56 protein-coding genes and 2 pseudogenes (2 of these 58 running past the window's edge) are annotated in these 57,671 nt (G+C 33.5%); 33 read left to right on the top strand and 25 right to left on the bottom strand.

The window, feature by feature from the left end:
• The 7 genes from SYN6308_RS16055 to SYN6308_RS16025 form a co-directional block, all read left to right on the top strand.
• On the top strand, positions 1-2,428 hold the 3' portion of the coding sequence (locus SYN6308_RS16055) for an EAL domain-containing protein (RefSeq protein ID WP_017295468.1). It extends 149 nt beyond the left edge of the window; the window shows 2,428 of its 2,577 coding nt (coding positions 150-2,577); its start codon lies beyond the left edge, outside the window; it ends in the stop codon at positions 2,426-2,428.
• Between the two features lie 427 nt (positions 2,429-2,855).
• Positions 2,856-5,012 (top strand): EAL domain-containing protein, encoded by a 2,157-nt coding sequence (locus tag SYN6308_RS16050; protein WP_017295467.1) that lies wholly within the window; start codon positions 2,856-2,858, stop codon positions 5,010-5,012.
• 33 nt (positions 5,013-5,045) lie between these two features.
• Positions 5,046-5,471: a Holliday junction resolvase RuvX gene (gene ruvX, locus SYN6308_RS16045; RefSeq protein WP_017295466.1), complete on the top strand. Its 426-nt coding sequence runs from the start codon at positions 5,046-5,048 to the stop codon at positions 5,469-5,471.
• Positions 5,472-5,676: 205 nt separating this feature from the next.
• Entirely contained in the window at positions 5,677-6,450 is a 774-nt protein-coding gene (gene sufC / locus SYN6308_RS16040) for a Fe-S cluster assembly ATPase SufC (RefSeq protein ID WP_017295465.1), read from the top strand.
• A 209-nt stretch (positions 6,451-6,659) separates the two neighbouring features.
• Positions 6,660-8,036: a Fe-S cluster assembly protein SufD gene (sufD, locus tag SYN6308_RS16035; protein WP_052312647.1), complete on the top strand. Its 1,377-nt coding sequence runs from the start codon at positions 6,660-6,662 to the stop codon at positions 8,034-8,036.
• 187 nt (positions 8,037-8,223) lie between these two features.
• The gene (locus SYN6308_RS24035) at positions 8,224-8,583 is read left to right on the top strand and encodes a type II toxin-antitoxin system RelB/DinJ family antitoxin (protein ID WP_017295463.1); all 360 of its coding nucleotides are present in this window, start codon (positions 8,224-8,226) and stop codon (positions 8,581-8,583) included.
• Positions 8,584-8,585: 2 nt separating this feature from the next.
• A complete protein-coding gene (locus SYN6308_RS16025; protein ID WP_017295462.1) occupies positions 8,586-8,975 on the top strand; it encodes a type II toxin-antitoxin system VapC family toxin in 390 nt (129 codons plus the stop codon).
• A 5-nt stretch (positions 8,976-8,980) separates the two neighbouring features.
• Here the strand turns inward: SYN6308_RS16025 and SYN6308_RS16020 are convergent, their stop codons facing one another.
• Positions 8,981-10,162: an RNA-guided endonuclease InsQ/TnpB family protein gene (locus SYN6308_RS16020; RefSeq protein WP_017295461.1), complete on the bottom strand. Its 1,182-nt coding sequence runs from the start codon at positions 10,160-10,162 to the stop codon at positions 8,981-8,983.
• Between the two features lie 429 nt (positions 10,163-10,591).
• Between SYN6308_RS16020 and leuB the strand changes: the two genes are divergently transcribed.
• Positions 10,592-11,671, top strand: coding sequence for a 3-isopropylmalate dehydrogenase (gene leuB, locus SYN6308_RS16015; RefSeq protein ID WP_017295460.1), 1,080 nt, complete (start codon positions 10,592-10,594; stop codon positions 11,669-11,671).
• Between the two features lie 143 nt (positions 11,672-11,814).
• Here leuB and SYN6308_RS16010 read toward each other — a convergent pair whose 3' ends face one another.
• The 6 genes from SYN6308_RS16010 to petL all read right to left on the bottom strand — a co-directional run bounded on the left by SYN6308_RS16010 (position 11,815) and on the right by petL (position 16,110).
• Complete coding sequence (locus SYN6308_RS16010) at positions 11,815-12,351, bottom strand: chemotaxis protein CheW (protein WP_017295459.1); 537 nt, start codon at positions 12,349-12,351, stop codon at positions 11,815-11,817.
• 107 nt (positions 12,352-12,458) lie between these two features.
• Positions 12,459-12,821, bottom strand: coding sequence for a response regulator transcription factor (locus SYN6308_RS16005; protein WP_017295458.1), 363 nt, complete (start codon positions 12,819-12,821; stop codon positions 12,459-12,461).
• 107 nt (positions 12,822-12,928) lie between these two features.
• Positions 12,929-14,131, bottom strand: coding sequence for a response regulator (locus SYN6308_RS16000; RefSeq protein ID WP_017295457.1), 1,203 nt, complete (start codon positions 14,129-14,131; stop codon positions 12,929-12,931).
• A 199-nt stretch (positions 14,132-14,330) separates the two neighbouring features.
• A complete protein-coding gene (locus SYN6308_RS15995) occupies positions 14,331-15,236 on the bottom strand; it encodes an FTR1 family iron permease (RefSeq protein WP_026102122.1) in 906 nt (301 codons plus the stop codon).
• 113 nt (positions 15,237-15,349) lie between these two features.
• On the bottom strand, positions 15,350-15,832 hold the full coding sequence (locus SYN6308_RS15990) for a DUF4079 domain-containing protein (RefSeq protein ID WP_017295455.1): 483 nt from the start codon (positions 15,830-15,832) through the stop codon (positions 15,350-15,352).
• Between the two features lie 182 nt (positions 15,833-16,014).
• Complete coding sequence (gene petL, locus SYN6308_RS15985) at positions 16,015-16,110, bottom strand: cytochrome b6-f complex subunit PetL (protein ID WP_017295454.1); 96 nt, start codon at positions 16,108-16,110, stop codon at positions 16,015-16,017.
• A gap of 143 nt (positions 16,111-16,253) precedes the next feature.
• Between petL and SYN6308_RS23510 the strand changes: the two genes are divergently transcribed.
• The 10 genes from SYN6308_RS23510 (at position 16,254) to SYN6308_RS24665 (ending at position 25,180) form a co-directional block, all read left to right on the top strand.
• Complete coding sequence (locus SYN6308_RS23510; RefSeq protein WP_017295453.1) at positions 16,254-17,858, top strand: serine/threonine-protein kinase; 1,605 nt, start codon at positions 16,254-16,256, stop codon at positions 17,856-17,858.
• 125 nt (positions 17,859-17,983) lie between these two features.
• Positions 17,984-18,592 (top strand): IS607 family transposase, encoded by a 609-nt coding sequence (locus tag SYN6308_RS15975; protein WP_017292865.1) that lies wholly within the window; start codon positions 17,984-17,986, stop codon positions 18,590-18,592.
• 87 nt (positions 18,593-18,679) lie between these two features.
• Entirely contained in the window at positions 18,680-19,030 is a 351-nt protein-coding gene (locus SYN6308_RS25610; protein WP_026102121.1) for a hypothetical protein, read from the top strand.
• Positions 19,027-19,428 (top strand): hypothetical protein, encoded by a 402-nt coding sequence (locus tag SYN6308_RS25605; RefSeq protein ID WP_026102120.1) that lies wholly within the window; start codon positions 19,027-19,029, stop codon positions 19,426-19,428. Before SYN6308_RS25610 ends, SYN6308_RS25605 begins: the two co-directional genes overlap by 4 nt.
• Positions 19,422-19,901 (top strand): IS200/IS605 family accessory protein TnpB-related protein, encoded by a 480-nt coding sequence (locus SYN6308_RS25600; protein WP_017295452.1) that lies wholly within the window; start codon positions 19,422-19,424, stop codon positions 19,899-19,901. Before SYN6308_RS25605 ends, SYN6308_RS25600 begins: the two co-directional genes overlap by 7 nt.
• 364 nt (positions 19,902-20,265) lie before the next feature.
• Positions 20,266-21,915 (top strand): serine protease, encoded by a 1,650-nt coding sequence (locus SYN6308_RS22755; RefSeq protein ID WP_017295451.1) that lies wholly within the window; start codon positions 20,266-20,268, stop codon positions 21,913-21,915.
• Between the two features lie 245 nt (positions 21,916-22,160).
• Positions 22,161-22,805, top strand: a complete 645-nt coding sequence (locus SYN6308_RS22750; RefSeq protein ID WP_144051455.1) for a COP23 domain-containing protein — start codon at positions 22,161-22,163, stop codon at positions 22,803-22,805.
• A gap of 427 nt (positions 22,806-23,232) precedes the next feature.
• The gene (locus tag SYN6308_RS23495) at positions 23,233-24,042 is read left to right on the top strand and encodes a S1 family peptidase (protein ID WP_158412761.1); all 810 of its coding nucleotides are present in this window, start codon (positions 23,233-23,235) and stop codon (positions 24,040-24,042) included.
• A 63-nt stretch (positions 24,043-24,105) separates the two neighbouring features.
• Positions 24,106-25,005, top strand: a complete 900-nt coding sequence (locus SYN6308_RS15935; protein WP_017295448.1) for an amino acid ABC transporter substrate-binding protein — start codon at positions 24,106-24,108, stop codon at positions 25,003-25,005.
• Positions 24,992-25,180, top strand: a complete 189-nt coding sequence (locus SYN6308_RS24665) for a hypothetical protein (protein ID WP_017295447.1) — start codon at positions 24,992-24,994, stop codon at positions 25,178-25,180. Before SYN6308_RS15935 ends, SYN6308_RS24665 begins: the two co-directional genes overlap by 14 nt.
• 40 nt (positions 25,181-25,220) lie before the next feature.
• On the opposite strand, the gene hemL is transcribed toward SYN6308_RS24665, so the two are convergent.
• Complete coding sequence (gene hemL / locus SYN6308_RS15925; RefSeq protein WP_017295446.1) at positions 25,221-26,522, bottom strand: glutamate-1-semialdehyde 2,1-aminomutase; 1,302 nt, start codon at positions 26,520-26,522, stop codon at positions 25,221-25,223.
• A gap of 256 nt (positions 26,523-26,778) precedes the next feature.
• Between hemL and SYN6308_RS15920 the strand changes: the two genes are divergently transcribed.
• A complete protein-coding gene (locus SYN6308_RS15920; RefSeq protein WP_017295445.1) occupies positions 26,779-28,539 on the top strand; it encodes a serine/threonine-protein kinase in 1,761 nt (586 codons plus the stop codon).
• A gap of 94 nt (positions 28,540-28,633) precedes the next feature.
• On the opposite strand, the gene SYN6308_RS15915 is transcribed toward SYN6308_RS15920, so the two are convergent.
• Positions 28,634-29,626 carry an MBL fold metallo-hydrolase gene (locus SYN6308_RS15915; RefSeq protein WP_017295444.1) on the bottom strand — a complete coding sequence of 331 codons (993 nt, stop codon included), beginning with the start codon at positions 29,624-29,626 and terminating at the stop codon, positions 28,634-28,636.
• 210 nt (positions 29,627-29,836) lie between these two features.
• Positions 29,837-31,267, bottom strand: a complete 1,431-nt coding sequence (locus SYN6308_RS15910; RefSeq protein WP_017295443.1) for a sensor histidine kinase — start codon at positions 31,265-31,267, stop codon at positions 29,837-29,839.
• A 266-nt stretch (positions 31,268-31,533) separates the two neighbouring features.
• On the opposite strand from SYN6308_RS15910, the gene SYN6308_RS15905 reads away from it, so the two are divergent.
• On the top strand, positions 31,534-32,064 hold the full coding sequence (locus SYN6308_RS15905) for a hypothetical protein (protein ID WP_017295442.1): 531 nt from the start codon (positions 31,534-31,536) through the stop codon (positions 32,062-32,064).
• Between the two features lie 29 nt (positions 32,065-32,093).
• On the opposite strand, the gene SYN6308_RS15900 is transcribed toward SYN6308_RS15905, so the two are convergent.
• Both SYN6308_RS15900 and SYN6308_RS15895 read right to left on the bottom strand, forming a co-directional pair.
• A complete protein-coding gene (locus SYN6308_RS15900) occupies positions 32,094-32,429 on the bottom strand; it encodes a type II toxin-antitoxin system VapC family toxin (RefSeq protein WP_017295441.1) in 336 nt (111 codons plus the stop codon).
• A gap of 35 nt (positions 32,430-32,464) precedes the next feature.
• The gene (locus tag SYN6308_RS15895; protein ID WP_017295440.1) at positions 32,465-32,755 is read right to left on the bottom strand and encodes a hypothetical protein; all 291 of its coding nucleotides are present in this window, start codon (positions 32,753-32,755) and stop codon (positions 32,465-32,467) included.
• 59 nt (positions 32,756-32,814) lie between these two features.
• Here SYN6308_RS15895 and SYN6308_RS15890 point away from each other — a divergent pair, with 59 nt between their 5' ends.
• The 3 genes from SYN6308_RS15890 to SYN6308_RS15880 are packed head-to-tail and all read left to right on the top strand — an operon-like array spanning position 32,815 to position 35,220.
• Entirely contained in the window at positions 32,815-34,401 is a 1,587-nt protein-coding gene (locus tag SYN6308_RS15890) for an Hsp70 family protein (RefSeq protein ID WP_017295439.1), read from the top strand.
• Between the two features lie 50 nt (positions 34,402-34,451).
• Positions 34,452-34,712, top strand: coding sequence for a hypothetical protein (locus tag SYN6308_RS15885; protein ID WP_017295438.1), 261 nt, complete (start codon positions 34,452-34,454; stop codon positions 34,710-34,712).
• Positions 34,699-35,220: a helix-turn-helix transcriptional regulator gene (locus SYN6308_RS15880; RefSeq protein ID WP_017295437.1), complete on the top strand. Its 522-nt coding sequence runs from the start codon at positions 34,699-34,701 to the stop codon at positions 35,218-35,220. The genes SYN6308_RS15885 and SYN6308_RS15880 overlap by 14 nt, the downstream gene beginning before the upstream one ends.
• Positions 35,221-35,234: 14 nt before the next feature.
• Here the strand turns inward: SYN6308_RS15880 and SYN6308_RS15875 are convergent, their stop codons facing one another.
• Complete coding sequence (locus SYN6308_RS15875; protein ID WP_017295436.1) at positions 35,235-35,567, bottom strand: nucleotidyltransferase domain-containing protein; 333 nt, start codon at positions 35,565-35,567, stop codon at positions 35,235-35,237.
• Positions 35,568-35,584: 17 nt separating this feature from the next.
• A complete protein-coding gene (locus SYN6308_RS22735) occupies positions 35,585-35,743 on the bottom strand; it encodes a type II toxin-antitoxin system HicB family antitoxin (protein WP_017295435.1) in 159 nt (52 codons plus the stop codon).
• 225 nt (positions 35,744-35,968) lie between these two features.
• Here SYN6308_RS22735 and SYN6308_RS26035 point away from each other — a divergent pair.
• A pseudogene (locus SYN6308_RS26035) lies at positions 35,969-36,421 on the top strand (DUF4158 domain-containing protein); the annotation flags it as partial.
• Positions 36,422-36,976: 555 nt separating this feature from the next.
• A pseudogene (locus tag SYN6308_RS26030) lies at positions 36,977-38,405 on the top strand (transposase); the annotation flags it as partial.
• Between the two features lie 91 nt (positions 38,406-38,496).
• Here the strand turns inward: SYN6308_RS26030 and SYN6308_RS24025 are convergent.
• The 4 genes from SYN6308_RS24025 to SYN6308_RS15850 all read right to left on the bottom strand — a co-directional run bounded on the left by SYN6308_RS24025 (position 38,497) and on the right by SYN6308_RS15850 (position 43,026).
• On the bottom strand, positions 38,497-38,646 hold the full coding sequence (locus SYN6308_RS24025) for a tyrosine-type recombinase/integrase (RefSeq protein ID WP_083879508.1): 150 nt from the start codon (positions 38,644-38,646) through the stop codon (positions 38,497-38,499).
• Positions 38,647-39,232: 586 nt separating this feature from the next.
• Positions 39,233-40,771, bottom strand: a complete 1,539-nt coding sequence (locus tag SYN6308_RS15860; protein ID WP_017295434.1) for a hypothetical protein — start codon at positions 40,769-40,771, stop codon at positions 39,233-39,235.
• A gap of 145 nt (positions 40,772-40,916) precedes the next feature.
• On the bottom strand, positions 40,917-41,876 hold the full coding sequence (locus SYN6308_RS15855; protein WP_017295433.1) for a pentapeptide repeat-containing protein: 960 nt from the start codon (positions 41,874-41,876) through the stop codon (positions 40,917-40,919).
• 142 nt (positions 41,877-42,018) lie between these two features.
• On the bottom strand, positions 42,019-43,026 hold the full coding sequence (locus SYN6308_RS15850; RefSeq protein ID WP_026102119.1) for a DMT family transporter: 1,008 nt from the start codon (positions 43,024-43,026) through the stop codon (positions 42,019-42,021).
• A gap of 217 nt (positions 43,027-43,243) precedes the next feature.
• Here SYN6308_RS15850 and SYN6308_RS15845 point away from each other — a divergent pair, with 217 nt between their 5' ends.
• Entirely contained in the window at positions 43,244-45,454 is a 2,211-nt protein-coding gene (locus tag SYN6308_RS15845; protein WP_017295431.1) for an IMS domain-containing protein, read from the top strand.
• A gap of 93 nt (positions 45,455-45,547) precedes the next feature.
• Here SYN6308_RS15845 and SYN6308_RS15840 read toward each other — a convergent pair whose 3' ends face one another.
• Positions 45,548-46,303: an isoprenyl transferase gene (locus SYN6308_RS15840; protein WP_017295430.1), complete on the bottom strand. Its 756-nt coding sequence runs from the start codon at positions 46,301-46,303 to the stop codon at positions 45,548-45,550.
• Positions 46,304-46,594: 291 nt separating this feature from the next.
• On the opposite strand from SYN6308_RS15840, the gene SYN6308_RS15835 reads away from it, so the two are divergent.
• On the top strand, positions 46,595-47,464 hold the full coding sequence (locus SYN6308_RS15835) for a fructosamine kinase family protein (protein ID WP_017295429.1): 870 nt from the start codon (positions 46,595-46,597) through the stop codon (positions 47,462-47,464).
• A gap of 246 nt (positions 47,465-47,710) precedes the next feature.
• Here SYN6308_RS15835 and SYN6308_RS15830 read toward each other — a convergent pair whose 3' ends face one another.
• Positions 47,711-49,528 carry an ABC transporter ATP-binding protein gene (locus tag SYN6308_RS15830; RefSeq protein WP_017295428.1) on the bottom strand — a complete coding sequence of 606 codons (1,818 nt, stop codon included), beginning with the start codon at positions 49,526-49,528 and terminating at the stop codon, positions 47,711-47,713.
• A gap of 263 nt (positions 49,529-49,791) precedes the next feature.
• Here SYN6308_RS15830 and rfbC point away from each other — a divergent pair, with 263 nt between their 5' ends.
• Positions 49,792-50,337 (top strand): dTDP-4-dehydrorhamnose 3,5-epimerase, encoded by a 546-nt coding sequence (gene rfbC / locus SYN6308_RS15825; RefSeq protein WP_017295427.1) that lies wholly within the window; start codon positions 49,792-49,794, stop codon positions 50,335-50,337.
• A 227-nt stretch (positions 50,338-50,564) separates the two neighbouring features.
• On the opposite strand, the gene cbiM is transcribed toward rfbC, so the two are convergent.
• Genes cbiM through SYN6308_RS15810 form a run of 3 tightly spaced genes read right to left on the bottom strand, consistent with a single transcriptional unit; the run spans position 50,565 to position 52,620 of the window.
• Positions 50,565-51,233: a cobalt transporter CbiM gene (gene cbiM, locus SYN6308_RS15820; RefSeq protein WP_017295426.1), complete on the bottom strand. Its 669-nt coding sequence runs from the start codon at positions 51,231-51,233 to the stop codon at positions 50,565-50,567.
• Between the two features lie 44 nt (positions 51,234-51,277).
• A complete protein-coding gene (gene ald / locus SYN6308_RS15815; RefSeq protein ID WP_017295425.1) occupies positions 51,278-52,360 on the bottom strand; it encodes an alanine dehydrogenase in 1,083 nt (360 codons plus the stop codon).
• 47 nt (positions 52,361-52,407) lie between these two features.
• Positions 52,408-52,620, bottom strand: a complete 213-nt coding sequence (locus SYN6308_RS15810; protein WP_026102118.1) for a type II toxin-antitoxin system HicA family toxin — start codon at positions 52,618-52,620, stop codon at positions 52,408-52,410.
• 265 nt (positions 52,621-52,885) lie between these two features.
• Here SYN6308_RS15810 and pyrH point away from each other — a divergent pair, with 265 nt between their 5' ends.
• From pyrH to SYN6308_RS15785, 5 genes are all read left to right on the top strand, one after another.
• Positions 52,886-53,608 (top strand): UMP kinase, encoded by a 723-nt coding sequence (gene pyrH / locus SYN6308_RS15805; protein WP_017295423.1) that lies wholly within the window; start codon positions 52,886-52,888, stop codon positions 53,606-53,608.
• Between the two features lie 16 nt (positions 53,609-53,624).
• Positions 53,625-54,146 carry a ribosome recycling factor gene (gene frr / locus SYN6308_RS15800; RefSeq protein ID WP_390090038.1) on the top strand — a complete coding sequence of 174 codons (522 nt, stop codon included), beginning with the start codon at positions 53,625-53,627 and terminating at the stop codon, positions 54,144-54,146.
• A 178-nt stretch (positions 54,147-54,324) separates the two neighbouring features.
• Entirely contained in the window at positions 54,325-54,486 is a 162-nt protein-coding gene (locus tag SYN6308_RS25175) for a hypothetical protein (RefSeq protein ID WP_017295421.1), read from the top strand.
• Complete coding sequence (gene panD / locus SYN6308_RS15790; protein WP_017295420.1) at positions 54,483-54,911, top strand: aspartate 1-decarboxylase; 429 nt, start codon at positions 54,483-54,485, stop codon at positions 54,909-54,911. The genes SYN6308_RS25175 and panD overlap by 4 nt, the downstream gene beginning before the upstream one ends.
• Before the next feature lie 43 nt (positions 54,912-54,954).
• Positions 54,955-55,716 carry an HAD family hydrolase gene (locus SYN6308_RS15785; protein ID WP_017295419.1) on the top strand — a complete coding sequence of 254 codons (762 nt, stop codon included), beginning with the start codon at positions 54,955-54,957 and terminating at the stop codon, positions 55,714-55,716.
• A gap of 212 nt (positions 55,717-55,928) precedes the next feature.
• Here the strand turns inward: SYN6308_RS15785 and mutL are convergent, their stop codons facing one another.
• Together mutL and SYN6308_RS15770 are read right to left on the bottom strand one after the other, a co-directional pair.
• The gene (gene mutL, locus SYN6308_RS15775; protein ID WP_017295417.1) at positions 55,929-57,599 is read right to left on the bottom strand and encodes a DNA mismatch repair endonuclease MutL; all 1,671 of its coding nucleotides are present in this window, start codon (positions 57,597-57,599) and stop codon (positions 55,929-55,931) included.
• Between the two features lie 25 nt (positions 57,600-57,624).
• Positions 57,625-57,671 carry the end of an Hpt domain-containing protein gene (locus SYN6308_RS15770; RefSeq protein WP_017295416.1) on the bottom strand. It continues 7,303 nt past the right edge of the window, so 47 of the gene's 7,350 nt are visible here — the last part of the coding sequence; the start codon falls outside the window, past its right edge; it ends in the stop codon at positions 57,625-57,627.

The raw sequence follows: 57,671 nt of genomic DNA, 5'->3' as shown, positions 1-57,671 counted from the left end.
CCTATCTTCTAAAAAAGTTTCTCGTTTTCACGCCACATTATTAAGAAGAACAGACACTAAAAATCAAAGTTTTTCCTATTGGCTTTTAGATGGAGATTTACAGGGTAATCGCAGTACTAATGGCATTTTTATTAATGAGAAAAGATGTTTAGTACAAGAGTTAAAACATGAGGATGTGATTCGTTTTGGTATAGAAATTCAGGCTAGTTATTATGTACTAAACAATATCAGTGATTTAGCTTTATTACAGTCAGGAGATTTCCAACAACAAGCTCCAGAAATGGAAAGTACGATTCAACCCACAAAAGCTAATTCTCAAAATGTCATGGCGAAACAGACATTAGTTATTTCTGAACCAAATATCATGGAATCCATGATGTCAGAAGATAGTAGTCTGAATAGTACAAGTTTCCAAGATTCTGAGATTACTAAATTAGCCTCTTTTCCTGAATTGAGTCCAAATCCCATTATCGAAATGGACTGGGAAGGACATATTACCTATCTTAACCCTTCAGCTCTTAATAAATTTCCAGAATTAAAAGCAAACCCCGCCACAGAAACTCATCCTCTTTTAGTAGGATTAATTAAAAATATTGAAAATCACGGCAATAACAATAAGTTATTTGTTCGGGAAGTTACCATAAAAGAGCAAGTTTTTGAGCAGTATATTCATTATCTATCCGATAAAAAACTGATTAGGTGTTATGTTTTTGATTTTACGAAAAGAAAAGTTTTAGAAACTCAATTAAAAGAAAGTGAGCAGAGATATAAGGCTTTTATTAGTCAAACCAAAGAAGGTATTTTTCTGGTGGATGCAGGTAGCAAAAAAATCTTGGAAGCCAATAACGCTTTAGCCGATTTATTGGGTTATGGTTTAGAAGATATTTATTCTTTGAAATTATATGATTTAATTGATTTAACTACCAGTGTTTTAGATGAACAAATAGACTTTATTTTAAAATCTAAAAAAGAGAAAAACATCATTAAACATTTTGAGTATAAAACCAAAAATAAATCATTAATAGCTTTAGAATCTAATATTACTTGGACTAGTTACGGTGATCAAACGATACTTTCTTTTGCGGTACGTCCTGACAACAAAAGTACCAATGAAGGCACTTTTATTCAAGAACAAGGTTTATACGATCTCGAAACGGGTTTACCCAATCGACAGCTATTTATGGAACAGTTAAATACTGCGATCGCCAATAGTCGTCGTATTCAGGGGTTAATGTGTATTGTTTTTGTGGAATTAGAAATTTTAGAAGATGCCAAAAAAACCTTAGATTATGGACTCAAATCTAGTATTTTAGATGGTTTTGCTAAACGTTTAAGGGCTTCTTTACGATCGGGCGACACCGTAGCTCATTGGGAAGGTTGTCAATTCATCTGTCTTTTACCCCAAGTCAGAAATGTTAAAGATGTGGGGAGAGTGAATCATCGAATGTTGGAATCATTGAAACCACCTTTTTTCATTGATAACCATAAAATTTATGTGAAAACCAGCATGGGGATTGCCATCAAAGATGAAGAATCTTCCACTGCTGAAATTCTGATTAATCAAGTACAAAGTGCTTTAGGTAAAAGTAAAGAAGCAGGTAGTAACAACTATAAATTCTTTGATCAAAAAGTGCAAGTTGAAATTGAGCGCTTACTAAGATTAGAAAAATTGTTGTCTCATGCTTTAATACGCAATGAATTTTCTTTGGTGTATCAACCGCAGATTGCCATCCAGCAGAAAAAAATCACGGGTATAGAAGCCCTAATTAGATGGGATCATCCCGATTTAGGTAGAGTTACTCCAGATCAATTTATTCCCTTAGCGGAAGAAACAGGGTTAATTATCTCTATTGGAGAGTGGGTTCTTGAAACTGCTTGTAAGCAAAGATCGGCTTGGGCAAAGGATAATTTAACAGAGCAACCGATTTGTATTAACATTTCTAGCCAACAATTTCAACAACCAAATTTTGTGGGTATGATTCAAAATATTTTGCAAAAAACCTCTTTAGATGCCCATTTATTGGAGTTAGAAATTACTGAAAAAATTATCGCTTCGGATGTGGAATTAGCCACTAAAACCCTTAAAGAATTGAATGAGTTAGGGGTAAGAATTGCTTTAGATGATTTTGGTACTGATACCGTCGCTTTAGGTTATTTTAAACAATTCCATTTTTCTACTTTAAAGATCGATCGACCTATTATTAAGAATTTTAGTGCTGATAGTCAAGATAAAGCCATGATTAGTGCCATGATTTCGATCGCCAAAAGTTTTAATATGCGCATCGTTGCCGAAGGAGTAGAAATTAAAGGCGAAGTAGAAGAACTTTTTAAACTAGGATGTCAAGAAATACAAGGCAATTGGTTAACTCCTCCTGTAACGGTAGAAGATATGACAAAATTTTTGTTAAACTCTAGTTATGATTTATAGTTTAATATAATCTTAGTCAACTATCGAATTTATTGGTGAAGGTAGGAAACAGGAAAGGGAAAACGAAAAACGGTTAAATTGACGATTTTTTCTTTAATTATATTCTTATGTATGGGTTGGGTTGAATAATGAAACCTAACATTATTTATTTGAAGTGTCGAGGACCATTATTTATTACCTCAGTTCGACATAAAGAAAATGATGAAAACTAGACAGGTGGACAAGTGGACAAGTGGACAGGGAGAAAAATTCTCAATATTTGATGTACTTTTGAGAGAATTTTATTCATTCATCAGAAATACAATCTTCCTGTCTTCCTGTCTTCCTGTCTTCGGAGTCTTCCAAGTCAGCCCTCACCTATTTTTATATCGAACTCAGGTATTTATTGCTTATTAGCCAACCGTAACTATGTCGAGTCTCATCCTGAATGAATAATTTAGATCAGAAAACAAATCATTTATTATTATTATTTCCCGATAATCCATCAGAAAAAAAAGTGCTGTCTTTAACAGAGAGTATTTATTCTGTTGGTCGTCATTCTGATAGTACAATAAAATTAAATTCTTCATCTATTTCCAGACATCATGCGACTTTAATTAGAAAAGATTTAGGAGAAACCGAGAATATATATATATTAATTGACGGAGATTTAAAAGGTCAAAGAAGTCAAAATGGTATCTTAGTTAACGGCAAAAAAACCATACATCATCGATTAGAAGATGGTGACGTAATTATCTTTGGAGAAAATGAACATAAAGCTATTTATAAACAAGAAAATAATTTAGAAAAAATAAAAGTTGATTCTTTATCTAATTTATCTTCAGAAAAATTGATCAAGAATATTGATTCATCAAGTAAAATAAGTCGAGAAAGATTACAAGATACCCTAGTTATTTCTGAAGAAAATTTACAAGAAAATTTAACGAATAAAGATATTAACAGATTAGCTTCTTTTCCAGAATTATCACCGAATCCGATTCTTGAATTTGACTTTGATGGTAATATAACCTATACAAATCCAGCCGCTAATTTATGTTTTTCAGACTTCTTAACAACCTCAACAAATTCTAATCCTTTGATAGCTGGTTTAAGTGATAAACCTACTGACAGCAGTGGAGGATTAATTATCAGAGAAATAAAAATTGAAGATCGATATTTTGAGCAATATGTTCATTATTTATCTAAACAAAATGTGATTAGAACTTATATTTTTGATATAACAGAACGTAAAAATTCCGAAGAAAAATTAAAATATCAAGCCTTTCATGATACTTTAACAGGCATTCCTAATCGAGATTTTTTTTATTGGAAATTAGCTAAATTTTTGCAAAAAAGACAAAAAAATAAAGAGAAATTAGCGGTTTTATTTATTGACATCGATCGATTTAAAAATATAAACGAAACGCTTAATCACACAACGGGAGATAAATTATTAGAAAGTTTTGCTCAACGTTTAACATCCTGTTTACCATCCTATTGTTTTTTATCCCGTTGGGGAGGAGATGAATTTACCCTAATTATACCCTTAGACGAAAATTTATTGACAGCAAAAAATATTGCAGAAATTATTATTAATAGCCTCAAAAATCCTTTTTTAATAGCAAAATATACTATTTACGTTACTTGCAGTATTGGCATTGCCACTTATCCTGATGATGGTTTAGAAGAAAAACAGTTAATCAAAAATGCAGACATTGCCTTATTTAGAGCAAAACAAATGGGGAAAAATAATTTTCAGTTTTATACAACTCAATTAAGTCAAGAACAAATGTTATTATTTGAGTTAGAAAATGGGTTATATAATGCCCTAGAAAATCATGAATTATTTTTAAATTTTCAACCCCAATTTAACTTAAAAACGAATATGATGTCAGGGGTAGAAGTCTTATTAAGATGGCTACATCCCACTTTAGGAGCGATTTCACCTGCCAAATTTATTCCCTTAGCAGAAGAAACAGGGTTAATTATTTCTATCGGAGAATGGGTATTAGAAAAAGCCTGTATGGAAGGAAAAAAATGGCAAGATTTAGGCTATTTACCCTTACTAATTGCGGTTAATGTTTCGGGAAAACAATTTCAACAGGAAAATTTTATTGAGCAAGTAAAATATATTTTAAACAAGACAAAATTTGATCCTAACTATTTAGAAATAGAAATTACGGAAACTATTTTAATGCAAGATGTGGAAAAAACAGATTTAATTATTAGAGAATTATCAGCTTTAGGAGTAAAGTTTTCTTTAGATGATTTTGGTACGGGTTATTCTTCTCTTAGTTACCTCAAAAAATTTCCTTTTGATACTATTAAAATAGATCAATCTTTTGTGAGAGATTTAGATGTAAATAAACAAGATCAAGCCTTAGTTTCTGCGGTAATTACTTTAGCTAAAGGCTATAATATGAAAGTGGTTGCTGAGGGTGTAGAAACAGAGAATCAAAAATCATTATTAAAAAAATTAAACTGTGATATAATTCAGGGCTGGTTAGTTAGTAAACCGTTAAAACAGGGAGATTTTTCTAATTTTTTAACGAAATATACTAAAGATATTCAATTTGATATTCGATCGTTCAATCAAAGTTTATGACATTTTAAAAAGAGAAAATTATCAATAATTTCTATGGATAGAATTGCCGTATTAGGATTAGATATTGGTTTAAAAAGAGTTGGGGTTGCAGGTTGTGATGGTTTAGGCTTATTAGCTAGGGAATTAACCACAGTTCATCGTACTTCTTTTGTAAATGATGTCGATGCTTTTCGTCAATTGGTAAAGGAAAGGGAAGCAACCTTATTAGTCGTAGGTATTCCTTATACCATGAATGGAGAGATCGGTTTTCAGGCGAAACAGGTGATAAAATATGCAAAACGACTTAGTAAAGCCTTAAATTTACCCTTAGAATTTGTGGATGAAAGATTGACTTCCCTTGAAGCAGAAGAACAATTAAGGGATAGTAAAAGGTATTCTTCCTATGATAAGGGATCGATCGATCGACGAGCTGCGGCTATAATTTTACAACAATGGTTAGATGCAAGAATTAAGAATTAAGAATTAAGAATTAAGAATTAAGAATTAAGAAAGTCTCCCCTAGTCTGTTATTTCCTCTCTCCTTTCTTCTAATTTCTAGCTTTTTTTAGTTAAACAACAAAATTGTTGCTAAAGTCCAGTAAAATAGATCGACAGAAAATAAATATTATATAAATTCGATCATGAAGTGTCACCTTTGGTGATCGAGCCTAATAAAATAACTAATATGAATCAACCTATACTATCAATTCGTAACTTAACCGCCAGTGTCGATGGCACACCTATCTTAAAAGGAGTCAACTTAGAAATCAACGCTGGAGAAATACACGCTATTATGGGGCGTAATGGCTCAGGAAAAAGCACCTTTTCTAAAGTGTTAACAGGGCATCCAGAGTATGAAGTAACAGGGGGAGAGGTAATTTATCTAGGGGAAAACTTACTAGAAAAAGAGCCTGAAGAAAGGGCATTAGCGGGTATTTTCTTAGCCTTTCAATACCCCTTAGAAATTCCCGGAGTTAGTAACCTAGACTTTTTAAGGGTAGCCTATAACGCTCGTTGCAAACATTTAGGCTTAGAAGAATTAGACGCTTTCGACTTTGAAGATTTAGTCGAGCAAAAATTAGACATAGTAAAAATGAACTCAGCCTTTTTAGCAAGAAGTTTAAACGAAGGCTTCTCAGGGGGGGAGAAAAAACGCAACGAGATATTGCAAATGGCTTTATTAGAGCCAACTTTAGGCATTTTAGACGAAATCGACTCAGGTTTAGACATTGACGCATTGCGCATCGTTTCCGAGGGGGTAAACCAACTGAGAAAACCTGACAACGCCTTTTTATTAATTACCCATTATCAAAGACTCCTCGATTATATTACTCCAGATTTTGTTCATGTAATGTATCAAGGAAAAATCGTCATGAGTGGAGACAAAAATCTTGCTTTGGAATTAGAAGCTAAAGGATATGATTTCCTCGATGAAGAAGAATTAGCCTTAGTCAATTAAGAATTAAGAATTAAGAATTAAGAATTAAGAATTAAGAATTAAGAATTATCTCCTAGTCTTCTAGTCTTCTAGTCTCCTACTCTCCGAGTCTCCGAGTCTTCTAGTCTCCTAACATTTACAATTATTATTTATGGAAAATTCGATCGTCATCATTGCTTAAAAAAGGGTTAAAACCCTTACTACAAACTAATTATCTAAATTTATTAATTATGAAAAACTCGATCGCAATATTAACACCAGATACATTTAAAATGACAAAAGACGCTTATCTGGGGGGATTATTACAACTAAGTGAAAATCAACCCTTGAATATCAAAGGAGAATTAGGTAGTCACCTTGAGAAAATTCGTCAAAAATCCGCTAATGAAGTGGTGCAGTTAAATCTTCCGACAAATCAAGATGAAAACTGGCGTTTCACCGACTTATCCGACTTGATTAAACAAGATTGGCATTCTTCCACAGCCACAGAATTAAACAAGATTATCTTAGAAGGATTTGCTTTAACCGAAGCCTCTCATTCTCGTTTAGTGTTTGTTAATGGTTATTATGCCCCCAACTTGTCAGATATTACTGCTTTACCTAATACTGTCTATGTGGGCAATCTAGCTAATTTACCCCAAGATAAAGTTAGTAAAATTAGTAATTATTTAGGCAAAAATGACGCAGAAAAGGAAGTTTTCACCGCTTTAAATACTTCTGGATTAACCGATGCTTTTGTTATTTGGGTTGAAAAAAATATCAATATAGAAACTCCCATTCATCTCTTACACTTAACCGCTAGAGATAATTTATCAATCTTGACTCAACCTCGTATTTTAGTAGTGGGAGAGGCTAATTCTAGTTTTAATTTTATCGAATATTATGGGGCGATCGCTTCGGGATGTTCTGACTCAGCAAAACAACAATATTATTTTACTAACGTGGTGACAGAAATCACCTTAGAAAATAACGCACAAATCAATCATAATCGTATTCAAAGAGAATCAGGAGACGGTTTTCATATTGCTAATACGATCGTAAATCAAGCAAGAAATAGTCGTTATACCATCAATGAAGTTAGTTTAGGGGGAAAATTATATCGTCATAACCTCCAGATTAACCAAGAAGGAGAGCAAACGGAAACTTCTCTTAATGGTTTAACCATGTTGCAAGGGAAACAAATGGGAGATACTCATTCTCAAGTAAATTTGAGCAAACCTCACGGCACAGTTAACCAACTCCATAAATATATCATTGATGATAGTGGGCGAGGAGTCTTTAACGGTAGAATAAATGTACCAAAATTGGCTCAATTAACCAATGCTTCGCAACTTAACCGCAATTTATTGTTATCTGATAAGGCAAGAATTAACACCAAGCCTGAGTTACAAATTACTGCGGATAATGTGAAATGTGCGCATGGTGCAACAGTTAGTCAATTAGAAGCAGACGAGATTTTTTATCTGCGTAGTCGTGGCTTAAACGAATATGACGCTAGACATCTGTTAATTGATGCCTTTGCAGGGGAGATTATTGAAAAATTGCCTTACGAATCGCTGAAACAAAGATTAACTCAATGTGTGGCTTGTCGAACTATTGACAATTAGTCGATCGAGCATAAACAATAGAGTAGGGTGGGCAATACCCACCTTTTTTTTATTTTGATTTCGTAAATTACTCATAAGCCTTATTTTATCCTTAATATTTTGTGATTTTCGATACAATTTCATCACATATTTGGTACAATCTGCACAATGGGCTACAATGTAAAGTAAATGCAAAAAGCTGAAAGTTATGAGTAAAACGGCAACAGTAAGGGCAAGAATCGAACCAGAATTAAAAGAAACCGTTGAGAATATCTTTCAACAGTTAGGATTAACCACCACGGAAGCAATTATTTTGTTTTATAAACAAGTACAATTACAACGGGGATTGCCTTTTGAAGTCAAAATTCCGAATCAAATAACGAGAATGACATTAGAAAAAACAGAGGATATGTTTCGGCAATTAGTACATAAACCCGATGATAAACTTATGATTGAATGTTATCCGAAAAAATCTTTATTAGAAGTTCTTTCAAACCTCGAACCTTTAGAAGAAGATTTCCCTGATATTGAGCAAGATTTATTACCGTTAGATGATATTGAAATATAAAAATGAACTATGATTATTTGTTTGATACCAATATTATTTCTGCATTAGTCAAAAATCCCAGAAGTTGCGTATTTGATAAAATCAAAGAAGTGGGAGAAGATAAAATTTGTACCAGTATTATTGTCGCCTGTGAGTTAAAATTTGGAGCGATGAAAAAAAAATCTCCTCAACTAATACAAAGAATTGAAACTATTTTATCTAGTATTAATATACTATCTTTAAAACCCCCTGTTCAAGAATACTATGGTAAAATTCGTGCAGAATTAGAAAGTAAAGGTACACCTATTGGTGCTAATGATTTATTAATTGGTGTTCATGCTCTGTGTTTAAATTTAACAGTGATAACTGATAATAGTGAACTACCATACACCAAATCAAAGATTATGGTGTAGGCTTCCTACCCAGAAACTAGCACAGTAGTAGATTTCTTACGTCCTCTATTGCTACGACTTACAGTTTGACGATAGGCTTTATCCCCCGTTCCAGAGGTCTGTATTATTCGCATAGCTTCATCTCGGATATTAATTGCCGCATTTATGTCTCTGTCATGCTTTGTGCCACATTTTAAACAAGTCCAATATCTTACATCTAGTGGTAAGCTACCTATTTTGTTTAAGCATACATGACAAGTTTTTGAACTTGGGAAAAATCTGTTCACTTCAATGTAAACTTTTCCTTCCTGTTCTGCTTTATATTTAAGCATCGTGCAAAATTGTCCCCAACCTACTTGTTGTATAGCTTTGGCGAGACAATGATTTTGCATCATACCTTTAACATTCAGATTCTCTACTGCAATAACTTGGTTTTCGTTTACTACCCTGCGAGATAGTTTGTGCAGAAAATCCTCACGGCAATTAGTGATTTTTTTATGGACTCTAGCAACTTTTAATCTTGACTTATTTCGGTTATTTGAACCCTTTTGTTTCCTAGATAATTGTTGCTGTTTTCTCTTTAAATTAACTTCATGTTTTTTCAGTATTTTAGGATTATTAAATTTACTCCCATCACTTGTAATTGCAAAATGAGTTAAACCCAAATCAATTCCAATGGCTTTACCTAGAAATGATTGTTCAGGTTTATCTTTACCATCATCAACTAAGATAGAAGCATAGTATTGATTACAGCAGTTTTTAGTAATAGTAACAGTCTTAATTGTTCCCTCAATAATACGATGAAATTTTGTATAAATTAAACCAATTTTAGGAACATTTAAACAGTCATTTTCTATCTTAACATTTGCTGGATATTGTAAAGATTGCTTACCATGCTTACATTTAAAATTAGGATATTTTGCTCTTTTCTCAAAGAAATTATTGAAAGCGACACCCAAATTCAAACAAACTTGTTGTAAACATTGAGAATAAGTTTCTGATAACCAAGCAGTGTCTTCCTGTTTCTTTAATTGAGGAAGTAACTTTTTGACATCATAACTAGATAATCCTTTACCTGTGGCTTTGTAAGTTTCATTGATCAAATTAAGAAAATGATTCCACACCCATCTGCAAGAGCCAAAAGCTGACGCTAGAAGCACTTTTTGAGATGTATCTGGATAAATTCTGACTTTGACAACTTTAAGCATTTAAGACAAATTCTTTTTAATATAATTTATGTTAACATGATAATATGATTTTATGCAATAAATCCAGACCGTGATTCCTGCCGTAGGCACTGCGTAGCAACCCCACGCTGATTTTATGGGTGGACTTTAACTGAAAAATACAGCGTGGGGCTTCTCACGGAAGAAGCTAAAGAATTTTCTCAAATTAAAAATTTGAAAATTGAAAACTGGCTCAAGATTTAATTATCTTCACGGTATGTTTGAGAAAAGACTATTGACAATTAGTCGATCGAGCATAAACAATAGAGAAGGGTAGGTAATGCCCACCATTTTTTTATGATCAATAATGCTTGAATAGAGATAAGAAATAATCATAAAGATACTTTGTGGGCTTCTTTGCGTCTTTGCGCCTTTGCGTGAGACTTACAAAAACGAAAATTATTAAGAATAATGAGTAAAAAATATAGAATAACCTTATTACCCGGTGATGGTATTGGACCTGAAATTATGGCAGTAAGCGTCAAAGTTTTAGAAGCTGTGGCGCAACAATGCGATATGGAGTTTCAATTTCAAGAAGCGTTGATTGGGGGAAGTGCGATCGATGCTACAGGGATTCCATTACCCCAAGAAACCATAGATAAATGTAAAGCCAGTGATGCGGTATTATTAGCCGCCATCGGGGGTTATAAATGGGATAATTTGCCTCGTGAGATACGTCCAGAAACGGGATTATTAGGCATTCGCTCCGCTTTGGGATTATTTGCTAATTTACGCCCTGCGACAATTTTACCTCAATTAATCGATGCTTCCAGTTTGAAAAAAGAAGTAGTGGAAGGAGTGGATATTATGGTAGTGAGGGAGTTAACGGGAGGTATCTACTTCGGGCAACCTAAAGGCATTTTCACCACCGAAACGGGGGAAAAACGAGGAGTAAATACAATGGCTTACACTGAGTCAGAGATCGATCGAATTGCAAGGGTAGCCTTTGAAACAGCACAAAAACGCCAAAAAAGATTATGCTCAGTGGACAAAGCAAACGTTTTAGATGTCTCTCAATTATGGCGCGATCGAGTCATCAAAATGTCAGAGGAATATCCCGATGTGGAATTAACTCATATGTACGTTGACAATGCGGCGATGCAGTTAGTGCGCAATCCCAAACAATTTGATACGATCGTAACGGGTAACTTATTCGGTGATATTCTTTCTGATGCGGCGGCTATGTTAACGGGTAGTATTGGAATGTTGCCTTCGGCGAGTTTAGGCAGTCAAAAACCCGGTTTATTTGAGCCTGTACACGGTTCAGCCCCTGATATTGCAGGAGAAGACAAAGCAAATCCATTGGCTCAAGTATTAAGTACCGCTATGATGTTACGTTACGGATTAAATGAACCTACTCCTGCGGATAAAATCGAGAAAGCCGTGTTGAAAGTCCTAGATTTAGGCTATCGCACGGGAGATATTATGTCAGAAGGATGTAAAGCCGTGGGTTGTCAAGGCATGGGTGACGCTTTACTATCAGTTTTATAGAAACAAAATGTACAACGGGCATCTTGCCCGTTTTATAATATCAATAAGCATTAGATAAAATATATATAATCTCCCTGTCTTCGGAGTCTTCCAAGTCATTCATCATCTATTTTTATGGTTCACTCAGGTGAATTCAAGTCTATTTACTCTTTCGGCATAGCCGCAAAAATAGCGTCTCCGTCGATCGTTACCACAATATCCCCATTATTTTTGATCCAATAACCCCTTAAAAACGGTGCTAATTCAGGAGTAACCGCAGAAGCTGGAGGAGAGTGAAGTTCATTAGTGTTGCATAGTTCAATGTCATTAACATCACTAACCACTAATCCCACTAAATCCCCAGAAGTCCTATTTTTACGATCTTGACTACTAGGATGAATAACCACAGCTTTATGATGAGATGCTACTCCCGATTGTTGATACCAAGGGGTAAAACCTAATAATTGTCCTAAGTCAATCATCCAAACAATTTCCCCGCGCCAGTTATAAACTCCCATTACCCAACTGGGCATTTCTGGAATAGCTACTATTTGTCCAAAAGGTATTTTTAAGACGGCGGCAATTTCTGAGAGTGAAACCATTAAGTTTGTGTCAGGCAATAACACAAATCTTAAAAATTGTTGTCTTTCGACTATGTTCTTTTTTTGTTGAGATAAGGAAAGGGTTTTTTGTTCACTCATGATAGAAATAAGAATGGAGAATGAGTAATCGGTATCGGAAAAGGGGTGAGGGAATTAGGGAACATTTTTAAATTCTTAATTCCTAATTCTTAATTCCTCATTCCTCATTATTTAACAAGTCTTTTGACGGTAGAAAAAAATTCTTCTTTATCTACGGGTTTAGGGATGTAAGCATCTGCACCTTGTTTCATGCCCCAAAATTTGTCCATTTCACTACCTTTTGTTGAACAAATAATAATTGGAATTTTTGCGGTAGCCGAATTACCTTTTACTTCTCTACAGGTTTCAAACCCACTTTTGCCGGGTAATACTACATCGAGAACAATTAAATCTGGAATATTCCCTTTTAATTTATCTAAGGCTTCTTCGCCACTTTCAGCAGTACTAACGGTAATACCTAATTCTTGTAAGTAACCAACTAATATTTTTCTTTCTGTAGAAGAATCATCTACAACTAGAGCATTTCCCATGATTTACCTTTATTTATTTTCTATATTTTCTTAGTAATAGCTATGATATAACAATCTTTTCCCTTATTTTTAGGCAATTGTTATTTATCTATATTTATTATTTAATCTTATGATACTGTTAGTTTGAGATGTTTTCTTATGGTTTCTAAGACTAATGCTGTGTCCACTGGTTTCGTGATGAAATCTGTTGAGCCTACCATTTTTGCTCTAACTCGATCGACTAAACCATCATTACCCGTTAAAATCACAATGGGGGTATGTTTAAAGAAGGTTAGTTTCCGCAGTTGACTACAGATTTCGTAACCGTTAGCATTGGGCATAATCAGATCTAAAAAGATTAAATCTGGTTTTTTTGATAATAAAATGGCGATCGCCCTTAAAGCGTCATTGATGCCCACAAAGTTATAACCTGCACCCCCAATAATTTTTTCCATAGTTTGACAAATTAAAGGACTATCATCAACACAGGCGATGGTAATTTTTTGATTACTTATTGCTTCGTCATCATAATCATTATGTTGAGGTAGTTTTGGCGGATCAATATCAGGAATATCGATAAGACGCACTAAACCTCTTTGTACATAGGGTAAAAGAGAACGAGTTACGGTGACAACATCCCTTTTCATTCTGACAGACAAATCTCGCAGGGTTTGTTGTCCATCTAATAATTGACTGAGGGTTTGATATATTTGAGGGTTGGTTTGTTGTTCTAATTCTTGAGGTTGAGTGATAATCGGTGCCATATCAGGCGATCGATCGGCAATTTTAGCCGACTGCCACCCTTGCCATCCTTTTTGTGCTTCAATAATTACTTGTTCCGCATCGATTAAAACTAAACGGGTAGAAAAAGGTAAATTTTTATCTTGTTTTAGTTCACAAGTTACCTGCATTGCTTGAGTAACATCAAAAAGTACCTCAACAATGTTTTGACGAATCATTTTTGCCGCTTGTTCGAGGGTAATTTTTTGCTCATCCACCCAGAGGCATAATAATTCATATTCCCAACAGTTGTTGTGATCATCGAGTTGTAGTCGATCGACATCCCCTTGAATCGCACTCATGTGAGAAGGAATATTAGACAAATGAGCAACTAAATTACGTCTCCATCTTCTTACAGGGTGGTTCCCTCCGGTAGCATAGACAAGACGACCTAAGTAGAGATAGAATACCCACTTAGTTTTTCTAGGACCAGTCAATAAAAGTTGACCACTAAAACGAGGTTGTTTTAAATTTTCAAAAAACCCTGTTTGTTTTGTAGCCGTAAACTCTTTAAAAGGTATTGGATTAGAAGGGGTTGGGGTAGAAGTCATAGATTCCTAGTATATATATTCACAGGTCGATCTTACTATCTCAGGTTATCACAATTTGAGATAAATCGTTACAATTAAGTAAGGAAGGATTGCTGAAAAAGTTTTTTGATGAGGTAAGGAGTAAGGAGTAAGGAGTAAGGAGTAAGGGAAAATACTGAAAAATAAAAATTTTTAGGAAAAATACATTATTCTTAAATTCTCAATTCTCTTGTTTTTTAGGATTAAGACTCGAAAAATAGAGCTTTCCTACTATACCTAAAAATAAGAAATAACAAATTAATTGTACTAAATAAATTTGCTCTCGATAACCAAATAAAGTTTTTAATAAAATACCGGGGAATTTGCCATCAGGTAAAAAATTACTAGCATTCCATATCTTCATACCTAATAAACATGAACCTCGATCGAATAAACAGATATTCTGATAATTAGGATTAATGTGACTTAAAATTGTCATCGCACCATCAAAGTTTTTTAAAGCACTAACCACTAAACCTGCTACTATTAACAGTAAGAAAATTCCCATTATTTGGAAAAATAGACGAATATTGATTTTAATGCCCCAATAAAATAACGACCATCCCATTAAACTAGCTAAAATTAAACCTACGATCGCACCTACAGCACTACTTAAATAATCTTCTTGGAATTGAGCCGTAATAAATAAAACCGTTTCAAAACCTTCCCGTAAAACCGCAATAAAAACTAATAAAAAAATCCCTTTTCCTGCATTATCATTACTTAAAGCAGTATTAACAGCGCCTTCCACTTCCCCTTTTAAAGACTTAGCCTGTTTACTCATCCACAATAACATCCAACTCAACATCGATACAGCGATAAGAGCGAAAAGGGCGTTAAGTATTTGTTTGATAAAAGGAGCATAATAATATTGACTGGTTTCGAGACTTTGTAAACTCTGCCACAGAAGTAAGCCCACGGAGATACTAGCGATAATACCTGCGATGACTCCAGAGGAAATCCAACGATAATATTCTTGTTTTTGAGCTTTTTGTAAACAAGCAAATACAATACCTACTACTAAAGTGGCTTCAAAACCTTCCCGTAAGGTAATAACAAAAGTCGGTAACGCACTACTTATATTAATCATCTTCTATAACAAATAAAATGGGGATAATCAGATATAAAAAAAGTTTGTAGTGATGGCTTTAGCCATTATGAAGAAGCCTTAAAAGGCTTACTACAAACTATATATAAAAATTAAATGGAAAGTCCGAGTTTTAAGCCAAGAATTGCATGGATAACCATAATAGCTAACGCAAGACTACCAATATAAGCATGGGTTGTGCGTAAACTGTCTTTATTACCGATAAAACCCGTAGCAGAGATTAAGCCGTTTAAGCCTAATAACCCAATGACAGTGCTACCAGTCCAAAAATGAGGACTTTCAAAAATAGGTTGCCCTTGCATAATCAGGGATAAAACACCGCCACTATATCCTAGGGTAATGAATAAAAACAAAAATGGCGCAACTTTACGATGATCACCTTTATTAGTTTCTTTGACTTCTTTATCTTCGGAAATCCTACTACGCCAACCAGTAATGGCAACGGCACTGCCCATAGCAAATATAACAATGCCCATGAAAAAGGGATGTCCCCAATGAACAACTATTTCGGGGGTGTTGAATCCTGAAAAGATGTCTGCTATGGGTTGCAAAAATTCTCTAATGGTTTCTTTCATAAATCTTTCTTCCTTTTAATGAATTTGTTTAAGATGACAATATTGTTTTGAATGATGTAAGCGATTGCTTTTTGACTTCAATAGAAATACTTAAAATCTTTATTTTTGATGATTTAACCTAAAACCTAACACCTAAAACCTAACACCTACCATCATCAAAAGACTTTTTCAACACTACTTATTTAGATAAATTTAATGGCGCGTAAACCATAATATAAAGTGATGGCAACTACGGAAAAGACACCGATAAAACCAACATAGGCTACTAATCCAGACATTATCAATACTCCTGATGAATTAAACAACTTATTTATTCTATTATTATTTTGTTACCTATTGTTTGTGTAAAGGACTTTTCTCGATCGAGTTTAATCGAGTTTAATAGAATTAGATTTTTAGAATATTTAGGTAGTTTAGCTGTATGAATATTACGATCGGCATCAAACTTAAACAACGTTACGAAATTATCAAAGAGATAGGAGAAGGCTCTTTTGGACATACCTATTTAGCTAGAGATACTGATTTACCGACTTCTCCCCTATGTGTTGTCAAAGAATTAAAAGCAGACTATGATCCGAGAACTATTGAAGTAGCCATTAGACTGTTTGAAACCGAAGCTATTACTTTACACAAACTAGGGAAACATTCTCAAATCCCCGAATTATTTGCCCATTTTTATATCAATAATAATTTTTTTTTAGTACAAGAATTTATTGAAGGACATGATTTAACCAAAGAAATAATTTACCAACAAAAATGGTCAGAATTAGCAGTAATTAATCTCTTAAAAGAAATATTAGAAGTATTAGTTATTATTCATCAAAATAATATTGTTCATAGAGACTTAAAACCTGCTAATTTGATGCGGAGAAAAAGCGACAATAAAATAGTTATAATTGATTTTGGTGCAGTAAAACAAATTATTCAAGAAAAAATCCCCTCAACTCAAACTCTGGGCACTGTAATTATTGGTACAGAAGGCTTTATGCCCGATGAACAAGCTAACGGTAAACCTGTTTTTGCTAGTGATATTTATGCGTTAGGAATCATTGCGATTGAAGCGTTAACGGGGTTATATGCTTTTAATTTACCAAAACCTCCTAATATTCACCAATTAAATCAAGATTTAGGGCTTAATTTAAGTCTTAATTTTCAAAATATATTAAGTAAAATGGTAGCAGAATATCATCTTAATCGCTATCAAAATGCACAGGAAACTCTTAACGCACTTTTACAACTGAATAATTCACAAAAAAAATTTCGTTTTACTTTAAGCAAAACTATTAATACTCCCCCTAAACATAATCTTAATCAAGGTTCGATCGAGCCAACAAAAATAATTAATACCAATGAATCAGATAGTAAAACTAAGGTTGTCGCTCCAAAAAGAACAACTTATGAGGATCAAAAACCCATAGATCAAAATAATTTTAATTATCAACAATTAATCATCATAATCTCGATCGTGCTTAGTCTCATCGGTAGCTTTTTTCTGATGAATAAATCAGATATTTTTTCTTCCACAAAGGTAGATGAAAGTACAAAACAGGATAATTCCACATCAGAAAATGAGCCATTATCACCAATCATTTCACCTAAATATCAAAAGTTAGAAACACAATTAAAAAACGGTAATTGGCAAGAAGCTGATTTAGAAACTAACAAGATCATGTTAAGTTTAGTCGGTAGAGAAAATGAGGCTAATTTTACCACGACATCAATTAATAATTTCCCCTGTGAAGACTTAAAAACTATTAACGAACTTTGGCTAAAACATTCACAACAAAAATTCGGTTTTACCACTCAAAAAGACATTTATTTATCCACTGGTAATAATATTGGTGAATACAAAGCCGAAAAATATAGTCAATTTATCCAACAAATAGGATGGAATAATTATGATTTAAGTTTTACTGAAGATGTACCGAAAGGGCATTTACCTGCCCCCTTAATTAACGGTTATGATGATGTTTGGCATGATGATGTAGGATTACTTTTTACCCGTCTTCAGGCTTGTGATTTATAAATTGTTGATTTTGTCAGTGTTTACCATTACAAAGCATCCTCGATGTTAAAAGGGTTATTGAACAGCCCTTGAAAAATTAGACAATATTAGATAAACTTGGAAATAATAATTGATTTTTAGGCTTAATGTCCAATTTTTTATCGATAAAATCGGCATCTGATTTATTGGGAGTATCCACAAAGACTTTGCGTAGGTGGGAAAAAGAGGGGAAAATAACCTCTACTCGTACAGAAGGTGGACATAGACGATATGATATTTCTACTTTACTCAAAAATAAATCGGATAATTCCTTAACAATTGGTTATGCCAGAGTTTCTAGTTATGACCAAAAAGATGACTTAAATCGTCAAATAATAGTATTAGAATCTTATTCTTCTAGTCATGGTTGGGATTTTGAAATAATCCAAGATTTAGGCTCAGGTATGAACTATAAAAAGAAAGGATTAATTAGGTTAATTAAATTAATTTGTTCTTATCAAGTTGACCGATTAATTATTACTCATAAAGATAGATTATTACGATTTGGTTCTGATTTAATCTTTTCTTTATGTGAAATATTTGGCACAGAAGTTATAATTATTAACAGAAGTGAAGATTCTAGTTTTGAGGAAGATTTAGCCAAAGATGTACTAGAAATAATTACAGTATTCTCAGCAAGATTATATGGTAGTAGAAGTCATAAAAACAAACAAATCGTAGAACAATTAAAAGAGGTAGCAAAAAATCTTGAGTAAAATAACTTATCAAACCTTAATCAGTCAAGAAGTCGCAGAATTTTGCGATTTAATAGGAGGTTTTTTTGGCAAAATTGAAAGAGATTTATGCAAAGATTTAGAAAAAGGAAAAAACTCAATGATTTAAAGAAGAGTTATCAAATAAAGTATGGGATAAATGCACGTCAATTTAACTCTATTCATATAATCTTAAAAGGTAAAATAGCTAGTCGAAAAGAGTGTTATAAAAGCCAAATAAAACAAACAGAATTAAAGATTAAAGGTTTACAAAAAATCATTGACAGTGAAAAGAAAAAATTAGCTAAATTACCATTATCTTGTGGTAGAAATCAAAAATCAATCAGAAGTAAACTAAGATTTACCATTCATCAAAAACAAAGAAAATTAGCAATATTGAAAGATAGATTAGTTACTTTAAAAAAGAAAAACCATCTATGATATTCGGGGGTAAAAAACTATGGTATGCTCAATTTAATTTAAAGGAGAATGGTTATTCTAGTCACCAAGAATGGTTAAAAGACTGGCAAAAATGTCGTAGTTCACAATTTACTTTAGTGGGTTCAAAAGATGAAAAGAATGGTAATCAAAATTGTCAATTATTAGCTAATGGTACTTTAAAAATAAGAGTACCATCTTGTTATGAGTCCATTTTTGGGAAGTATTATCTAATCGAAAATGTCAAATTTAGTTATGGACAAAGTGATGTAAATTATGCTCTAAATAATCAACAAGCATTAACTTTTAGATTTGTTAAAAAGATGAAAAATGGTATGTATTTTGTAGTTTTGATTTGCCAGAAACTCCCACTATCTCTTGTAATAAAAATGGAATGTTAGGAATAGACTTAAACCCTAATATAATAGGTTGGAGTTATGTTGATCATGATGGAAATTTAAAAGCAAAAGGACAAATTAAAATCAATGTTCGAGATAAAAATACTAATCAAACAAAAGCAATTATCGGCGATGCTGTGAAAAAATTAGTCAAATTAGCCTATCAATATGAGTGTCCAATTAGTGTGGAAAATTTAGATTTTGAGCGAAAAAAAGCAACAATGAAGGAAGAGGGAGTTAAATATTCTCGAATGTTATCAAACTTTGCTTATAGTTGTTTTTTAGATATGTTAAATAGTTGTGCTTTTAAACATGGAATTGAAGTAATAAAAGTTAATCCTGCCTTTTCAAGTTTAATGGGATTGACAAAATTTATGAGACTTTATGGTTTGTCGAGCGATACAGCAGCAGGGTTAGTATTAGCAAGACGGGCATTAAGAAAAAAGAGGGTATTCCAACCAGTTACGCCCGATTAGTTCAAGTTGATTCTAGTCGGCACGTCTGGAGTTTTTGGAATGCCCTGTCGAAGAAGCTAAAGGGTGTAAAACGACATAGCTTCTTCAATAGTGTCTCTAACAGAGAAGTAGAGGTCAAGCTATTAGATGAGTTACATAGTGACAGGTTTAATGGCAAGTCGCAAGACACTTTTATTACAAGGCGAGATTCCTTGTCACGAGTCGTTAACAATTCTGTTCGGTTAACGCAAAAATGGTAGATTTGGGGTCATTTTTTCATGATGTCCAAGTTTGTCCAACTTTTTAGGAGCGGTTGAAAAATGTGTAACCCCTACGAATAAGTTATACAATTAAAATATATCCATAGGTTTGATTAGATAAAAAAATGAATTTGAATAACTTTATCTCTCCTTTCGTTATTGGTGTCGCAACATTGACAGTAGTTCAACCGCAAATGGTTTTTGCTCAAACTCGTCAAGACATTAATATCATTGCAAAATCAATTACTGTCAGAATTGATGGTAGAGAATATGGTACAGGAACAATTATCAATCGAGAAGGAAATACTTATACCGTCTTAACTAATATGCACGTTGTGGGACATCAGGGCAAACAACAAGTAACCACTTTTGATGGTAAATCCCATGAAGTTAATGGTAATAGTATTAAACAAATAAATAAATTAGATCTTGCCTTATTTCAATTTACCAGTAGTGATAATTATGGGGTAGTAGAAATAGCCAATGAGCAGTTAAAAGAAAGCACTAATATTTATATAACGGGTTATCCCGCCCCTCGTCCGGGTATTGACAGTAGAATTTATCAGTTTACAGAAGGATATATTTCAGGGATAAATCCCCAAGGCAAAGATGGTTATACCTTAGTTTATACCAATCAAACTCGTCCGGGTATGAGTGGAGGACCAATCTTAAATACTCAAGGAAAATTGGTGGGTATTCATGGATTGAGTGAAGGTACAGAAATAAAAAATACTGATGGTAGCATTGAAATTCGTCCTTTAACCGATGGCTATAAGTTAGGTATTCCCATTAATAATTATCTAGCATGGGCAAATAATAATCAGGTTGCGGTTAATACTAATTTAAGCAATGCCAATAATTCATTGAATGAGAGTGAAGTTGCTAAGAGTTTAAACGTAGATGAATATCTAAATAGAGCTAAAGATTATTATGAGCAAGGGGAGTATGAAAAAGCTATTGATGAATATAATCAAGCCTTAAAAATTAATCCTAACTTTGCCGAAAGCTATTTCTATCGAGGCTCTACTTATGGTACAATAAATAAATACGACAATGCTATTAGTGATTTAAACCAAGCCTTGAAAATTAATCCTACCTTTGCTCATGCCTATTTGAGTCGAGGGATTATTTACGCTAACCAACAGCAATATACTAAAGCTATTAGTGATTTAAACGAAGCCTTGAAAATTAATCCTAACTTTGCTTATGCCTATTACAATCGAGGTACTTCTTACCTTTACTTAAAGCAATATGAAAAAGCTCTTAGTGATTTAAACGAAGCCTTGAAAATTAATCCTAACTATGCCGAAGCCTACAACAATCGAGGTATTTCTTACTTTTACTTAAAGCAATATGAAAAAGCTCTTAGTGATTTAAACGAAGCCTTGAAAATTAATCCTAACTATGCCGAAGCCTACAACAATCGAGGCAGGAATTACGCTAGACTACAGCAATATGAAAAATCCATTAATGATTATAACCAAGCCTTAAAATTTAATCCTAACTATGCCAAAGCCTATCTCAATCGAGGTATTGCTTACACTAATTTACAGAGGGGTGAGAAAGCTATTAGTGATTTTAACCAAGCCTTGAAAATTAATCCTAACTATGCTGAAGCGTACGCCGGTAGAGCGACAGGCTATCTGATATTACGACAATATAAAAGAGCTATCACTGATTATCAAAAAGCTCAAAGTTTATTCCTTCAACAAGGAGATAGAGAAAATGCAGAAAAGGTCGGGAAACTAATACAAACACTGGAGAAAAATCGTTAAAAAAGCTCTTAATCAAAACCGTTGGAATATTTTTGTAGCTGTGTTAATATATTTAATATAATAATTATAATAATATTGCATTAATAAACAATTATTAATTATTATTTTCATCGATTTTTTAATTTAATATTTAATGAGGTTATTATTGTCAGGTAAATTTACACCGGGTAGAGTAAAAGAAACAAGAATAAATATTTAGGTGATACAATATAATTAGAAAAACTCATGAACGGGAGAGTATTGCCGTGAATAAGAAATTAATTACAACTCTTGTCAGTGGGATTAGCATTACACTAGGAACTTTAACACTTAATATGCCTAGCAGTAATGCTCGTCCAAGTTCCCATACCTTTGCTTGTGCCAATGTTCAAGGCACACCTGCCACTGTGGCGAGAAGGGGAACCGAACAGGTAACAATGATTCGTTGGTCAAAAAATGATGGTTATTTTGGTGACGGATGGACTCCACAAAAACGATGTGAACACGTCTCAACTAAGTTTCAGGAATATGCACAACAAGGCAATTTGCGTTATATTACTCACGGAGTAAAAAATGGTTATCCGATTATTTGCGTGGCGAAAACCGAGGGAGGTAATTGTGTCTGGCAATTATTTACCTTGAGAAAAAGTGATAACCCTCGACAAAAAGTAAGCAGATTATTAGATCGCAACAGTATTTCGAGTAATCCTTTGGCGGAAAGTGATGCTTCCTATATCATCAATGTTAACGATAAGGTGTATATCGATCTTAATGTTTATCTTGGTGTAGAAGAAGATGTTACGTCTGAAAGTGGGGAAAATACCAACAATTCTGTAAATGAAGAATCTACCTCCCCAACGGTGAATAATTCAGAAACAAATCAGGAAAAAAATGTTTGGTTTTTTGAATAACTAATATCTCATTCTTAAATCATTTTTGATAGTTTAAAGTCGGGTAAAATTGTATTTTATTAGTTCCATTTATTGAACACTTCGACGGTTATCGATCGTAGTCGAGATAACGCTCAGTTATCTCACAATAAAATGAATTTCATTGCTAATAGCACAAGTCGCAATACTGTTCGGTTAATCTCTAAAGTTCTTGAATCTGCCCCCTGAATCCCCCAATTCTGGGGGACTTCCAGAAATCTACTCCCCCAAATTTGGGGGCAGGGGGGCTTATCCGAACATGGTGGACAATGCCCACCCTACATTTATAATAATTTTTTTTATTTATCTGAAAATAGCTTTAAATCAAGGGAATTTAATCTGTTATCAAGAAAAAAAACTGATTTTGTTGGGTTTCGTGTCCTCAACCCAACCTACTATGGGTAATTATATGAATTGGCTAGGGAAATTTTTAAATTTCAAACTATTTTTCATCTTTATTTTCACTTTATTCTGCTTACAAATATCTCATCAAAGTTTAAGTATCATTAATTCCACCATAAGGCAACAACAAATTATTAAGGATATTGTGGCAGATTTATTTCCCATTGCTAAAGCTATCACGGTGAAAATCAATTTAGATGAGGGATTTGCTTCGGGAGTTTTAGTCGCTAGACAAGACAAAAATTATTTTATTGTGACTAATGCCCATGTTATTCGTGGTGGTGAATCACCCTATCAAATACAAACTTTTGACGGTAATATTTATAAGGCTGAAATAGTGGATATAGAAAAAATTAGAGATAAAGATATAGCTATTCTTAAATTTTCTGCTCCTAATATGGAGTATCTTACTGCGGAAAAGGGGAAATTACCGAAAAAAGATGATTTTGTTTTGGCGGTGGGTTTTACTCAGAGACAATCACAAGACAATGAGAATCAAGAAGATTTAGAGCGTATTAAACCGAAGTTTGAAGCATTAACGGGAAAAGTTACCTTAATTTTAGATAAACCCCTTAAACAAGGGTATCAGATAGGTTATAGCAATCCTGTTGTTGATGGGATGAGTGGGGGGGCGATTCTCAATGAAAATGGGGAGTTGGTGGGTATTAATGCGATGAGGGCTTATGCTATTTTAGGTGATCCTTATGTTTATGAGGATGATACTATCCCTAGGGATTCTTTACGGGAGTTAATGATTAAATCGAGTTGGGGAATACCGATTTTTAATATTTTTGATGAAGATTTTTTCAAGTTTTAAGACAAATTATATTCTATTATTATTTTGTCATCTATTCTTTTGTGTGAGGAATTTTTACTAATAATGTTTAATAAATTGATTTCGATCGTACTTTCTTGTTCTGTCATTTTTGGTGTACAAGTACCAGTATTGGCAGGGGAAATTTTTAATCAGATTGAAAAGACAGGAGTCATTAAAGCCGGTTATCGTGAAGATACTCCGCCCTTTGCTTTTGTGGATGACAAGGGAAAGCCTGTGGGTTATTCTTTGGATATTTTAGAGTTAGTTAGACAAGAAACGGAAAGAAGATTAGGAAAACCCATTAAATTAGAGTTAATTGTAGTTGATCCTGATACTCGTTTTGATAAAATTAAAGATGGTACTATTCACATTGAATGTGGCTCAACTACCGTAACATGGGAAAGAGAAAAAACCGTTGATTTTGCTGTCAGTTACTTTGCCAGTGGTACGCAAATGATAGTAAAAAAAGGTAGTGGCTTTGCCAATAGCGATAACTTGAAAGGAGCAAAAATTGGGGTAATTCCTAACACAACGAATGAAAAAGCCATGAGAATATTTGCTCAAGGGGCGCAATTAATCTTTTTTACCAGTGAAGAAGACGGCATGGAAAAATTAACTAAAGGTGAAATCGATGGTTTTGCAGGAGACGGGATTTTATTACAGAATTTGAAAAAACAAGCTAATAATTCCCAACAATATGAGATTGTACCTGAATTTCCTTATATGATCGAATCCTATGCTTGTACTATCCCTGAGAATGATTCGGCTTGGCGCACCACTGTTAACTATAGCATCGTTAAATTTATGCAAGGAGTAGTTACAGATACACCAAGTGCCATTGATATTTACGATCGATGGTTTGGAGTTAATGGCAATACTCCTTATCCCATCGAAACTATGGCGGATTATTTTCAGGGTATTATTAACGGTTATGAGTGGATTAATATTGATGAACGATATTAATAATGGAGAATGGAGAATGGAGAATGGAGAATGGAGAATGGAGAATGGAGAATGGAGAATGGAGAATGGAGAATGGAGAATGGAGAATGGAGAATGGAGAATGGAGAATGGAGAATGGAGAATGGAGAATGGAGAATGGAGAATGGAGAATGGAGAATGGAGAATGGAGAATTAAAGTAGATGTATTACTCATTACTCATTACTCCTTCTAATCCCTAAATAACCTTAAACACCTCCTCGGCAACTGCTAGGGTTTTTTTGATGTCTTCTTCTGTATGGGCGATCGAAGTAAAACCTGCTTCAAATTGAGAGGGAGCTAAATAAACCCCTCTTTCTAACATTCCCCGATGGAAACGTCCAAATTTGGCAGTATCTGCATTTTTGGCATCACTGTAGTTATGCACAGGATTCCCCGTGAAAAACATCCCGAACATACCGCTAATATTACCGCCTGTTACTTCGTGTCCTGCTTTTCTAGCTCGATCGAGTAAACCTGTAATCAATTCAGTAGTAATTTTGTCTAAATATTCATAAGTACCGGGTTTTTGTAATAATTCAAGGGTTTTAATTCCTGCCGTCATGGCTAAAGGATTTCCCGATAAAGTACCTGCCTGATACATTGGACCAGAAGGCGCAACTAATGCCATAATATCTTTTTTACCACCATAAGCGCCTACGGGTAAACCACCGCCGATAACTTTCCCTAAAGTAGTCAAATCAGGAGTTACCCCAAATTTTGCCTGTACACCACCATAGGAAATACGAAAACCAGTCATAACTTCATCGAATACCAATAAAGCGTCATTTTCTTGGGTTAATACCCTTAAACCTTCAAGAAAACCCCCATCAGGAGCAATAAATCCTGCATTACCGACTACTGCTTCTAAAATTACTCCAGCAATTTCTCCTTGATTTTCCGCAAAGATTTTTTTCACTGCTTCCAAATCGTTATAGGGAGCGGTTAAAGTGTCGGCAGTAACGGATTTAGGTACACCGGGGGAGTCTGGTAAACCGAGGGTAGCAACTCCTGAACCTGCTTGTACTAAGAACATATCACCATGACCATGATAACATCCTTCAAATTTGATGATTTTATTTCTCTTGGTGTAGGCGCGCATTAAACGTAACACCGATAAACAAGCCTCTGTGCCAGAGTTGACAAAACGCACCATTTCAATGCTAGGTACAGCTTCAATTACCATTTCTGCAAGGACATTTTCTAAGACACAAGGAGCACCAAAACTTGTACCTTTTTCTAGGGCTTCTTTTAAAGCTGTAATCACTTCGGGGTGTGTGTGACCACAAATAGCAGGTCCCCATGAGCCAACATAGTCTATATATTGATTATCGTCCACATCCCAAATATAAGCCCCTTTGACTCGATCGAACACAATGGGTTGCCCACCTACGGATTTAAAGGCTCTCACGGGGGAATTAACCCCCCCCGGCATTAATTTTTGAGCTTCTGCAAAAATTTGTTCAGATTTTGTAGTATTAAAAGATAATGTATTAACCAAAATTATTTCCTTCTTTTTTTAATTCTTATACAACCTATCTATTTTAACCTGAGTTCGGAGTTAGAGGAAACTTAGTCGAGTAATGAGTAATGAGTAATGAGTTAAAAAAATCAACATTTTTCCCCCTAAAACAGATTTTACTTTTTATTTTGCTTATAGGTCTAATTTGGAATTAGTCATTTTCACGGAGAGAGAAAAAACCATAAAGAGGTATGATCTATAACATTATTTTTTCTGGTTAGAAAGTATTAAAATTGTGAAAAATTCTCACTATAGAATATTAAACTTAGTGGGCGAAGGGCAGTTCGGAAAAGTTTATACCGCTATCCATCGTCAAACAGGGGAATTAGTGGCATTAAAAGAATTAAATCCTCGTCAATTCTCCACGAAAAAGTTATTACGAGAAATGCGTATTCTTTTAAGTTTAGAACATCTTAATATTGTTCGTTGTTTAGGTGTTCAACATCATTTACAAGAGCGTTATTTAGTCACGGAATATTGCGAGGGAGGAACTTTAAGAGATTTACTCGAAACTCCTACAGAAATTAGTGTTGAACAAAAATTAAAAATTATTACCGATATTTTAGATGGATTAAATCAAGCTCATCAAGAGGGAATTATTCACCGAGATTTAAAACCCGAAAATATTTTATTATGTGTGACTCCTCAAGGTTGGAATGCAAAAATTTCTGATTTTGGGGTAGCTAAAATTGAACTGGAAGATCAGAATGTAAATGTTAGTACTATGGGGGACACTGGCTCTCCTGCTTATATGTCTCCCGAACAATTTTATGGGAAATACTCTTATAGTTCAGACCTTTACGCTATAGGAATTATGCTATATGAATTACTTATAGGTTGTCGTCCTTTCAGTGGTAGCCCCAATGATATTATGATTAAGCATTTGAATCAAACACCGAAAATTCCTGAAGAAATTCCTCATTCTTTGGCGGAAATCATCAGACAAGCCTTGCAAAAGTTACCTCAACATCGATTTCGCACTGCTCAAGAAATGAGAACTGCCATATTACGATCGACTTTAGAACTGCAAACATATAATCAATCCTTATATAAAAGTATTCCTCATCAAGCCGTTTCTCTAGATTTAATGTATGAAGAATCTCTGAATGAGACAATTAATCATATTGTAGTAAAAGATAATTTAATTTATTTGACAGGAGAAAGCACTTTATTAATTCAGTCTTATGAGAAAGATTCTGATGCTCACAATCTAAGTTTCAAAGAAGTTATTAAACAAGATTTTGATGGAAAAATTATTGATGTTCAAGGAGTTAATGATGGTTGTGTTGTAGCGATTAAAGCATTAGATAAATATAATCAATTTTCTTTAATTCATTGGAAAAATAGTGAGAAAAAAATTAGTAATTTAATAGACATAGAAAGTGAATCTTTTGTTTATTGCCTTCCTGATAATTATTCATGGATTGCGGTGAATAAAAATGAAGGTATAGATCAAGGTTTTCAAATTATTAATACTAAAAATAGTTGTCCTATTACTCATATTATCAAAGACTTTTTACCTAAACAAATTATCAATCTCGATCGACATCATGGCATGGTTATATATAATCAGTTAGACATGAATAAAAATCAAACATTTTTGCGATTTTTTAATCGTAGGGGAGGATGGACTGATAATTATACAATTTCTTTACCTTTACACAATTTTATTTATAATCCTTTAATTCCTAATACCTTTTTATCCAGAGAAAAACAAAGTAATAATATAGTTTTAATCAAGTTAAATCCTTTTGCGGTTCGCCGTATTCCGTTAAATTTTAAGGCAGATTTTTGGATAGCTAATAATAATGGTTTTATTTGTGCTAATTCATCAGGTAATATTGCTTTTTTAGACTCAGAAGCTAATTATTTAGGAGAAACTAATCTTAATTTATTGATCAGCTTAATTGAGCCTTTAGGGGATGATAAAATTATGGTAATTGTTAATCATGAAACAGGACAAAAAAAGCATATTTACAAACTAATTTCGGGTTAATGAGTAATAAGTAATGAGTAATAAGTAATGAGTTATTATTAGTTGTTAATTCTTAATTATTAATTCTTAATTCCTAATTCTTAATTCTTAATTGTTAATTCTTAATCCCTTGATAGGTGATGGTAACAAATTGATCTGCATTTAACACACCCTTGCCCCAAGTATCATCTAAATCGGTAAGGATTTTCCCTTTGAGTAAGTCTTCTAAACTTGTACCTTGTGCGATCGCATCTTTAACTCGTTGATTAACAATTTTTAACATCCCTTGAAAAGCAATCAATTCTTGTTTATTCCCAACTTTTCCATGACCCGGAATTAAGATAGTTTGATCATTACACAAAGGTAAAATTTTATCAATACCGGCAATCATACCATCCACCGAACCGCCAACTTCGGTGTCAATAAAAGGATACATCCCATTAAAGAATAAATCTCCCGTGTGAATAATATTTTCATCGATAAAGTGAAGCGCAATATCCCCGTCTGTATGGGCAAAAGGAAGATGAAAACCGTGAATATGATTACCATTAAAGTAAAAATTGATGGTTTCGTTAACGGTAATTTGGGGTAAGGCAATATCAGGAGAAATAGGAATATCCGCGCCTATCACTTTGAAAGAATGGGGTACTTTCATTTGTTTGCGCATATTCTCATGACCAATAATTAAAGCACCTTTATTGGCAAAATTTTCATTTCCGCCTGTATGATCAAAGTGGTAATGAGTATTAAATAGATAACGAATGGGTTGATCTGTAATACCTTCGATCGAACTAGCAATTTTAGTCGATAATGGTGCAAACTGGCTATCAACCATTAAAACTCCGTCTTTACCCACAGAAACGGCAATATTTCCGCCTTCCCCTTCCAACATATAAATATTATTTTTGAGCAGAGTAGTTTTGATTTCAATTTGCTCAAAATCTCCTTGGGCAATATGATGTTGCTCGATCGAGCTGGAAGAAGTAATATTTTGATTAGATGGAGAGTTATAAGCAAGAACAGTTTTTCCCCATAAAAGAATAATCAATGAACCAAAAATAACGAATAAATAATTAAGATAATTAGCACTAAATTTCTTTTTAAACATCGGTAATAGTTACTATTCAGAAACGACATCTAATTATAGCTTTACTTTTTCAAAAATCATTTTACTTTTTTTATTAGTTCGTAGTGAGGGTTTTAACCCTTTCTTGATCAACAAACTTTTTTACACCACCTATTAGACTTCGACAATATTTGGTAAGACAAGGGCTGAAGCCCTTACTACAAGCCAAAGAAAAATCTTTTCTGGAGATGTCTATTTATTAATTTGAAAACTGTTACCCAAAGGTAAAAAAATCGTTAAAACTTCTCCTCGATCGGGTTTTTGTTTAATAATAAATTTACCTCCTAAAGCATGAAAAATATTTTTCGTGACATCATGATTTAAAGATAAACTTCCCGTATTTGGTTTAAAAAGTAGTAATTTTCCTAAACATTTTTCGGGATCATTATTAATATTAGATTCAGAAAAAAATTGTAATTTTAATTGATTTCCAGCAGGTAAAATTAACACTTTAAAGTTACCACCACTAGGTAAATTACGGGTAAACTTTTCCATTAAACCTGTTAAAATTTGGGTTAACATACTAGGCTCACTAACAATTTGAGGTAACTTATGAGGGATAACAATATCCAGCATTATATTCCTTCTTTCTGCTTGTTTTTTCCAATGAGGAATACTTTGATTTAAAATTTGTTCTAAGGAAATTGGTACTAATTTTACCGCACATTGTACAGCAGTCTTTGACTCTAATTCTGCCGCCCTAAAAATTAATTCCATGCGGTTAATTTGTTCGGTACATTCCTGCTCGATCGAATCTAAATATTTAACTAATTCTGGAGCATTTTTAGCCTTTCTTAACAATAACTTAGTTAAAGTTTTTATAGTTGCTAAAGGAGTTCTAATTTCGTGAGTTAATGCTTGTAATAACTCAAATTCTGGATAGGGTGGTAAAGGAGTTTTTTTCAAAGAAATACTGTTACTTTTTCGAGGTAACTTGTTATTTTCTCGATGATTATTAGTACCCGAAGACAAATTATTTAATAAAAAATGAGTAAATTTAGTAACAATTTTATAGTCGGGAATATCTGGATAAAACTGAGTAAATAATTCTTCTAAATATTGAGTATGATAATTTTGATTCATCACTAATCTAGCTTTTAATAAAAACCAGACTTTTTTGATTATTTCTGGACAGAAAGAAAACTGAAATTTATCCCGATAATTTTGATCTACACCTTTTAAAATTATACAAGAAAATTTATTGGTTAAAACCAAGCAAAATTGTTCACCATTTAAACTATCATTTATATCCAAAGAAACATCAATAAAAGATGAAGGGGAAATTTGTACAAACTCGTTATGACTATGACTTGGCATTAAAGCAATTTGAGTATTATCTTTAGCAGAAAAGACAACGGTTTCTAAACGAGAGATTAATTTTATATCCTGAATTATGGGAGTAGAAGAAGATATAATTAAACCTTGAATCGATCGAGCATCACAATTTTGTCCGATAGTGAGAGTTAATAATTTTTCTAAAGATTCGATCGAACTATGCCACTGTTGTTGAGCATTAATCGCCATATTAGCGAGATTTTCACCACTTTCGATCGATAAATCCTCGTTATCTTCCGCTAACAAAATATCACTTAATTTAACTCCCAAATAATCAGACAAAATCATAGCTTAATTATCTCAATATTCCTCTGAACAGAATTAATCATAACTTGTTGACAAATTTTATTAAAGTGTTATAACCGAACAATTCTCAGGGTAATTACCACCAACAATGAATAATTCAAATCTAACTCAAATTATATTCCAGATTGATGCCTCTTAGCCTATCCCTAATGAATTTTACTACATTAATGTAAGAAAAATATTTCTATATACTTGATTAGTACGAAAATTGTTATACTTTTGGACAAAAATTATTTATTTTAAACCTTATGATTAATTGGCTTAAAAAACTATTTTCATCTCCTACAGTTACCTCTAATGATGAATCATCAGAAAAAATTATTACATTAGAAACCAAATTACAACAGTTAAAATTAGAATTGGTCGATCGAACTCACACTATTAATAGTTTACAGCAAAAATTACAAAGACAAGAAGAAAAAGAATCGATACAATTACAGGAAAAGATTTTAGGGGAAAAGGAAAAATTATTTAATCAAATAGCTTCTCCTATTAGTCAATTAATTACGCAAAAATATTTGTTAGAAGTAGAAGAAAAACCTGTCCAAGCTAAAGATATTTTATTAGTGGTAAAACGGTTAATTAATGTTTTTGAAATGGAGGGTTTAACCTTCATTGGTGAAGTGGGAGAAATCACTAATTTTGAGCCTAATTATCATCAATCTTTGAATAGTAATATCGATATTAATAGAGGAGATAAAGTTATTATTAAAATAGTGGGAATAAGCTACCAAAATCAGGTAATTAAGAGTTCGATCGTCGAAAAAGTGATAGAATAAAAGGTTTGTAGTGAGGGCTTTAGCCCTTCTTAATTGGGTATTAATTCCGCCATTCTTACCACACAAGCATCGGCGAAAGACATCGGCACAGATTGATAACGTTTCATCAATTCTTGAATGGAATTTACTTCTTCACTAAATTGGAAAGGAATCTGAATTTTGCCCATTTTCACTAATGTCATAACTGCATCTTCTCCACCATAAACATTTCGCAATAAAAAACAGGCTTCTGTAATTACTGCTTCACAAGTAATAAAAGGAGGTGATAACTTATTAGCTTCTTGATTTGCCCATGAATGAAAGTGATCTTTTTTATTTAATAAGGCGACTAGACTTCCAGCATCAATAATAATATTTTTGCTCATAATATTTATTTTTTATCTTGATGTTTTTAAGAAAATTAACCTTTTAACACTTCATGAATTTTAACTCTTTTTAGCTTCTGTTTCAATTGAGATAAATTTTCAGCACCTTCCACACATCCGATAAATTCTTTAGCATCTTCCGCAAAAGATATGTCTTTTTTATCGCTCTTTTCTTCTATGATATTTAACTCGTTATTTTCGTTTTGTTTATTACTATCTTGATACTGTAAAAATCTGATAAACTCTAAAACTTTATCCTGTTGTTCATCCGTGAGATTGTTAACTTCTTCTAGGATAGTATTTTCTTTAGTAATTACTTGGCTCATGGTTTAAATTCTCCGATAAAATAAAATTAACGACTAGCTGACAAAACATTATAAATTAAATGTCTGGAAGAATTGCGATCGATTTCGGCACATCAAATACAGTAATAGCAGTATGGGATGAAAGCACCTCCGAGGGAAAATCCTTTCACCTTTCTGACTATAGTAATTATTATCAACAAGGAAAAGAGCGAATTTCCATAATTCCTTCCCTTATCCACTACAGTAATGATAATCGCCGTTGGTTAGGGCAACAAGTCAGACAACGCAACCTCGAAAAAAATGATTCTACCTTCCGTTGGGTAAAACGCTATATCGCCCATCGTAGCCCCATTAAACGCAAAATCAATCAAAAACAAATATCCTATCAAGAAGCAGGAAAAGACTTTCTTTCTACCCTGTTAATCTTTGCTACCCAAGAATTGAATATCGGTAACGAAGAAATCGCCTTTACCGTGCCGGTGGAAGCCTTTGAAGATTACGAAAACTGGTTAACGGAAGTGGCACAAACCGCAGGAATGCCCCGTTTTCGCTTAATTGATGAAGCCTCTGCCGCCGCTTTGGGTTATGGTGCAAATATTCAAGCAGGGGATGTCTATTTAATCTTTGACTTTGGGGGAGGCACTTTAGATATAGCTGTAGTGTTAATTGAGGAGGAAAATATATCTGCTAGTCGCCGTTGTCGTGTTTTAGGGAAAGCAGGATGTAGTCTCGGTGGTGCAACGATCGATCAATGGTTGTATAGCGAAGTTTTGAGACAAACAGGCTATCAAGACAGTGACGAGGAGATATTGCAACTATCAGGCTCAATTTTAGTAGAATGTGAACAAGTAAAAATTCGTCTATCCCAACAGGAAACCGCCGATATAACCATCCTTAACCCCAACACAGGGGCGATTATTGGGGCGGAATTTAGCCGTAGTCTCCTAGAGGATATTTTAGAGGAAAATGGCGCATTTACGGACATCGATCGAGCCATTAGAAGGGCGTTAAACGATGCACGAGATAGGGGTTACACGGAAGACAACATCAAAGCGGTGTTAACCGTAGGGGGTAGTAGTCAAATTCCAGCGATTCAACGCACCCTCAAACGGATTTTTGGGAAAGATAAAGTCATGTTGTCTAATCCCCTCGATGCAGTGGCAAGGGGGGCGGCGGCTTTTGTGGCAGGGGTGGATTTTTATGATCATATTCAACACGATTACGCTCTAAGATATTTCAATAGTGAGAAGGGAGATTATGACTATCGTATTTTGGTGAAACGAGGCACAAATTACCCCACAGAAAACATTGCGCGTTTAACCATTAAAGCATCCCATGATGATCAAGAAAATTTAGGGTTAGCTATTTTCGAGTTAGGACAACAGTATCAGAGTAACAGTAATAATAATATTGAATTGGTGTTTGATCCCAACGGTTCAGCCCGTTTAAGTGCCTTGACTCCCGATAAGCAAGAGGAGAGGAGTTATTTTTGGATGAATGAAGAATCCCCGACTTTTTTAAGCACTAATACTTCTGTAAAAAAAGGAGAAAAATGTTTTCAAGTTGACTTTTCGATCGACGGGAATAAACGATTATTAATTACTGCGAAAGATTTAAAAACAGGTAAATTAACCCATAAAAATTACCCCGTTATTAAACTTAGCTAATATGTGCTATTTTAAATCTAAGGTTGTTGATCAACAACAAAGAAACTAAAATGAAGAAAAAACATCCCCATAAAAAAATCAGAGAGGTAATTGAATATGCCCAACAAAAAGGATGGATAATTAAAGAGTCTAATGGTCATGCTTGGGGTATTTTATATTGTCCTTATAATGATAAAAACTGTCGTAGCGGAAAACACTGTAAAATAAGTGTTTGGAGTACACCAACTAATCCTGAATATTTTGCTCAACATCTAAAAAGAGCGATTGATAAATGTATCTATAGTGAGGAAAATAGAGATGAATTATTATGATTTTAGTTTAATTTTTGATTTCGAGACGGAAATAGATACGGAAATGTATTTAGACGCTTTATATGAAGCAGGGTGCGGAGATGCCATAATCGGTATGGGGCAAAAGGGTTCGATCGTACTAGATTTTATGAGAGAATCAGAATCAGCTTATCAAGCGGTTTATAGTGCGATTCAACAAGTAAAATCAGTGATTCCCACCGCAATTTTAATGCAAGTTTCTCCTGATTTAGTAGGTGTTCTAGAATTATCAGAGATATTGGAATGTAGCAAACAAAATATTCAAAAATACGTTAATAAAGATAAGTTTCCTAAACCATTTTTTAAAGGCTCTCAGGCTATTTGGCACTTAGATGAGGTGCTAGAATGGTTTTGGGTTAAAAATGAAGAAAAAGTTGATTTTAAGTTATTGGAAATAGCCAAATTAGCACGAAATATTAATCTCACCTTAGAAACAAAAAAAGCTAATGATACAATTTTAAAACAAGCTCAAGAATTAGTAGCCATTTAACTATCTTTGTTTATTCATAAAATAATACCCTCTTTTCTTATATTTTTAATCAGAGGTTTATTTTTTTCTTGTAATTGTAATTCAGACAGATAAAAACAATTAATTAAAGCATCAAATTCTAAACATAACTCACTAATAAAATAACTATTTCTGTTAATTTCTTCGACAGGGTTAACTTCTCCTTTTAATACCACTAATATATCAATATCTGAATCAGGTTGAGCATCGCCCCTCGCCTGTGAACCAAATAAAATTAATTGACTTAATCGATCGTGATAAATTAACTTTAAATCTCTTTTTAAACGTTCAGTAATTACTTTTATTTTTTGGTTATTTATTAATAACATAACTCATTTTTTAGCGTTTAAACTAAAGCAACTCTTGAAAGTGCTGGAGGCATCGACTCACCATCAGCTAGATAACATTCTTTCATCCCTTCGTATGCTTCATATAATTCGTCTAAGGCTTCTTCAGGGGTATCACCAAAAGCTGATACATGGCGGAAACATAGGGTTCGTGTCATGAGGGGCAGTGAGAAGCTCAAAGCTATACTTAGCAATAGTTTTAGTCTTTTTTCTTCCTTGACTGTTAAGAGTCTTTTTTCCTCTCAAATGATAAGTTTTACAAATATGTTAATAAATAACCATTTGACAAATATTAAATAGTATGCAGTTATAAATATTTTTGAAGATAGACCTTTTCCGACTATTGTGAGATTTGTTAGATCTGCAAATTGTGAAAATAATTAATGCTCAAGAAAAATTGGCAAACAGAAGAGCTAATCGAAAATTGGACACTTATTCCCCAAGAATTAAAATTACTAACTAATAAGATTGGTGGAAATAAAATAGGTTTCGCTATAATACTCAAATATTTTCAACTAAGGGCTCGTTTTCCTGATACTTCGGAACAAATACCTGATTTAATAATATCTTACATTGCTAATCAACTTAATATTCCTGTTAGCTCTTACTCAGACTATAATCCTCAAGGACGTAGTGCAAAAGTTTATCGAGCTGAAATTCGGACTCTATTTAACTTTAGAACAGCAACAACACAGGATAGTGAACAAATAAGCAATTGGCTGATAGCGGAAATTATTCCCAACGAACAAAAAATTGAGTCCATCAAAGAAATTGTTTATCAAAAGTTTCGTGAATTACAAATTGAACCACCTACCGTCAATAGAATAGAACGCTTAATTCGTCATGCTTTATCAGTATCGGAAAGTCAATGGTGTAATCAGGTAACATCAAAATTAACCACGATAATCAAAGAGCAAATTGATATTCTTCTCAAAACGGATGACAATAATGAAGATGAATCAACATCTTCTCCAAAACTAAAAACCTCCGACTTTGCCTTTATTAAAACAGATCCAGGTCCAGTGGGCTTAGATACCTTTCTCACAAAAATTGAAAAACTAAAACGAATTCGAGCCGTAGGATTATCCACAGATTTATTTCAAGGAATATCAGCCAAAATCATTCAAAAATACCGTCAAAGAGCCGCCACAGAATCTCCCTATGACTTACGACAACATTCTGAACCAATACGCTACACATTAATGAGTGCTTTTTGTCATCAACGTAGTCAAGAAATAACCGATAATCTCATTGAAATCCTAGTCTCTATTATCAAACGTATTGGAACTAGAGCCGAAAGACGTATTAATAAAGAACTGATTGAAGACTTTAAACTCGTAAATGGAAAAACTAATATCCTTTTTCGTATTGCCGAAGTAGCCCTAGCTAATCCTGAAGGAGTGATTCAAACAGTAGTTTATCCCGTTGTCAGTCAAGAAACCCTGAAAAACCTAGTCAAAGAATATAAATCAACCAATACAGCCTATCGCCAAAAAGTTCATACTGTGATGCGTAGTTCCTTTGCTACCCATTATCGTCGGATGATACCCCAACTATTAGAAGTGCTGGAATTTCGCTCTAATAATGACATTCACCGCCCCATAATTTTAGCCTTAGAACTGCTTAAAAAATACACTGATAGTAAAGCTAAATATTATGACTTGGAAGAAAAAATACCCATTGAAGGGGTATTAAAAACAGGTTGGAAAGATATTATTATTGAAAAAACCGATGACGGCAAAGAAAGGATTAACCGCATTAATACGGGTATAAATAGCGAAAATTATCATGATTTACTTTATGTACGCCGTCGCTACATTCAAAAAGACTAACTTAGAAGTGCTATAGCCTCGGTAGTTAATGCTATTTTTGAGATTCGTAATCCTGAAATCTGGGGGGAAGGAACTACCACTTGTGCGAGTGATAGTAAACATTTTGGTTCATGGGAGCAAAACTTAATGAGTCAATATCATCTGCGTTATGGTGGACGTGGGGTAATGATTTATTGGCACGTTGAAAAGAAATCTACTTGCATTTATTCTCAGTTAAAAACTGTATCTTCATCGGAAGTGGCAGCAATGATTGAAGGGGTTTTACGTCATTGTACTGATATGGATGTCAAGAAAAACTATGTTGATAGTCATGGACAAAGTGAAGTAGCGTTTGCTTTTAGTCACTTACTAGGATTTCAGTTAATGCCTCGACTCAAAAGGATTAAGGTGCAAAGGCTATATCTTCCCGACTTGGGTCAAAGTAATAGCTATCCTCATTTACAGCCGATTCTGACTCGCCCAATTAATTGGGATTTAATTCGCCAACAATATGACCAGATGGTAAAATATGCTACAGCCTTAAGATTAGGTACAGCAGAGACTGAAGCTATTTTAAAACGATTTAATCGCTCAGCCTTGAAGCATCCTACTTATTTGGCGTTGTTGGAGTTGGGTAGGGCAGTGAAAACCATTTTCCTGAGTCAATATTTGAATTCAGAAGCTATCAGAAGGGAAATTAATGAAGGTTTGAATGTGGTGGAAAGATGGAATGGTGTTAATGATTTTATCTTCTACGGTAAAGGTGGTGAGTTTGCCTCTAATCGCCTAGAAAGTCAAGAGTTATCCGTATTGTCTTTACATTTATTACAAATTAGTTTAGTCTATGTTAATACTTTAATGATTCAACAGGTTTTAGCTCAATCTCATTGGCATTCAAGGCTTAATCAAGGGGATTTACGGGGCAATTACCCCTTTGATTTTTAGTCATGTTAATCCCTATGGTACGTTTAAGTTAGATCTTAATGAACGTATAGAATTACTTTTTTAGTACTGAAGGGCAACTATAAAATTTATTGATAAGGAAAAAAGCCATATTAAGCGAGTGCAACGCATCTAAACCTTATTATCACTAATTTGTGTTAATCCATCCAGAAACCTTGAAAACGTTTTGGTGAAATTTCAGTATAGCGAACTGTATGCTGAATGTTTTTATGCCCTAAGTAAGCCTGAATTACTCTGGTATCATAACCTTGACTCGCTAAATAAAAACCACAGCTATGACGTAACATATGAGTTGGACTCTATTCAAGGGACGAAAAATTAACTCCTCATACTACCTATTTTAAATGACTTCCCCATAAATAGGCGAAAATGGGCAAGTTTGATTCAAATAACTTATCAATCAAGCCTTAAAACTAATTTATTTGTACTATTTTTTTGAAGACTGCCCCTCATGACACGAACCCTATGTTTCCGCCGAATAGTTGATAAAACGTGGAATCCATTTCATCAAAATTTGGTGAGATTTTTGTATTATCTTTTTTTGTTTTTGGATGCGGTTAGGATGCCGATCAGTCGCGCGGAGATCAATAGATCTCCGCGCAACCAACAGCAATTTAAGAGGCATTTTACACAAGGATATTTCTTAACCTGATTATTGCTTATAACTAACTTCAACTCACACGAGAACCTTTAAGGTTATCGCAGAGTTAAGTTGAGTTGAAAACCTTTGTTAATGCGTCCTAATACTTCTTCAAACCTTTAAGGGTTGAAAATATGGAAATGAACTATACCTATATAAAACTATATAAAATGTATCCTAATCTATCATCAAACCTTTAAGGGTTGATCTCACAGAAACAAGTTAAGCAAGACTTAAAACAATTTAGAAATATTATTATTTCCTTTAAATTTTTGATTCTCAATTGCTAATTCTGTTATTTGTTTAGTTAGAAATTGTATTTGTTCTCTAAGATATTGATTCTCAACTTCTAATTCATTAATCTTTGATTGAGGTGATATTTTAGCAGTAAGCAAATTAATTTCATCCTCAATGTTTAAATGTTGATTGTAAACATTTTCATTCATGCTAACTGAATGACCTAATGATTTAGCCCGTTGCTCACTGGTTAATCCTAAAAGTTTACCGTGATAATTAGCTAAATGTCTTAGCTCATGAGTTTGAGTAAATATATGGGGTAATTTTTTGCTAAAATCACTCAATTTTTTTCTTAACCAATTTATACAACAATCTTTTATATTTTTACTATTAGCATTTGGCACTGGTAAATGCTTTCTAATTTCTTTACCCTTTAAATCTAACAATTCCCATAGATTAGAGTAATCAGGGTGAATCATAGGCACTGCTATACGATCGCCAGTTTTAACAGTGATTTTATGTTGATTACCTTCATCATCAGTAATAGTAAAATAATCAGATAAAACTGCAATATTATCCTTATTGGTCGGATCATTTAATGCCTTAAAAGTTTTACCACGATATTGGTATGGTTCATTTAAGTTTTGAATTGCCCAAAATTCACTACCACGAAAGCCATAAATTAAGTTAATAGAGACAACATTAAAAGTTTTAATTCGTGACTCAATTTCAATATTATTTTTAGCATCATCTAAAACTAATTGTCTTAATTCTAAATAATCTTTTAATGATATTTCTTGTTGTACTTGTGTTTTAATTACTTTAACGTTTTTAAACTCATCTTGAAAGATATTTAACTCATCAGTTAATTTACAGTCAATCAATAATTTTTGACAGTTATTTTTATGTGTTAAAAATCCTTTACTACATTCATTTTTAGAGATTTTTAAATTACTGTAATTATTGTTTAAAAAGTCAATTAAAACCTTAGCTGATAAACGTTGATCCCCTAATCTATTTAAGTGTATATAAGTTTGATTATAAGTTTTATTGTAATTACTTTCAAAGTTAGCTTTAAATTCAGGGTTATTTCTTTTAATACCGTTATGAGTGCCATTAAAATAATTTTTTCTGACTAAATTAATAGCATCCTTGATTAAAATAAGGTCATTTTTAGTGTCTTTTTGCTCTTTAATTTCTGAATTATACCATTGCCAAAAATTAGTTAATTTATCAAAACTTTTGAGATGATCAACAACGGCGTAACTTTTAGCTAAAGCATTAATACAACCATTTTTACTGATCAATTCATTACAGGGAAATTTACCACGTTTTTCCGTTGGTGGTTTGAATTGCAAATAAATTTTATTATTTTGCTTAACCATACCACAACCAGTAATAGTTAATTTTTTAGCTATATCAAAATATTCTAATGATATTTCATAGCCTATCTTGTTTTTGAGGGTATCATGCTTAGTTATTTCATCATTAATCACTGTAATAGCCTTAATAATGTATTTTTGGTCTATGGTCATTTTATTCTCACTTTATGCTCAATTTATTCTCATTCTATTCTCAAATTTAGGATCAAGTGAGATAAATTGAGGTTATAAAGCTAAGATTTAGGTAAAAAAGTTAAATAACTAGGGTTCGAGTCCTGTCGCACCCGTATTTTTTCATTTATGGATGAATCGAACCATCAGCCATAGTTGTACCAGTTAAGTTAACACCATTCAAGGCACTATTGCGCAAGTTTACTCCTTTTAAATCTCCATCTATTAAAATCACTTCAATCATATTGCATCGATGCAAACAACTTTCTTCTAAATTGGCTTTTTGCAAAAGAGCATGACTTAAAATAGCATTTTTAAAAATAGCTTTTTCTAGGTTTGTTTCTCGTAAATTTGCACCCCAAAAAATAATTTTATTTTTGCTAGGTAATTTTAGATTTAATTCTGATAATTTAACTTGATTAATATTTGTGTTGCGTAATATTGCTCCCGTAAAATTTGCTCCTCGAAGATTGGCTTTTTCTAAATTTGCTCCTTGTAAAATGGCTTCACTTAAATCAGCATTTCGCAGTTGAATTGCGGTTAAATCTGCCCTCCGAAAATTAGCTTCTGTTAAGTCACATCCTTGAAGATTTGCTTCTGATAAATCTGCTCTGGTAAAGTCTGCACCTGTCAAATTAACGCCACTTAAATTTGCTCCTGATAAGTCTGTTTTTGTGAAGTTTGCTCCTGCAAAATTTGCTCCCGTTAAATTACAATTCGTCAAGTTTGCATAACTAAAATTGGCGTTAGCTAAAGAAGATTTACTGAGATTACCATAACTTAAGTTTGCCCTAGTGAAATTAGCACCGTTTAAGTTTGCCCAACTCAAGTCGGTATAGGTTAAGTCGCCATAGCTCAAGTCTGTGCCAATGAGTTTAGCACTGATGATGCGACTATGGGTTAAGTTCGATCGAGCTAAATTTGCCCCACTAAAATCACTACCGCTTAAATTTGCCCAATTCAAATCTGCTCGACTTAAGTTAATTTGGGTTAAATTTGCTTGAATTAAATCTTCTTTACATAGATCAATTTGACTAAAATCTCGTTGCCCTTGATCATATAATCGGAGCATTTCATCGACATTCATAACATCCCTCAATTATCAAATTTATTGGTGAGGATTAGGTATTAGGTGTTAGGTGAAATTAAAACTATAAGTTGATAATAATTACATTTTTAAATTAAGACAAATTTTATACTTATTATTAATTTAAAAACTAAAAAAATTGCTAATTATTAGGAGTAATTTTATTTTTAACTATAATTTTAAATTTAGCATATTTAGGGGTAATAAATTCGTTGATTTTTTCCCGTTGATTAATCAAATAAATACTAACTAAAGTTAAATATACTCCTTGCCATTGTAGAGTAGAAAGGGTTTCACCTAAAATTAAATTTCCAAAGGTTAAGGCAAATATAGGAGTTAAAAAAGTTAAAGCACTTAAACTGGTAAGATTTCCTTTGGAGGCAAGAAAAAAGAAGACTCCGTAGGCGATGGCACTCCCAAAAATAGTCGCATAAGTTAAAGATAACCAAGCCGATAAATCCAAATTCGTATATTGTTCGGATTCCAATTGAAAACTCAAAATTAATAAAACGAATCCTCCTAAAACTAAATGCCAACCCGTTGCGATTACGGCATCCACATGACGGGAAACATAGGGAATCATAATTGTACCCACTGCCATAGACAAGGAAGCCAATAACATCAACCATTCTCCGTTGTTAAATAGATTCTGCCAATTGAAATCGATACTGCTAAAATTGCCTTGCCACCCATTAATAATCCATTCGTCAGGTAAACCAATTAAACTAATACCGATAATGCCAATGGTTAAGCCTAACCAGCCCCAAAACCCAATAATTTCTTTAAACAACCAACGAGACATAATGGCAACTGCTAGGGGTTGAGAGTCAATCATCACAGAGCCTAATCCTGCTGTAGTTCTTTGTAAACCTTCGGCGATAAATCCTTGAAACAGGCAACCATCTACTAAAGCAAATAAACTAATCCATGCCCAACTCTGCCACGTTTTCGGTTGTGATTTTCCTAAGGCGATCGCCACAAATAATACTAAAAATCCAGCCGGAAAAATACGCACTCCTGCCATAAATAAAGGGGTTGTTTGATGGATAACTCCTTTCATTGCTACCATTGCTGTACCCCATAGAAAAAAAGGAGTTATAAGTATTATAGGAGTGAAAAAAGATGAATTATAGTTAAGTTTGAACTGCATTAAGAATTAGAAATCAAAACAAGTAGTAAAAGTAATTATATGTCTTAATCTCTAGGGTTTTGTTTATCTTTATCTACAAATTCATATAAATTTCAGATTTACTCAGGTTGTTAAAGAAAATATAAGTTAAAATTTTCTTGTCTATTCGTGACTCAATGCTAAAATTTCTTAATAGCAAACTCTATCTTCGAGCAATCTCACATAAATAAACTCAGTCGTGGAAATTTCTTTAGATTATTATCGTATTCTCGGTGTCCCTGTTCAGGCTGACTCAGACTTGATTGAACAAGCCTATCACGATCGTATTATTCAACTTCCCCATAAAGGTTATACGGAATATGCTATCAATTCTCGGAAAAACATAATTCAACAAGCATACGATGTTTTAAGTCAAGAAGAATCTCGTTTAGAATATGAGTCATCTTTTTTAGCTTCTCCTTTAGAAAGGGAAACATTAGATGCTGAAGATTTTTCGACGGAAGATTCTGAGGTTTTTTCTGATACCAATATTGATATTGAAGAAAGTTTATTTGTTGGTGCTTTAATTGTTTTATTAGATTTAGGAGAATATGAGTTAGTTATTAGCTTAATTCAACCTTATTTACTGGAGCGAACCCCACTTAATATTTTCACAGAGAAAGAAGAAGAAATTCCCCTAATTTTTCAAGATTTAGTATTGACGATCGTCTTAGCTTATTTAGAATTAGCTACAGAACAATGGCAGGAAAAACAATATGAATCTGCCTCTAATTCTTTGAAAAAATCCTATGAATTACTCTTTAAAGAAGACTTATTTAGCGATTTAAGAAAAGAAATTAAACAGGATTTAGGGAAGTTATTACCCTATGAGATATTAGAATTGTTGACCAGAGAAAATAGTCTTATTTCGGAAAGAGAAAAAGCAATTAATTCTTTAAAGTCGATGTTAAAAGCAAGAGGGGGAATAGAAAGCAAAAAAGTAGATGATTCAGGATTAGATATTGATAGTTTTTTAAAATTTATTCAACAAATTAGAGTTTATTTAACCGCAGAAGAACAACAAAATATTTTTGAAGAAGAAGCAAAACGTCCTTCTCCTGCTGGGGGTTATTTAGCCGCCTATGCTGGAATAGCGAGGGGATTTACTGAAAGAAAACCAGAGTTTATTATTCGGGCGAAAAATAGTCTTATTTCTTTGACGATTCATCAAGATGTCTATTTAGAGCAGTCTATTTGTGCTTTATTATTAGGACAAACAGCAGAAGCAGAATTTTCTTTAAGTCAAAGTCGAGAAAAACAGGTAATTAGCTATATTCAAGAAATGTCTCAGGATTCCCCTGATTTGTTACCCGGGTTGTGTATTTATACAGAAAAATGGTTACAAACGGAAGTTTTCCCTCAATTTAAAAATCTGAGTAAAACAAATCCTTCTCTACAAGATTATTTTGCGGACGATCGAGTACAAACTTACTTAGAAAAAATTAATCTTCCTCTCTCGCCAGAATTACCAGAAAATGAATCATCCTTAGAATTAGAGTTACCTCTTACGGAAAAAAAAGATTCCTCCTATTCTTTTAGTCAGTTTAACGCTTTAAAAGAACAAACGGACTATGAAGAACAAATTATTAACCAAACTTATTCTGAAAACCACTCTTCTAATGTGGAAATTGATACTTCTGAGAGTACATTGGAAATTGAAAATCTTTCTTTGTTGGTGGAGAATAACCCCTCAGAAAATGAGGATGATTTAGTGGGATTGGATGATTTTTTATCTTCAGAAGTGGAACAAGAAAAAGTACACCATAATAATATGTTGGTAATAGAGAAAGAAATTCCTTTACCAAAAGTATCTTCATCGGCGGATACAGATTTAGATAAAGATAATAATAATCAGTTTTTAATTATTGCTTCCGTCATTTTACTCTTATTATTTGGTTCGATCGGGGTTTTTGCTTCCCGAATGTTATTTAAGGGGGAAACAGAAATAATTAAGCTAGAAATTTCATTATCTGAACCATTAATCGAATTACCTAGCCTTACGCCTCCTCCTATGGAAACGGGTAAGTTAAATAATGATACTGCTTTGGAAATTATTAATCAATGGTTAAAAGCTAAGGTTAATGCTACTGGACCTGAATATAATACTAGTGAGTTGAGTAAAATATTAACTGAACCTTTGTTATCTAAATGGGTGGGAAATAGCCGAGATTTGCGTAGTCGTAATGCCTATCGCCGTTACGAACATAAGGTTTCGATCGAATCTGCGGAAGTTAACCCCCAAGATGAAACCCAAGGAGTCATTACTGCCAAAGTGGAAGAAAAATCTCAATACTATCGTAATGGTGCATTAGTACCAAGTTTATCCTATCAAGATAATTTATCTCTCACCTACGATGTAATTAAAAACGGAAATCAATGGTTAATTAAAGACGTGAAAATTAGGAATTAAGAGACAGGTGGACAAGTGGACAAGTGGACAAGTGGACAAGTAAAATTTGTTAGTTTTTAATTCTCAATTCTCAATTCTCCATTTTCAATTCTCCTAATTGTTATTTAATTTGCCGAAACGTCGATCGCGCTGTTGATAATTTAATAAGGCTTGATGAAATTTCTCACGGTTAAAATCAGGCCAAAGAGTAGGAGTAACATAAATTTCGCCGTAAGCCATTTGCCACAATAAAAAATTACTTAACCGCATTTCTCCGCTAGTACGAATCAATAAATCTGGATTAATCATTTCTCCTGTATAAAGATTTTTCTCGAATAATTCTTCGTTGATGTCTTCTAAACTAATTTCTCCTTGTTGTACCTGATGGGCGATGGATTTACAAGCGTGGAGTATTTCTTGACGACTACCATAATTTGTGGCGATATTGAACTGAATACCTTTATTATTAGCGGTTTTTTCCATCGAATAAGCAATTTCAGCTTGTAAAGAGGAGGGTAAAGCTGTTAAATCACCCACAAAACGAATTTTGACATTTTCTTCCATCATTTCGGCTAACTCTTTACGCAATACCCGTTCAAACAGAGTCATTAAAAATTCTACCTCATGGGTAGGTCTTCCCCAGTTTTCCGTAGAAAAAGCGTAGGCAGTTAAAACTTGAATACCCCAATCATCACAACAACGAAGTAAACTTTTTAAGGCATCAACTCCTTTTTGATGTCCGACAATACGGGGAAAACCTCGATTTTTTGCCCAACGTCCGTTACCATCCATAATCACTGCTATATGACGAGGAATCCTTTGTCGATCTAAATCTAAGGGTAATTCTACTAAACTTTGCTTGACACTCATTTGAATTATTAATTAAATAGGATTTTCAACAAAAGAAACTAATGATGGTTATAGGTATTGTATGGATAACAAAAAATTGATCAGTAAAACTAATTTTATCTCGATCGTTCTTCAAAGTCTATATGGTATAAGTTGAGAACTTAAAATTTATTGATAAAGGCAAGGTGTTAGGTATTAGGTGTTAGGTATTAGGTAAAATACTGAAAAATAAAATTTTTGATGTTGTATATAGATACAAGTGCATGAGTTTATTAGACTTCTCGAAGAAATTAAAACCAAAAAATAATCACTATGTGGACAGAAATTATTGACGCAATTATTCGACAGACTAATTCTGATTTTGAATTAATTAATTATCGATCGATCGGCGGGGGGTGTATCAATCAGGCTTACGAACTCAAAGGTAAGAATCTTAGTTACTTTGTTAAGTTAAATAGTGCGACTCAGGTACAAATGTTTGAAGGGGAGTCTTTAGGATTAGAACAAATGTATAATACCCATACGATCGTTGTACCGAAACCGATTTGTTATGGTATCTCGAATAATCATAGTTATCTCGTTTTAGAATACCTTAATTTGGGAAGGGGCGATGCTCGAACGTGGCAATTAATGGGACAAAAACTCGCCTTATTACATCAAGCAAAAATCGAAAAACCTTTCGGATGGTATATTAATAATACCATCGGCTCAACACCACAAATTAATGATTGGATGGAAAACTGGGCAGATTTTTTCGCTGAGAAAAGAATCGGCTATCAACTGAAATTAGCAAATCGCCGAGGAGGTAACTTTAAAAATAGTCAAGAAATTATCGAAAGAGTTCGATCGAGTTTATCTCATCATAACCCATCACCCTCCTTAGTCCATGGTGATTTATGGTCGGGAAATGCAGGATTTACTGACAAGGGAGAGGCTACAATATTTGATCCAGCGTGTTATTATGGCGATCGAGAAGTGGATATTGCCATGACTGAATTATTCGGCGGTTTTCCCTCCGCTTTTTATGATGGATATAATCAACAATGGTGTTTAGATAAAGGTTATAACCACAGAAAAAATATTTATAACCTTTACCATATCCTTAACCACTTTAATTTATTTGGAGGTAGTTACGAATCCCAAGCAAAAAGAATATTGGATAACATCGACTACACCCTCTGATACCTATCCTCATCAAAATAACCTGAGTTCGATATAAAAATAGGTGAGGACTGACTTGGAAGACAAGCAGACAGGCAGACAGGCAGACAGGAGGATTGTGTTTTTTTTGAGTCAATAAAATTATTTTTAAAACCCACAAATATTGGGAATTTTTCTACCTGTCCACTTGTCCACTTGTCTACCTGTCTAGTTTTCATCATTTTCTTTATGGTTCACTGAGGTAAAATAATATGAGGCAACCCCTAATTAATATAATTCTCCACTTTCCTGCAAAGAATGTAATCGGTGATAAATGCCTTGTTGTTTTAATAATTCTTCATGGCTACCTATTTCGGCGATCGAACCTTGATCTAGTACTATAATCTTATCTGCCGATCGAATCGTACTCAAACGGTGGGCAATAATTATTGTAGTACGAGTACCAAAAATAGAGTCCATAGCCTTCTGAATTTCCCTTTCAGATTCATAGTCAAGGCTGGAGGTTGCCTCATCGAAAATCAGTATATCAGGATTCATAATCAACGCCCTAGCGATACCTAAACGCTGTTTTTGCCCTCCCGATAATCTGACACCTCGCTCTCCTACTACAGTATTATATTTATCAGGCAATTCATTAATAAATTCATCCACCCTTGCCACAGCACAAGCCTGTTTTATTTCCTCGATCGTAACATTAGAGTTACCATAGATCAAATTATCAAGAATAGTGCCGTTAAACATATCAACTTCTTGATGTACGATGGCTAAACGACGACGATAACCGCCAATATCGAGATGACGAATATTCATGCCATCGATTAAAATTTCGCCATTTAAAGGTTCAAAATATCTTAATAATAGTTTAACTAAAGTTGATTTTCCCGAACCAGATTTGCCTACTAAAGCGACAGTTTCATAGGGATTAATTAAGATATTAATATTGTTTAAAACATGGCGTTCAAGATGATAACTAAAAGAGATATTTTTTAGCTCTAATTTACCAGTAAATTTGTAATTAATCTGAGAAATATGGGGAGGAATTAAACTAGAAGCATCCTCTCCATTCGGTAGATTCATAAATTCATGAAAACGAATCATCGAAGCATAGCGACGAGCGAAGGTTTCTGACAAAGTACTAATAGGTTCTAACTCGGCATAAGCCATACTTGCCACAGTATAAATAGTGATAAAATGTCCTAAAGAAACCTCTTGTTTAAGGGTAGGAATTAAGATGAATAAAAATACTAAAAATAAAGATAATTGTACCATTGTTCTTGACCATGTCGCTAGTTTTACATAGCCTAAATGAATACGATTAATAACTACTTGATATTCTCTATTTAAGCGTTTATTTTGTCTGATTAATTCCTGAGATTCTGTGGCAAAAGCCTTGACAGTTTTGATATTAGTAATAATTTCTGATGTTCGACTTTCAGTATTTTCGATATGAATATCTAATAATTGTTCTTTTTGAATTAATTTTTTTAGATGTATTAAAGTGAAAAATAGAATTAAACTAAAAGATAAAATAAAGCCGATGGCAATCCATTTTTCCAATAATAAAATAATAAAAAATATCCCTAAAATTCTGATTAATTTAGGTAGTAATTGCCCTGCGATTTCGGGGTATGTCCATGTATGATTGGCGATACCTCTAGCGACTCTCCCCGCAATTCTACCGGGGTTATTTTCGTCATAAAAACTTAGGGGTAAAGTGAGGATTTTTTCAATCACTTTTTGAGAGGAATCACGCCTAGATTTTAAAGCAATTTCCCAATGATACCACGAACCAACCCAAGGTTGAATTGGCGCTCTGACTACGGTAATAAAAAATATAATTGTGATTAACACTGTCAAGGATAAATTTTTTTCATCGGGGTTTATATTGACAAAATTACCCACTTGCTCTACTATTTCTCTTAGAAATTTATCTAAAGATTGTCCTGAGATAATATTTAAAATTTGACCAATTAAATAGGGTACGATTAAATCTATTAATTCAAATAATCCTGATGCTCCTATACTTAAAATAACTGCTAGTTTATATCGATCGTAATATTTAATTAAATCTTTAAAAGAAGCCATAAAACCATAAAAAATAATTCATTCAAATCTTGAAAAAAAGACAAGTTATCTACATATTATCATATTTTATGTTAAGTTTTTGAATAAAAATTGTCAAAACTGCCAACTTTTTGTTAATTTATGATGTCAAAGTCTTTTGATGATAAAATTGTAGAAATAGATGAATGTTAATCGTTTTTAATTCTATAGTTAAATTTTAGAAAAATAAACCTGAAAATCAACATTTTTAAGATAATTTTTAAAACAAATCATTTAAGATTAATATGAAAGTAACTGCTACTAAAATTCCCGAAATTTTAATAATTGAACCTCAAGTATTTACCGACGATCGAGGTTTTTTCTTTGAGAGTTTTCATGATAAATCTTTTCAAGAAAAAACAGGATTAAATATCAATTTTGTCCAAGATAATCACTCTCGATCGAACCAAAATGTATTAAGAGGATTACACTATCAAATTCAACAACCTCAAGCAAAATTAGTGAGAGTTGTCTCAGGAGAAATTCTTGATATTGGGGTAGATATTCGTCAATCTTCTCCGACATTTAAACAATGGGTAGGAGTTATTTTAAGTGCAGAAAATAAGAAACAATTATTTATACCTGAAGGCTTTGCCCATGGTTTTTTTGTGTTGTCAAAAACTGCTGATGTTTTATATAAAACTAATAACTTTTATCAAGGTAAATTCGATCGATCAATTCGTTGGAATGATCCAGATATTGGTATTAATTGGCATTCAAACAAAACTCCTATACTATCAGAAAAAGATCAAAATGCTCCCTTTTTAAAAGAAGCAGAAATTTTTGATTAAATCAAAAGAATATACAAAAAGTATTTTGATGAATTTGTAACAAACCTTGTTATTATTTATTAAGGTTTTTCTACAGTAGTTATGATAAATTAGTAAAAAATAAAAACTATAATTTTTACTAAATAAGGCTTACACTAAAATCAGAGGTTTAGACATAAAAAATTAACTAAAAAGTGAACAGTTTTAAGGATTTTTATTCAAAAATTAGACAGTTTTGACCTTATTTTTTAACTTATTTCTTGCCTTCTATTGCTTTGATCAATATCTAATATTTCTGGCTTTACTTTTGCGAAAAAATTAACTAACATCACTGTTAAAATTCCTTCGATAATTGCCTGAATACCATAACCAATTAAAGAGGTTAAAATAGCTGTTTTTTCAGTGTCAATATTAAACTCTGATGAAATAGTATTTAAGGTAATAAACACAAAAATTAGAGCAGATAAAAACACAGCGATCGAACCGACAAAAAAAGTTAAAATATTTTTACTAATAGAATTATTAAATAAAGACAATTTTCTGAGACTCCAAAGATAATAAGCCACGATAGAAGGAATACCCATAATAATCGCATTTATACCGAGAGTGGATAAACCCCCATGTTGAAAAAATACAGCTTGAAAAAATAAGCCAATGAGAATGGCTGGAAAAGCAAAATAACCCAACACCAAGCCCAAAATACCATTTAATACTAAATGAATACTAAAAGGAGGAACAGGAATATGAATCAAGGAAGAAACAAAAAAAGCCGCCGTTAACAAAGAAGCCTTCGGTATTTGCTCTTCATAATTCGATTGTTTGCTAATTTGTCGTAAACAAAACCAAGTTATTCCTCCAGTGATACCATAACTAGAAATAGCTACTACGGGAGGTAAAATTCCATCGGGAATGTGCATAATAATTAAGAATGGAAAATTGATAATTGAGAATAGAGAATGAATTATTGTAAATCAGGAAATACTTGTTGTACAGCAGGATGCACTAGGCGATGATATTGTACATTTAATCCTTGGGCTAAACTAGCATCTTGTTTTAATGCCCCAATGCCCTGATTTGCCAATTTGATAATATAGGGTAAGGTATTATTATTTAATGCTTGAGTAGCGGTACGAGGTACAGCACCGGGCAGGTTGGGAATACCTAGATGAATTACTCCTTCTTCAATATAACTAGGATTACTATGGGAAGTCGTACGCAAAGTTTCAATACAACCACCTTGATCCACTGCCACATCCATAATAACTGAACCTTGAGTCATTTGTTTGACTAACTCTCGACTTACCAGAATGGGGGCTTTTCTTCCTGTAATTAATACTGCACCGATGAGCAAGTCTGCATTTTTGACACTTCGATCGATGTATTGAGAATTACTATACAATAATTCAACTCTTGAGCCAAAGAGGGTTTCGAGGTAGGATAGTCGATCGATATTCACATCTAAAATAGTAACTTTTGTCCCCATACCCACGGCAATTTTAGCGGCTTCTGTACCCACAATGCCACCGCCCAAAATTACCACATTTCCTTGAGCAACCCCCGGCATTCCTCCCAATAAAACACCTTTTCCGCCCTGTTGTTTTTCAAGGTATCTCGCCCCAATTTGTACCGATAATCTCCCAGCGATGATACTCATGGGAGTTAACAAGGGTAATCTTCCATCTACTAATTGTACTGTCTCGTAAGCGATCGCAGTTACGCCACTTTTGAGCAAAAATTCTGTTAAACTTCGATCGGCAGCTAAATGAAGATAGGTAAATAAAAGTTGCTCAGAGTTAAGATACTGATATTCTGAGGGTAAAGGTTCTTTGACTTTAACAATTAATTCTTGATTCCATGCGGTTTCACTATCAACAATAGTAGCCCCTATTTTTTCGTAATCCTCATTAGTAAAACCCGAACCTAAACCGCCATTATCTTCGATAAATACCTGATGATTTTGTTCGATAAGAACTTTTGCACTAGCTGGAGTTAAACCAACTCGAAATTCTTGATCTTTAATTTCTTTAGGGACACCTATTTTCATCTTAATTGTTCTTGAGAGTCATTAATTCATCTTAGATTATAAATGCTTTAGAGTAACTCTTGAAACTGATTAATTGTAAATCCTGCATCCTTGATTATTCCAGCCATTGTATAAGCATTAATGAGATTTGAGCGAGGAATAATAATCACTTTACCGTTTTTAGCCATGGAAATATGTTTACCTTGTCGAATCACTCGAAAACCCAATTTTTCAAAAACTTTGACTGCTCGTAAATGGTTAACTCCTTGAAGTTTAGGTATTTTTATCTTACTTCTACAAGGTGACAACTATTGTGATTTTCCGTTATCAAGTTAACTCTGCATGGTTAGTTTTAGGGGGAGGATTTTTAGGCTTTCTCCTCAAGTTTAACCAATAAACCTTACTGTGGCTTTATTGAAAGTACAAAATACTGAGAAGCAATTCTTAATTCTTAATTCTTAATTCTTAATTCTTAATTGCCAATTGTTAAGAGTTCTGCTATGTTAACTGAAGAAAATTAATCATGACAGAGAAGGCAACAAAACAATGACTTACCAACGGGTTTTACTGAAATTAAGCGGTGAAGCATTAATGGGCGATTTGGGCTATGGCATCGATCCAAAAGTAGTTGCTGATATTGCTGAAGATATTGCCGAAGTGGTAAAATTGAATATTCAAGTTGCCATTGTGGTAGGAGGCGGTAACATTTTTAGAGGAGTGAAGGCTTCCGCCGACGGCATGGATCGTGCTACTGCTGATTATGTTGGTATGATTGCTACGGTGATGAATGCTATGACTCTACAGGATGCCCTAGAAAGAATTAATGTTCCCACTAGAGTTCAAACTGCCATCGCTATGCAGGAAGTAGCCGAACCCTATATTCGTCGTAAAGCAATACGTCATCTGGAGTTGGGGAGAGTAGTAATTTTTGGGGCTGGTTCAGGTAATCCATTTTTTACTACAGATACCACGGCGGCTTTACGCGCGGCGGAAATAGATGCGCAAGTTATTTTCAAAGCGACTAAAGTTGATGGTGTTTACGATTGTGATCCCATGAAAAACCCGAATGCTCGTCGTTATGAAACATTAAACTATAATCATGTTTTAACTCAAGATTTACGGGTTATGGATGGTACAGCTATCGCTTTGTGTAAAGAAAATAACATTCCCATTGTTGTATTTAACCTTTTCGATCGTGGTAATATTATTCGTGCCGTCAAAGGAGAAAAAGTAGGAACTATTGTAGGAGGTTTTTGTGAAGTTAACTGACGAAATTAAAGGCTATATGCAAAAAAGTGTTGAAAAAACACAACAGGATTTTAATACCATTCGTACGGGGAGAGCTAATTCTAGTTTACTAGATAAGGTGATGGTAGAATATTATGGAGCAGAAACTCCTTTAAAAGCCTTAGCTAATATTAGTACACCCGATTCTACTACTATATTGGTTCAACCCTTTGACAGAGGCAGTATGAATCAATTACAAAAGGCGATTTCTATGTCTGATTTGGGATTAACTCCTAATAATGATGGGCAAGTAATTCGTTTGAATATTCCTCCTTTAACCACCGAACGCCGTCAAGAATTTGTTAAACTTGCAGGTAAGTACGCAGAAGAAGGAAAAGTCGCTATTCGCAATGTGCGCCGAGATGCCATCGATAAAGTGCGTAAACAGGAGAAAAACAGCGAAATATCTGAGGATGAATCACGAGATTTACAAGATCAAATCCAAAAAATTACCGATAAATTTACAGCCAAAATTGATGAAATTTTAGCGGTTAAAGAGAAGGAATTAACCAATATTTAGGAGTTACTGAAAAAGTATTTTGATGAAGAAAAGTAATAAGTAATAGGTAATAGGTAAATAAATTGACGAAAAACCAATAGTAAAAATTAGCTAAAGCGACTCAACAAAATTTCAATTTTAGATAAAAGAGTAGTTAGGTATAAATTATTTTTATAATAGTTAATTATCAGTAAAAATTATGGAAAGAAAAAAATTAGTTGCGGTAATTACTGGAATTATATCAGTTTTGTTAGGGGTTGTTTACTTGATTTTAGTACAATTATTAGATTCCAGAGGGGCAATGATTCCTGCACCTATTACAGATTTATCTACTTTATTTTATTATTTGAGTGTTAAATGAAAATTGTCCGCTTAATGCACGGTAAATTACATCGAGTCAAAGTCACTTCTGCTAATGTTGATTATATCGGTAGTATCTCGATCGATCCAGACTTAATGGAAAAAGTGGGTATTTTGCCCTTAGAGGAAGTGGATATAGTAAACTTAAACAATGCGCAAAGATGGTCAACCTATGTTATACCGGGGATTAGAGGCAGTAGAGAAATTTGCCCTAATGGTGGTGCGGCGTTATTGTGCAAAACGGGAGATATTTTGATTATCTATGCCTATGAACAACTCGATCGAGATGATATTATAAATCATGGTCATAAAGCAAAAGTGTTAGTAGCCGATGAAAATAATAACATTGCCGACTTTTTTGAACAAACTCTCACCTATGATAACGGAGAAATTCAATTTCAAGAAAGAATCACAAATAGTGTATAGTTTTTAATTCCTCATTCTTAATTCCTCATTCCTAATTATAAAGATGACTTTAAAAGCCTTAATATTTGATGTAGATGGTACAATAGCCGAAACCGAAAGAGACGGACATCGAGTTGCCTTTAACCTTGCCTTTGAGTCGGAAGGGTTGCCTTGGCAATGGGATATAGAAACCTACGGTAAATTATTAGAAATTGGTGGAGGAAAAGAACGCCTAAAACACTTTATAAGCCACTATAAACCAGATTTACCTCAAAAACAACCTTTAGATAGCTTTATTCGCCATTTACACCAAGCAAAGAGTCGCTATTACGCTAAATTATTAGCTAGTGATGCTATCCCTTTAAGGGTTGGGGTAAAAAGACTAATTACATCTGCTCGTCAAGAAGGAGTCAGACTTGCGATCGCATCTACCGCATCAGAAGAAAATGTGAGGGTATTATTAGATACAAGTTTAGGGCAAGAAATGGCTTCATGGTTTGAAGTTATTTGTGCTGGGGATATGGTAGAAAAGAAAAAACCCTGCCCTGATATTTATTTATTAGCATTAGAAAAACTTAATCTTTCTGCTTCTGAATGTTTAGCGATCGAAGATACCAATCAAGGACTCAGAGCCAGTTTTGGAGCTGGTTTAAAAACTGTTATTACCATCAATGATTATAGTAAAAATCAGGAGTTTTATCGAGCAAATTTAGTATTAAATCACCTAGGAGAATCTAATTTACCCTTTAAGGTAATTAAGGGAAATACTTATAATAAATCTTATTTTGATATTGAATTAGCCGAAAAAATTTTAGCTGAAATTTAATGGTACGATCGATTTAATTAAACATCTCCGAAAATTGTTAAAATAAGTCTTAAAACTTGGGAAGGTTTGAATATTATTCAACCCCTACAAACCTATAAAAAATTTAATTTTCAATTCTCTATTTTCAATTCTCTATTTTCAATTCTCAATTCTCCATTCTCAATTCTCCATTCTCCATTCTCCATTCTCCATTCTCCATTCTCCATTCTCCATTATATCCCGTGACTTTTTCCTAATACCCAATGACGGCGGAAAAAACGATATAACGATGATTCTTCTAATGATAAATAAATTGGTCTTCCATGGGGACAAGTATGAGGATTTTTTGTCATTTTCCACTCATCAACGATATTTTGCATCTGCGCAATAGTTAGTTGTGTTCCATTACGAATTGCAGTACGACAGGCGATCGAAACTTGAGCCGAATCTAAATCTCCTCCCCAACTTAATTCGATTAAAGCGTCTAAGCAATCCTCTCGATTTAACAACATTTTCGGGATACTTCTAATCGCCCATAAATCTTCCCCAAAACAATCTATTTCTAAGTTTAAATTAGTTAAATTTTCTACCTGTTTAGACAGTAATTTATTTAAAATAATTGGAGTTTCTAAGGCGACTATTTCCCATTGATTTTTAAGCTGTTCATATAATATTCTTTCGTGGGCAATATGTTGTTCAATTAACCAAATTCCCTCTGAATGTTCTGCTAAAATATAAGTATTTCTAGCTTGGGCAATAACTTGTAAATGAATTAATCCTAAATTGTCTTTATTTTCTTCTCTATTAATAGGTAAATTATCAACATGATAAACCGCTTTATTTTCTGCAACTTTAAAAATATTCTCTACTCTTTTATTCTCAAATTTTGTGGATAAATTATTATCCGTTAACCTAAAAATTTCCTCAATATTTTCTCTAAGTTTTTCCTGCCAAAAGGTGAGATTATCTAAATAAATTTCTGCCTTAGCAGGGTGACGATTCCAGTCAATTTGTCGGGGAGATGTTTGTAAATGTACAAAAATTAAGGGATAACGATCGCGCTCTAAAGTACGATGAAAAGTAGAGTAAATAACCGACTCCAATTCAGCACATTTTACCACCCTACCATTTACACCTATTTTAACCCAATCATTGCGAGGACGAGAAATTCGATCGGGCATTCCCACCAGTAACTTAAGGTAAGAAAGACTATTTTCAGAAGGAGTATTAATCGTTATATCTCTTTCTTCTAAGTCAGAATATTTGACAGTTTTTAACAGTTGCGGAAAAATTTTTGTGAGATTATTATTACCACTAATAGAGAAAATTATTTTATCATCAACTAATAATTGCCAAGTAACGAGAGGATGACATAAAGCTAATTCAGAAATTAAAATTTGTATGGATTTAAGTTGTTTTTTAAACTCAGGATTAACTTGTCTTCGTAAAGGAATATTTCCGAATAAATTACTAACATTAATAATAGTCCCCACGGCGATCGCTTTAGGATAACATTTAGTTACTTCAGTTTTTTCCGTGATAATTTCCCAACCGCAACTATCCTTAACACGACTGGTAATATTAACATCCGCCAACTGCGCAATACTATGTAAAGCCTCCCCTCGAAAACCAAGAGTTTGAATTTTACTCAAATCATCCGTAGAAGTAATTTTACTGGTGGTATGGGGTTGAATTGCTATGAGTAAATCTTCTTCCTCCATACCTTCCCCATTATCCGCTACCTGCAAACTCCATGACTCTGGATAAAGAGAAATGACAATGCGACTGGCTTTAGCATCCAAACTATTTTCTACCAATTCTCTCACCACCGCCGTAAAGGAATCAATCACCTCCCCCGCTGCAATTAATTTAATCACGTTGTCAGGTAGTTTTTTGATAATCATAAATAAAACTTTTATTACTTATTCGTTACGCCATGACAGGAGATTTTTGATCAACTAAACTCTTAATAGATT

It is taken from the genome of Geminocystis herdmanii PCC 6308, assembly GCF_000332235.1.
GTDB lineage: Bacteria > Cyanobacteriota > Cyanobacteriia > Cyanobacteriales > Cyanobacteriaceae > Geminocystis > Geminocystis herdmanii.
This window is presented reverse-complemented; position numbering and strand designations above follow the sequence as displayed.

Coding starts and splice junctions, on each gene's coding strand:
- panD (WP_017295420.1), top strand. CDS start 54,483: ATGAAAATTGTCCGCTTAATGCACGGTAAATTACATCGAGTCAAAGTC.
- SYN6308_RS15935 (WP_017295448.1), top strand. CDS start 24,106: ATGTTTAATAAATTGATTTCGATCGTACTTTCTTGTTCTGTCATTTTT.
- SYN6308_RS16020 (WP_017295461.1), bottom strand. CDS start 10,162: ATGCTTAAAGTTGTCAAAGTCAGAATTTATCCAGATACATCTCAAAAA.
- SYN6308_RS22755 (WP_017295451.1), top strand. CDS start 20,266: ATGAATTTGAATAACTTTATCTCTCCTTTCGTTATTGGTGTCGCAACA.
- frr (WP_390090038.1), top strand. CDS start 53,625: ATGCAAAAAAGTGTTGAAAAAACACAACAGGATTTTAATACCATTCGT.
- SYN6308_RS15905 (WP_017295442.1), top strand. CDS start 31,534: ATGATTAATTGGCTTAAAAAACTATTTTCATCTCCTACAGTTACCTCT.
- SYN6308_RS22735 (WP_017295435.1), bottom strand. CDS start 35,743: ATGACACGAACCCTATGTTTCCGCCATGTATCAGCTTTTGGTGATACC.
- SYN6308_RS16010 (WP_017295459.1), bottom strand. CDS start 12,351: ATGAGTGAACAAAAAACCCTTTCCTTATCTCAACAAAAAAAGAACATA.
- pyrH (WP_017295423.1), top strand. CDS start 52,886: ATGACTTACCAACGGGTTTTACTGAAATTAAGCGGTGAAGCATTAATG.
- SYN6308_RS15900 (WP_017295441.1), bottom strand. CDS start 32,429: ATGAGCAAAAATATTATTATTGATGCTGGAAGTCTAGTCGCCTTATTA.
- SYN6308_RS15860 (WP_017295434.1), bottom strand. CDS start 40,771: ATGACCATAGACCAAAAATACATTATTAAGGCTATTACAGTGATTAAT.
- SYN6308_RS25610 (WP_026102121.1), top strand. CDS start 18,680: ATGCAAAGATTTAGAAAAAGGAAAAAACTCAATGATTTAAAGAAGAGT.
- SYN6308_RS16025 (WP_017295462.1), top strand. CDS start 8,586: ATGAACTATGATTATTTGTTTGATACCAATATTATTTCTGCATTAGTC.
- SYN6308_RS15835 (WP_017295429.1), top strand. CDS start 46,595: ATGTGGACAGAAATTATTGACGCAATTATTCGACAGACTAATTCTGAT.
- SYN6308_RS15850 (WP_026102119.1), bottom strand. CDS start 43,026: ATGCAGTTCAAACTTAACTATAATTCATCTTTTTTCACTCCTATAATA.
- SYN6308_RS25605 (WP_026102120.1), top strand. CDS start 19,027: ATGATATTCGGGGGTAAAAAACTATGGTATGCTCAATTTAATTTAAAG.
- SYN6308_RS15890 (WP_017295439.1), top strand. CDS start 32,815: ATGTCTGGAAGAATTGCGATCGATTTCGGCACATCAAATACAGTAATA.
- SYN6308_RS23510 (WP_017295453.1), top strand. CDS start 16,254: ATGAATATTACGATCGGCATCAAACTTAAACAACGTTACGAAATTATC.
- SYN6308_RS23495 (WP_158412761.1), top strand. CDS start 23,233: ATGAATTGGCTAGGGAAATTTTTAAATTTCAAACTATTTTTCATCTTT.
- mutL (WP_017295417.1), bottom strand. CDS start 57,599: ATGATTATCAAAAAACTACCTGACAACGTGATTAAATTAATTGCAGCG.
- SYN6308_RS15785 (WP_017295419.1), top strand. CDS start 54,955: ATGACTTTAAAAGCCTTAATATTTGATGTAGATGGTACAATAGCCGAA.
- ald (WP_017295425.1), bottom strand. CDS start 52,360: ATGAAAATAGGTGTCCCTAAAGAAATTAAAGATCAAGAATTTCGAGTT.
- sufD (WP_052312647.1), top strand. CDS start 6,660: ATGAAAAACTCGATCGCAATATTAACACCAGATACATTTAAAATGACA.
- SYN6308_RS16005 (WP_017295458.1), bottom strand. CDS start 12,821: ATGGGAAATGCTCTAGTTGTAGATGATTCTTCTACAGAAAGAAAAATA.
- SYN6308_RS15910 (WP_017295443.1), bottom strand. CDS start 31,267: ATGATTTTGTCTGATTATTTGGGAGTTAAATTAAGTGATATTTTGTTA.
- cbiM (WP_017295426.1), bottom strand. CDS start 51,233: ATGCACATTCCCGATGGAATTTTACCTCCCGTAGTAGCTATTTCTAGT.
- SYN6308_RS15855 (WP_017295433.1), bottom strand. CDS start 41,876: ATGAATGTCGATGAAATGCTCCGATTATATGATCAAGGGCAACGAGAT.
- SYN6308_RS15885 (WP_017295438.1), top strand. CDS start 34,452: ATGAAGAAAAAACATCCCCATAAAAAAATCAGAGAGGTAATTGAATAT.
- SYN6308_RS15880 (WP_017295437.1), top strand. CDS start 34,699: ATGAATTATTATGATTTTAGTTTAATTTTTGATTTCGAGACGGAAATA.
- SYN6308_RS16000 (WP_017295457.1), bottom strand. CDS start 14,131: ATGACTTCTACCCCAACCCCTTCTAATCCAATACCTTTTAAAGAGTTT.
- rfbC (WP_017295427.1), top strand. CDS start 49,792: ATGAAAGTAACTGCTACTAAAATTCCCGAAATTTTAATAATTGAACCT.
- SYN6308_RS24035 (WP_017295463.1), top strand. CDS start 8,224: ATGAGTAAAACGGCAACAGTAAGGGCAAGAATCGAACCAGAATTAAAA.
- SYN6308_RS15990 (WP_017295455.1), bottom strand. CDS start 15,832: ATGAAAGAAACCATTAGAGAATTTTTGCAACCCATAGCAGACATCTTT.
- SYN6308_RS15840 (WP_017295430.1), bottom strand. CDS start 46,303: ATGAGTGTCAAGCAAAGTTTAGTAGAATTACCCTTAGATTTAGATCGA.
- SYN6308_RS25600 (WP_017295452.1), top strand. CDS start 19,422: ATGTTAGGAATAGACTTAAACCCTAATATAATAGGTTGGAGTTATGTT.
- leuB (WP_017295460.1), top strand. CDS start 10,592: ATGAGTAAAAAATATAGAATAACCTTATTACCCGGTGATGGTATTGGA.
- SYN6308_RS15875 (WP_017295436.1), bottom strand. CDS start 35,567: ATGTTATTAATAAATAACCAAAAAATAAAAGTAATTACTGAACGTTTA.
- SYN6308_RS15915 (WP_017295444.1), bottom strand. CDS start 29,626: ATGTTTAAAAAGAAATTTAGTGCTAATTATCTTAATTATTTATTCGTT.
- SYN6308_RS24665 (WP_017295447.1), top strand. CDS start 24,992: ATGAACGATATTAATAATGGAGAATGGAGAATGGAGAATGGAGAATGG.
- SYN6308_RS25175 (WP_017295421.1), top strand. CDS start 54,325: ATGGAAAGAAAAAAATTAGTTGCGGTAATTACTGGAATTATATCAGTT.
- SYN6308_RS15975 (WP_017292865.1), top strand. CDS start 17,984: ATGTCCAATTTTTTATCGATAAAATCGGCATCTGATTTATTGGGAGTA.
- sufC (WP_017295465.1), top strand. CDS start 5,677: ATGAATCAACCTATACTATCAATTCGTAACTTAACCGCCAGTGTCGAT.
- SYN6308_RS16050 (WP_017295467.1), top strand. CDS start 2,856: ATGAATAATTTAGATCAGAAAACAAATCATTTATTATTATTATTTCCC.
- SYN6308_RS15895 (WP_017295440.1), bottom strand. CDS start 32,755: ATGAGCCAAGTAATTACTAAAGAAAATACTATCCTAGAAGAAGTTAAC.
- ruvX (WP_017295466.1), top strand. CDS start 5,046: ATGGATAGAATTGCCGTATTAGGATTAGATATTGGTTTAAAAAGAGTT.
- SYN6308_RS24025 (WP_083879508.1), bottom strand. CDS start 38,646: ATGTTACGTCATAGCTGTGGTTTTTATTTAGCGAGTCAAGGTTATGAT.
- petL (WP_017295454.1), bottom strand. CDS start 16,110: ATGTCTGGATTAGTAGCCTATGTTGGTTTTATCGGTGTCTTTTCCGTA.
- SYN6308_RS15830 (WP_017295428.1), bottom strand. CDS start 49,528: ATGGCTTCTTTTAAAGATTTAATTAAATATTACGATCGATATAAACTA.